55 protein-coding genes (2 of these 55 cut by a window edge) are annotated in these 57,671 nt (G+C 37.4%); 26 read left to right on the forward strand and 29 right to left on the reverse strand.

All coding sequences use genetic code 11. From position 1 onward, the window contains the following. A protein-coding gene (locus tag ACXACQ_RS20135) for an OmpA family protein (RefSeq protein WP_474977790.1) crosses the window boundary here: on the forward strand, positions 1-2,224 show its 3' portion. The gene continues 68 nt to the left of window position 1, outside the view; the window shows 2,224 of its 2,292 coding nt (coding positions 69-2,292); the start codon falls outside the window, past its left edge; the stop codon is at positions 2,222-2,224. 76 nt (positions 2,225-2,300) lie between these two features. Here ACXACQ_RS20135 and ACXACQ_RS20140 read toward each other — a convergent pair whose 3' ends face one another. Continuing rightward, complete coding sequence (locus ACXACQ_RS20140) at positions 2,301-3,818, reverse strand: DUF4301 family protein (RefSeq protein ID WP_474977791.1); 1,518 nt, start codon at positions 3,816-3,818, stop codon at positions 2,301-2,303. 41 nt (positions 3,819-3,859) lie between these two features. After that, positions 3,860-5,689, reverse strand: a complete 1,830-nt coding sequence (locus ACXACQ_RS20145; protein WP_474977792.1) for a glycosyltransferase — start codon at positions 5,687-5,689, stop codon at positions 3,860-3,862. A gap of 311 nt (positions 5,690-6,000) precedes the next feature. Between ACXACQ_RS20145 and ACXACQ_RS20150 the strand changes: the two genes are divergently transcribed. The 6 genes from ACXACQ_RS20150 to ACXACQ_RS20175 all read left to right on the forward strand — a co-directional run bounded on the left by ACXACQ_RS20150 (position 6,001) and on the right by ACXACQ_RS20175 (position 13,125). After that, on the forward strand, positions 6,001-8,451 hold the full coding sequence (locus ACXACQ_RS20150; RefSeq protein WP_474977793.1) for a glycoside hydrolase family 31 protein: 2,451 nt from the start codon (positions 6,001-6,003) through the stop codon (positions 8,449-8,451). Positions 8,452-8,462: 11 nt separating this feature from the next. Beyond that, positions 8,463-8,771 (forward strand): isoamylase early set domain-containing protein, encoded by a 309-nt coding sequence (locus ACXACQ_RS20155; protein WP_474977794.1) that lies wholly within the window; start codon positions 8,463-8,465, stop codon positions 8,769-8,771. Between the two features lie 81 nt (positions 8,772-8,852). Beyond that, positions 8,853-10,076, forward strand: coding sequence for a glycosyltransferase family 4 protein (locus ACXACQ_RS20160; protein WP_474977795.1), 1,224 nt, complete (start codon positions 8,853-8,855; stop codon positions 10,074-10,076). Continuing rightward, a complete protein-coding gene (locus ACXACQ_RS20165) occupies positions 10,073-11,113 on the forward strand; it encodes a hypothetical protein (RefSeq protein WP_474977796.1) in 1,041 nt (346 codons plus the stop codon). The genes ACXACQ_RS20160 and ACXACQ_RS20165 overlap by 4 nt, the downstream gene beginning before the upstream one ends. A gap of 27 nt (positions 11,114-11,140) precedes the next feature. After that, the gene (locus ACXACQ_RS20170; RefSeq protein WP_474977797.1) at positions 11,141-12,451 is read left to right on the forward strand and encodes a M20/M25/M40 family metallo-hydrolase; all 1,311 of its coding nucleotides are present in this window, start codon (positions 11,141-11,143) and stop codon (positions 12,449-12,451) included. Positions 12,452-12,594: 143 nt separating this feature from the next. Then, a complete protein-coding gene (locus ACXACQ_RS20175; RefSeq protein ID WP_474977798.1) occupies positions 12,595-13,125 on the forward strand; it encodes a hypothetical protein in 531 nt (176 codons plus the stop codon). A 47-nt stretch (positions 13,126-13,172) separates the two neighbouring features. Here ACXACQ_RS20175 and ACXACQ_RS20180 read toward each other — a convergent pair whose 3' ends face one another. The 4 genes from ACXACQ_RS20180 to ACXACQ_RS20195 form a co-directional block, all read right to left on the reverse strand. Next, positions 13,173-15,179, reverse strand: a complete 2,007-nt coding sequence (locus ACXACQ_RS20180; RefSeq protein WP_474977799.1) for an alpha amylase C-terminal domain-containing protein — start codon at positions 15,177-15,179, stop codon at positions 13,173-13,175. Positions 15,180-15,501: 322 nt separating this feature from the next. Beyond that, on the reverse strand, positions 15,502-16,761 hold the full coding sequence (locus tag ACXACQ_RS20185; protein ID WP_474977800.1) for a DUF819 family protein: 1,260 nt from the start codon (positions 16,759-16,761) through the stop codon (positions 15,502-15,504). An 80-nt stretch (positions 16,762-16,841) separates the two neighbouring features. Next, positions 16,842-17,471 carry an NUDIX hydrolase gene (locus ACXACQ_RS20190; protein ID WP_474977801.1) on the reverse strand — a complete coding sequence of 210 codons (630 nt, stop codon included), beginning with the start codon at positions 17,469-17,471 and terminating at the stop codon, positions 16,842-16,844. Positions 17,472-17,473: 2 nt separating this feature from the next. Beyond that, positions 17,474-18,538: a lipocalin-like domain-containing protein gene (locus ACXACQ_RS20195; RefSeq protein ID WP_474977802.1), complete on the reverse strand. Its 1,065-nt coding sequence runs from the start codon at positions 18,536-18,538 to the stop codon at positions 17,474-17,476. A 72-nt stretch (positions 18,539-18,610) separates the two neighbouring features. Between ACXACQ_RS20195 and ACXACQ_RS20200 the strand changes: the two genes are divergently transcribed. After that, positions 18,611-19,612, forward strand: coding sequence for a hypothetical protein (locus ACXACQ_RS20200; protein ID WP_474977803.1), 1,002 nt, complete (start codon positions 18,611-18,613; stop codon positions 19,610-19,612). On the opposite strand, the gene ACXACQ_RS20205 is transcribed toward ACXACQ_RS20200, so the two are convergent. The 7 genes from ACXACQ_RS20205 to ACXACQ_RS20235 form a co-directional block, all read right to left on the reverse strand. After that, positions 19,613-20,650, reverse strand: coding sequence for a tetratricopeptide repeat protein (locus tag ACXACQ_RS20205; RefSeq protein WP_474977804.1), 1,038 nt, complete (start codon positions 20,648-20,650; stop codon positions 19,613-19,615). A 112-nt stretch (positions 20,651-20,762) separates the two neighbouring features. Further along, positions 20,763-22,010, reverse strand: a complete 1,248-nt coding sequence (gene bamG, locus ACXACQ_RS20210) for a BamG family beta-barrel-assembly machinery protein (RefSeq protein WP_474977805.1) — start codon at positions 22,008-22,010, stop codon at positions 20,763-20,765. Further along, positions 21,994-22,983 (reverse strand): Kelch repeat-containing protein, encoded by a 990-nt coding sequence (locus ACXACQ_RS20215; protein WP_474977806.1) that lies wholly within the window; start codon positions 22,981-22,983, stop codon positions 21,994-21,996. Before ACXACQ_RS20215 ends, bamG begins: the two co-directional genes overlap by 17 nt. Next, complete coding sequence (locus tag ACXACQ_RS20220) at positions 22,976-24,289, reverse strand: DUF4270 family protein (protein WP_474977807.1); 1,314 nt, start codon at positions 24,287-24,289, stop codon at positions 22,976-22,978. Before ACXACQ_RS20220 ends, ACXACQ_RS20215 begins: the two co-directional genes overlap by 8 nt. A gap of 72 nt (positions 24,290-24,361) precedes the next feature. Continuing rightward, positions 24,362-24,535, reverse strand: a complete 174-nt coding sequence (locus ACXACQ_RS20225) for a hypothetical protein (protein WP_474977808.1) — start codon at positions 24,533-24,535, stop codon at positions 24,362-24,364. 84 nt (positions 24,536-24,619) lie between these two features. Continuing rightward, positions 24,620-27,460: an outer membrane beta-barrel protein gene (locus ACXACQ_RS20230; protein WP_474977809.1), complete on the reverse strand. Its 2,841-nt coding sequence runs from the start codon at positions 27,458-27,460 to the stop codon at positions 24,620-24,622. Positions 27,461-27,465: 5 nt separating this feature from the next. Then, positions 27,466-27,843 carry a hypothetical protein gene (locus ACXACQ_RS20235; RefSeq protein WP_474977810.1) on the reverse strand — a complete coding sequence of 126 codons (378 nt, stop codon included), beginning with the start codon at positions 27,841-27,843 and terminating at the stop codon, positions 27,466-27,468. 225 nt (positions 27,844-28,068) lie between these two features. On the opposite strand from ACXACQ_RS20235, the gene ACXACQ_RS20240 reads away from it, so the two are divergent. The 3 genes from ACXACQ_RS20240 to ACXACQ_RS20250 are packed head-to-tail and all read left to right on the forward strand — an operon-like array spanning position 28,069 to position 31,004. Next, entirely contained in the window at positions 28,069-29,136 is a 1,068-nt protein-coding gene (locus ACXACQ_RS20240) for a sensor histidine kinase (protein ID WP_474977811.1), read from the forward strand. After that, positions 29,133-29,834 (forward strand): LytR/AlgR family response regulator transcription factor, encoded by a 702-nt coding sequence (locus ACXACQ_RS20245; RefSeq protein ID WP_474977812.1) that lies wholly within the window; start codon positions 29,133-29,135, stop codon positions 29,832-29,834. The genes ACXACQ_RS20240 and ACXACQ_RS20245 overlap by 4 nt, the downstream gene beginning before the upstream one ends. A gap of 54 nt (positions 29,835-29,888) precedes the next feature. Next, a complete protein-coding gene (locus ACXACQ_RS20250; RefSeq protein WP_474977813.1) occupies positions 29,889-31,004 on the forward strand; it encodes a DEAD/DEAH box helicase in 1,116 nt (371 codons plus the stop codon). A gap of 39 nt (positions 31,005-31,043) precedes the next feature. Here ACXACQ_RS20250 and ACXACQ_RS20255 read toward each other — a convergent pair whose 3' ends face one another. Both ACXACQ_RS20255 and ACXACQ_RS20260 read right to left on the reverse strand, forming a co-directional pair. After that, the gene (locus ACXACQ_RS20255; RefSeq protein WP_474977814.1) at positions 31,044-32,354 is read right to left on the reverse strand and encodes an ABC1 kinase family protein; all 1,311 of its coding nucleotides are present in this window, start codon (positions 32,352-32,354) and stop codon (positions 31,044-31,046) included. A 3-nt stretch (positions 32,355-32,357) separates the two neighbouring features. Then, the gene (locus ACXACQ_RS20260; RefSeq protein WP_474977815.1) at positions 32,358-33,035 is read right to left on the reverse strand and encodes a TetR/AcrR family transcriptional regulator; all 678 of its coding nucleotides are present in this window, start codon (positions 33,033-33,035) and stop codon (positions 32,358-32,360) included. Positions 33,036-33,191: 156 nt separating this feature from the next. Between ACXACQ_RS20260 and ACXACQ_RS20265 the strand changes: the two genes are divergently transcribed. The 6 genes from ACXACQ_RS20265 (at position 33,192) to ACXACQ_RS20290 (ending at position 38,160) form a co-directional block, all read left to right on the forward strand. Beyond that, the gene (locus ACXACQ_RS20265; protein ID WP_474977816.1) at positions 33,192-33,896 is read left to right on the forward strand and encodes an SIMPL domain-containing protein; all 705 of its coding nucleotides are present in this window, start codon (positions 33,192-33,194) and stop codon (positions 33,894-33,896) included. A 76-nt stretch (positions 33,897-33,972) separates the two neighbouring features. Beyond that, positions 33,973-34,353, forward strand: coding sequence for a hypothetical protein (locus tag ACXACQ_RS20270; protein ID WP_474977817.1), 381 nt, complete (start codon positions 33,973-33,975; stop codon positions 34,351-34,353). A gap of 208 nt (positions 34,354-34,561) precedes the next feature. Further along, positions 34,562-34,888: a four-helix bundle copper-binding protein gene (locus tag ACXACQ_RS20275; protein ID WP_474977818.1), complete on the forward strand. Its 327-nt coding sequence runs from the start codon at positions 34,562-34,564 to the stop codon at positions 34,886-34,888. Positions 34,889-34,900: 12 nt separating this feature from the next. Continuing rightward, positions 34,901-36,187, forward strand: coding sequence for an APC family permease (locus ACXACQ_RS20280; RefSeq protein WP_474977819.1), 1,287 nt, complete (start codon positions 34,901-34,903; stop codon positions 36,185-36,187). Beyond that, positions 36,184-36,930, forward strand: coding sequence for a DUF4397 domain-containing protein (locus ACXACQ_RS20285; protein WP_474977820.1), 747 nt, complete (start codon positions 36,184-36,186; stop codon positions 36,928-36,930). The genes ACXACQ_RS20280 and ACXACQ_RS20285 overlap by 4 nt, the downstream gene beginning before the upstream one ends. A 3-nt stretch (positions 36,931-36,933) precedes the next feature. After that, positions 36,934-38,160, forward strand: coding sequence for a permease (locus tag ACXACQ_RS20290; RefSeq protein ID WP_474977821.1), 1,227 nt, complete (start codon positions 36,934-36,936; stop codon positions 38,158-38,160). On the opposite strand, the gene ACXACQ_RS20295 is transcribed toward ACXACQ_RS20290, so the two are convergent. Then, positions 38,157-38,411 (reverse strand): hypothetical protein, encoded by a 255-nt coding sequence (locus tag ACXACQ_RS20295; protein ID WP_474977822.1) that lies wholly within the window; start codon positions 38,409-38,411, stop codon positions 38,157-38,159. The genes ACXACQ_RS20290 and ACXACQ_RS20295 overlap by 4 nt on opposite strands. A 113-nt stretch (positions 38,412-38,524) precedes the next feature. On the opposite strand from ACXACQ_RS20295, the gene ACXACQ_RS20300 reads away from it, so the two are divergent. The 4 genes from ACXACQ_RS20300 to ACXACQ_RS20315 all read left to right on the forward strand — a co-directional run bounded on the left by ACXACQ_RS20300 (position 38,525) and on the right by ACXACQ_RS20315 (position 42,104). Then, complete coding sequence (locus ACXACQ_RS20300; RefSeq protein ID WP_474977823.1) at positions 38,525-39,178, forward strand: hypothetical protein; 654 nt, start codon at positions 38,525-38,527, stop codon at positions 39,176-39,178. Next, entirely contained in the window at positions 39,175-40,359 is a 1,185-nt protein-coding gene (locus tag ACXACQ_RS20305; RefSeq protein ID WP_474977824.1) for a DUF3570 domain-containing protein, read from the forward strand. Before ACXACQ_RS20300 ends, ACXACQ_RS20305 begins: the two co-directional genes overlap by 4 nt. Before the next feature lie 75 nt (positions 40,360-40,434). Beyond that, entirely contained in the window at positions 40,435-41,016 is a 582-nt protein-coding gene (locus tag ACXACQ_RS20310) for a DUF4136 domain-containing protein (RefSeq protein WP_474977825.1), read from the forward strand. An 11-nt stretch (positions 41,017-41,027) separates the two neighbouring features. Continuing rightward, on the forward strand, positions 41,028-42,104 hold the full coding sequence (locus ACXACQ_RS20315; protein ID WP_474977826.1) for a class I fructose-bisphosphate aldolase: 1,077 nt from the start codon (positions 41,028-41,030) through the stop codon (positions 42,102-42,104). 55 nt (positions 42,105-42,159) lie between these two features. On the opposite strand, the gene ACXACQ_RS20320 is transcribed toward ACXACQ_RS20315, so the two are convergent. Beyond that, entirely contained in the window at positions 42,160-42,660 is a 501-nt protein-coding gene (locus tag ACXACQ_RS20320; RefSeq protein ID WP_474977827.1) for a hypothetical protein, read from the reverse strand. 145 nt (positions 42,661-42,805) lie between these two features. Between ACXACQ_RS20320 and ACXACQ_RS20325 the strand changes: the two genes are divergently transcribed. Then, the gene (locus ACXACQ_RS20325; protein WP_474977828.1) at positions 42,806-43,312 is read left to right on the forward strand and encodes a TlpA family protein disulfide reductase; all 507 of its coding nucleotides are present in this window, start codon (positions 42,806-42,808) and stop codon (positions 43,310-43,312) included. Here the strand turns inward: ACXACQ_RS20325 and ACXACQ_RS20330 are convergent. The 4 genes from ACXACQ_RS20330 to ACXACQ_RS20345 form a co-directional block, all read right to left on the reverse strand. After that, positions 43,309-44,379 carry a Gmad2 immunoglobulin-like domain-containing protein gene (locus ACXACQ_RS20330; protein ID WP_474977829.1) on the reverse strand — a complete coding sequence of 357 codons (1,071 nt, stop codon included), beginning with the start codon at positions 44,377-44,379 and terminating at the stop codon, positions 43,309-43,311. The genes ACXACQ_RS20325 and ACXACQ_RS20330 overlap by 4 nt on opposite strands. A gap of 71 nt (positions 44,380-44,450) precedes the next feature. Continuing rightward, complete coding sequence (locus tag ACXACQ_RS20335; protein ID WP_474977830.1) at positions 44,451-44,666, reverse strand: hypothetical protein; 216 nt, start codon at positions 44,664-44,666, stop codon at positions 44,451-44,453. A 69-nt stretch (positions 44,667-44,735) separates the two neighbouring features. After that, on the reverse strand, positions 44,736-45,869 hold the full coding sequence (locus ACXACQ_RS20340; protein WP_474977831.1) for an MFS transporter: 1,134 nt from the start codon (positions 45,867-45,869) through the stop codon (positions 44,736-44,738). A 4-nt stretch (positions 45,870-45,873) separates the two neighbouring features. Beyond that, on the reverse strand, positions 45,874-46,398 hold the full coding sequence (locus ACXACQ_RS20345; protein ID WP_474977832.1) for a 5' nucleotidase, NT5C type: 525 nt from the start codon (positions 46,396-46,398) through the stop codon (positions 45,874-45,876). 77 nt (positions 46,399-46,475) lie between these two features. On the opposite strand from ACXACQ_RS20345, the gene ACXACQ_RS20350 reads away from it, so the two are divergent. After that, positions 46,476-47,222: a DeoR/GlpR family DNA-binding transcription regulator gene (locus tag ACXACQ_RS20350; RefSeq protein ID WP_474977833.1), complete on the forward strand. Its 747-nt coding sequence runs from the start codon at positions 46,476-46,478 to the stop codon at positions 47,220-47,222. Here the strand turns inward: ACXACQ_RS20350 and ACXACQ_RS20355 are convergent. Then, positions 47,215-48,204 carry a DUF1028 domain-containing protein gene (locus tag ACXACQ_RS20355; protein ID WP_474977834.1) on the reverse strand — a complete coding sequence of 330 codons (990 nt, stop codon included), beginning with the start codon at positions 48,202-48,204 and terminating at the stop codon, positions 47,215-47,217. The two genes, ACXACQ_RS20350 and ACXACQ_RS20355, sit on opposite strands and share 8 nt — an antisense overlap. A 63-nt stretch (positions 48,205-48,267) precedes the next feature. Here ACXACQ_RS20355 and murB point away from each other — a divergent pair, with 63 nt between their 5' ends. Then, on the forward strand, positions 48,268-49,287 hold the full coding sequence (gene murB, locus ACXACQ_RS20360; RefSeq protein WP_474977835.1) for a UDP-N-acetylmuramate dehydrogenase: 1,020 nt from the start codon (positions 48,268-48,270) through the stop codon (positions 49,285-49,287). A gap of 22 nt (positions 49,288-49,309) precedes the next feature. On the opposite strand, the gene ACXACQ_RS20365 is transcribed toward murB, so the two are convergent. Further along, entirely contained in the window at positions 49,310-49,792 is a 483-nt protein-coding gene (locus ACXACQ_RS20365) for a deoxycytidylate deaminase (RefSeq protein WP_474977836.1), read from the reverse strand. Positions 49,793-49,841: 49 nt separating this feature from the next. Between ACXACQ_RS20365 and ACXACQ_RS20370 the strand changes: the two genes are divergently transcribed. Next, the gene (locus tag ACXACQ_RS20370) at positions 49,842-50,393 is read left to right on the forward strand and encodes a DUF2911 domain-containing protein (RefSeq protein ID WP_474977837.1); all 552 of its coding nucleotides are present in this window, start codon (positions 49,842-49,844) and stop codon (positions 50,391-50,393) included. 51 nt (positions 50,394-50,444) lie between these two features. Here the strand turns inward: ACXACQ_RS20370 and ACXACQ_RS20375 are convergent, their stop codons facing one another. Continuing rightward, positions 50,445-51,074 carry an HD domain-containing protein gene (locus tag ACXACQ_RS20375; RefSeq protein WP_474977838.1) on the reverse strand — a complete coding sequence of 210 codons (630 nt, stop codon included), beginning with the start codon at positions 51,072-51,074 and terminating at the stop codon, positions 50,445-50,447. A gap of 195 nt (positions 51,075-51,269) precedes the next feature. Here ACXACQ_RS20375 and ACXACQ_RS20380 point away from each other — a divergent pair, with 195 nt between their 5' ends. Further along, positions 51,270-51,473, forward strand: a complete 204-nt coding sequence (locus tag ACXACQ_RS20380) for a hypothetical protein (RefSeq protein WP_474977839.1) — start codon at positions 51,270-51,272, stop codon at positions 51,471-51,473. Here ACXACQ_RS20380 and ACXACQ_RS20385 read toward each other — a convergent pair. The 5 genes in view from ACXACQ_RS20385 to cheB are tightly spaced (at most 3 nt apart) and all read right to left on the reverse strand, a layout consistent with a single transcriptional unit that may run on beyond the window. Next, a complete protein-coding gene (locus tag ACXACQ_RS20385; protein ID WP_474977840.1) occupies positions 51,470-52,300 on the reverse strand; it encodes a CheR family methyltransferase in 831 nt (276 codons plus the stop codon). The two genes, ACXACQ_RS20380 and ACXACQ_RS20385, sit on opposite strands and share 4 nt — an antisense overlap. A 3-nt stretch (positions 52,301-52,303) precedes the next feature. Then, a complete protein-coding gene (locus ACXACQ_RS20390; protein ID WP_474977841.1) occupies positions 52,304-55,135 on the reverse strand; it encodes a PAS domain S-box protein in 2,832 nt (943 codons plus the stop codon). Between the two features lie 2 nt (positions 55,136-55,137). Then, the gene (locus ACXACQ_RS20395; RefSeq protein ID WP_474977842.1) at positions 55,138-55,764 is read right to left on the reverse strand and encodes a hypothetical protein; all 627 of its coding nucleotides are present in this window, start codon (positions 55,762-55,764) and stop codon (positions 55,138-55,140) included. Between the two features lie 2 nt (positions 55,765-55,766). After that, entirely contained in the window at positions 55,767-57,566 is a 1,800-nt protein-coding gene (locus ACXACQ_RS20400; protein WP_474977843.1) for a chemotaxis protein CheA, read from the reverse strand. After that, positions 57,566-57,671: the end of a chemotaxis-specific protein-glutamate methyltransferase CheB gene (gene cheB, locus ACXACQ_RS20405; RefSeq protein WP_474977844.1), read on the reverse strand. The gene runs 941 nt beyond the window's last position; the window shows 106 of its 1,047 coding nt (coding positions 942-1,047); the start codon falls outside the window, past its right edge; the stop codon is at positions 57,566-57,568. The genes ACXACQ_RS20400 and cheB overlap by 1 nt, the downstream gene beginning before the upstream one ends.

Raw genomic sequence — 57,671 nt, forward strand, 5'->3', positions numbered from 1 at the left:
TCAAGGAAATTATAAATATAACCTAAAAAGAGGTAACAAGTATTTTAAATTAGGTTTGTACAATAAAGCCATTGGCGAATATAAAAGAGCGATCAGAAAGCGAAAAGGTAATGCTAAAATTACCTATAAACTAGGGCTTGCTTACTTAGCCAGTACTCAAAAAAAAGCTGCATTACAGCAACTAAAACTAGTTTATGACCTCAACCCGAAGGTTGACAAAGAAATTGCCTACCAACTAGGATTAGCCTATCAATACAATAACAAATTTAAAGAGGCGAAAGAAATCTTTAAGAAATATGGCGAAGACCACAAAAAAGAGAAAGCCAAGGCAGACAGAAAAATTTTAGAATGTGACATGGCTCAACAGCTGATAGATCATCCTAGAAAAGTAAAAATTGCCAACATGGGGCCAGTGATTAACTCCAGAGCTAATGACTACACTCCCATTATAGCCAGAAATGGCAAAGCGCTTATCTTAACCTCTAATAGACCTGGGTCTACAGGGGGCATAAGATTAAGCGATGGTTCTTATTATGAAGATATATATATCACCTATAAAGAAAATGGAGAATGGGGCAAACCTCAGAAAATAAGCCCAAAAATAAACCTTAAGTATCATGATGCAGCAGCATCACTTTCACCAGATGGCAAAATGCTTTTCTTATACTACGAACGTGGTAATGGCAGTATTTTCACTTCTGATCTGGTAAATAATACATGGACTACTCCTAATAGACTGAATGAAAACATTAATACCGTATTCTGGGAGACTTCAGCATCTATAACTGCCGATGGCAATACTTTATACTTTGCCAGTAACCGCCCCAACGGGTTTGGAGACCTTGATATTTATAGATCGGAGAAAAATGAAAATGGCGAATGGGGAGATGCTATCAACTTAGGCAAGGAAATCAATACCGCTGGAGCTGAAGATTGTCCGTATATATCTCCTGATGGCAAAACTTTATTTTTCGGTTCTAGTGGCCATGTAGGCATGGGAGCCAGTGATATTTACTACAGCAAATTGGTTAATGGTCATTTCACCAAACCAGTAAATATGGGCTCGCCAATTAATACGGTTTATAATGACAACTATTTTGTAATGTCTCCTGACCAGAGGCATGGGGTTTTCGCTTCGTTAAGAGAAGAGGGCGAAGGAGATGTTGACATATATGAGGTAGAGCTCTTAGAGCCCATTTCTACCCCCACTACACCAATTACTCCTGTAGATGAAGAGCCGGTAATTGCTAAAAACGATGAAAAAGAAACTCCAGAAATACAGGAAGAAAAAGAAGAAGAGGTAGTAATTGCTAAGCATACTCCTGAGCCTGAAAAAACAGAAAAAAGGCCTGAAGTAAAACCTACACCTGAAACCACCACTGCTGTAGCTAAAAACGAGCCTAAGAAAGAAACTCCGAAGGTAGAGCAAACTCCTGTAAAAGAAGAAGAGCCTATAAAAGAAGAAGAAAAAGTAGCAGCTGTAGAGACGCCTCCTGCCAAGGAAGAGCCTGAAGAAGAAAAAGCTTCTACCACATATTTTGATGAAGATTTCGTTAACCTTCAGAAAGAACTTGGGGTAGTAACTATACTAAAAGGTAAGGTTATAGATGCTACAGATGCTAAGCCACTATATGCTAGATTAAAACTAATCAACAACGAAACCAACGTAGCTATAGCAGAAATAACATCTGACCCTGAAACGGGTGAATTTGAGTTGATTATTCCGCATGGTGGTAACTACGGTGTATCTACCAGTAAATTTGGTTACTTATTCAACTCTATCAACTTTAACTTACCTGCCTTCTCAGAAATGCAGGAGCTAGACACGCACATCTTGCTACAAAGAGCTGAAATTGGTTCGAAAGTAATTCTGAAAAACATCTTTTTCGATATTGGTAAATCTGAATTAAGAACAGAATCCATTGCCGAGCTAGACCAAATCAGAGCCTTATTATCTGAAAACAAAACACTTTCTGTGCAGATAAACGGTCATACTGATAACGTAGGAAACTCTGTTTACAATAAAGTATTATCTAAAAAACGAGCCCAGTCGGTAGTTGATTACCTTACTGCGCATGGTATTAAAACCGAACGTGTAAGTGCGAAAGGTTATGGAGAGGAAAGGCCTTTAGTATCAAATGATGATGAGCTAGAAGGCCGTGAGATAAACAGAAGAACTGAGATAGAAATTACAGGTGTAGGTGATGAAGTTGCTAGCAACTAACATACACTCAACCGACCACAAAAAAGGCTTATTGAAATTCAATAAGCCTTTTTTGTTGGTATTTACGCAGTAATTATTACTGGTGCTGCTCTCTTAATAAATCGTTAATAGTTTTCACGGGATTAAAAGTAATCAAAGGCACTTCTACAAAAATGGTATTCCACTCGGCCATAGAACCATTCCATAAACCAGGTAGTTCTTGAGCTTTTAATTCTTGGCCATTCTTTGACTTCTTGGTAATGAACCCAGTTTTGGGATCTCTGTATTTCAACAAATCAAATTTCTTGCCTTTGTAATTCTTTACTCCACAAACCAAATCAGTAGGATTAAAGTGAGTAGAACCCTTCAATATTTCTTTATGCTTAGGGTCATCGAGGTTAAGCTGAGCAGTCTCCCCTATTTGCAAGGTTAGTGACCCATCATTTTCCTTAACCCAGAATGGTCCTCCTCCCGGCTCTCCGGTATTTTCAACCATACCGCAAGCTCTTATAGGCCTATTGAGTTTTTCTTTATAATAAGCCACCTTATCGTTTAAGGTATAAGTATCAAAATCAGCAGGTACTTTAATATTCAATTGACCATCAAAAAGCTGCCTCAACGATTCTAATAATGCTTCATCTACATCACCATTCAACTTCTCCAAAGCTTCAAAAACCTTCTCTTGAACATCCAAAAGAATACCCCCAATAGCTTTTTTATAAGTGATTGTTTCTTCTTTCAACCTATCGGGCACTACATTGTCTATATTTTTGATAAAGATCAAATCCGCATCAATATCATTGAGGTTTTCTAGTAATGCTCCGTGCCCTGCAGGTCTAAATAATACACTTCCATCTTCATCAATGAAAGGCGTATTATCTAAGTTTACTGCAATAGTATCTGTTGACTTTTTTTGTTGACTAAAACTTATATCAAAATTAGCCCCATACTGTTTTTCAAAAGCCTCTTTTATTTCGGCAATGTGCTCTTTAAACCGTTCTTGATGCTCTGGGCTAACTGTAAAATGTAGGCTTACTGTATTATTTTCACCTTTTGCGTACTGTGCACCTTCCACAAAATGCTCTTGAACAGGCGTTCTTACTTCATTTTCATAAGAATGAAAACGAAGAAGCCCCTTAGGCAACTCACCATACCCCAGACCATCATTGTCCAATAAGGCACTGATTACTTTTTTATATTCTTTACGCTCAATGGCCTTTTCAATAGAACTCCCCTCCTTTTTTAGCACTTCGTTCAACTCACCATAGAAGGCAAAAGATTTAATATTTTCAATAAACGTTTTAGCGAATTCACTACTATTAATATCCTCATCATCCCCATCAACAAAAGCGAATAAATCTTTAAACATTCTACTTGCAGCCCCACTAGCCGGCACAAATTTTACTATTTTTTTACTGGCAGCTTGCTCTTCATAAATATGGATATAGTGTTTCAATTTAGCATCAGTAAGTTTTACTATGCCATCTTCGATAGATGCCGAAGACTGAATATCCAAGTAAGGAAATCCGTTTTTAAAATTATTTATTTGTTCTTCAACCTTATCAGAACTTATTCCTTGCTTTTCTATTTGTGAGTTAAGTTGTTCTACTACCATATTAAGAGTAAATAATTCGCTTATTGTTCTAGTTAAATTCTTTATACACTGACCATGTAATTCTGATCAGCCATCTCGTAAGCCTTGCGATATTCTGAATATAAATTTTTCCAGTCAAAATATTCAGACAAGTCTTCAGATTTATTTCTCATGTTGACTCTCATTCTACTTGTTTTAGTAACAAAGTCAAACATAATATTGGCTAAATTTTCTGCTGCTTCATCAAAACTTTTGTTAGCCCTCTCCACCACAAACACGCCATGATCTTCATCTCCAAGAGGCACATTCTTCATGTAATCTCCAAATCCGCTAAGGTCAGAAGTAACAGCAGCTACACCTCTGGCCAAGCATTCAATAGGTGTATAACCCCATGGTTCATAGTAACTAGGAAAAACACCCAAATGACATGCCCTTACAAACTCACCATATTCCATTCCGAAAAGTGGGTTAGTAGAAGACACAAAATCAGGATGGTAAACCACCTTTACTTTATCATCTCTATGATTTAACAAATTAGCACTTCTGAGATAATTTAAAATAGGATCGCTTCCATCATTGACCAAATTATGTGTAACAATACTTGGCAATTTTCCCGATTTCCAAGATTGAATTGTTCTCCTGTAGCGCAATTTCCAGTAGTCATCTACCAAATCATTTAAATCAGGCAGCTTATGGTCTTTCATTCCACTGGCCGCGCACACAAACAACCTCCTTTTTATCTGCTCCACTATTTCATCGCAGTTTTGAGATATTTTATCCAAAACGGCTCTTGAATTAAGCACCTCCGGATTAATGGAGTAAGCAGGCTGCTTGGTTATGAAAAACATAACAACAGTTATAGGCACATGGTTTTCTTTCATTTTCCAATTCAGCCTAGCAAGCGCCTCTAAAGTGACGTCATATCCTTTATTCAAATACTCGAAACGTCCTGATGTAAAGAAATATAGCGTTTTACTGAGGTCAAAAGAATAACTTTGAAAAAAGTGACTCATAATAAACTCTTCAAGCACTTTTTTATATTCATGGTGCAGATTTTGAACCTGGTGCACCACTGCAAAGCGTTCTATATTTAGGCCGTTGGGTAAAATATGATCTGGAGTTCTACCCAGTAAATGCGTACACTCACGCCCCGTAACTTCACTTACTGTAGTAAAAATATGTGAGCCGTGCACACATGCCCTTTCTAGCTGCACCAAACTTTCAATATTAAAATGCTTAGCCTCCTCTTCCCAATTCAAAAAAGGCAAATGGTTATAAAAGTCAGGATCATTCATAGCCAAATACCTACCCAAAAGCGTAGCGTGTGTAGTAAATATTGTCTTTATGGGCAGTTGTTCTTTTCGAATATCAGGAATAGCTGTACCTGCCATCCATTCATGAAAATGAGCCAATAAATCAATATCATCATCCATACAGTTTCTGGCCAGCTCAGCCAAAAAGTGATAAACCATATAACCAAAGGCCATTACCTCATCAAGCAAAGGATCATTATTATTGAAAGAAATATGGTGGTTTTGCCAATAGTAGTATTTTATATCGCCCAAACGATGCATTACACTATGAGGGTTAAATAAAACCGTTTGTGGCCTGCCAGACACCAACCAATGGCCATGATAGACCTCAAAACCTTTGGCTCTACATGCCTGTACGGCCCTGCCTATGGTAGACTCCGTATCTTCAAAAGGCTCAAAGTCTGTGGACGCATTCTCTGCCTTATAAGGCCCTAACAGACAGTAATTATCTTTCCAGGCTTCAACCATTACCGGAGCTTTTGACCTTATAACGGTATAAATTCCGCCTACCTGATTACATACCTCCCAGGCTATTTCTGTCAATAATTTTTGGGACGGAGCCTCTGCTGAATGATCCATAATTTATCTGCTTTTATTAATTCAGAGAATTCGATTCGATACTCATTAAAATTAAAAAATATTCTCAATATGCCTTAATATGACAATATTATATCACTTAATATTTTTAATGACAACATATATAACTTATAACCATACTAATAAAAAAAAGTTAATACCTTCTTATTTTAATTTTTACGCCACTTCAAACGATTGCATCAAATAATGAAATTAATCTGCTAACTCTATTGTTGGTTCAGTGTTTATGATTTGTGGTATATCTTATTATATTTACTAAAGAGCACCACACTCTACAACATTACAAGTGAAGCATGGAAAATTTTAATGAAACTGAAAATACCTTAGAGCAATCCAATGATTTCCAAGGTAATTATATAGAGAACTTCCAAGGAAAAGTAAAAGAAGAAGAATTCTTCCCCGGGCACATTGTGGGCTGGGAAAAAGTCGATGAAAGTCGCATACTTTTTCATGGCAGTCAGTCATCCTTAGAGCTTACGGTAGTAACTGAAAATATTCTTAAATTTCGATTTGCACATGATGGTTATTTTGAACACGACTTTTCATATGCTATTGATCCTAATTTTAAGATCTTGCCCGTTGCCTATGTTATTACAGAAGAAGAGGATGAGTTTGTCATATCTACTCAAACTATAATTTGCCATTTACGCAAAGACTCTTTTAGAAGCAAAATTACTGACCTTAAAGGCCGGGTAATAGTAGAAGACGAAAAAGGCTACCACTGGAAAGAAGAAAAAAAGTTTGGTGGCAACGTGGTGATCACAACAAAAAAATCATTTGAAAACGAGCATTACTTTGGCTTAGGCGATAAATCTACACGGCTCAACCTAAAAGAAGGGCGTTTTGAGTTATGGGGAACAGACTGCTACGGCTATACGGAAGAAACAGACCCAGTTTATAAAAACATTCCGTTCTACATGGGTCTGCACCAAGATATTGGGTATGGCATTTTCATGGATAATACTTTTCGTAATTTCTTCGACTTTGGTTGGGAAAGAAAAAACGTTACCAGCTTCTGGGCACAAGGGGGTGAAATGCGCTACTACTTCATTTATGGACCTGATCTTTTAACAGTATCTGAACGATATTCAGACCTTACGGGTAAGCCTGAGCTTCCTCCTAAATGGTCTTTGGGCTATCACCAAAGTAAATGGAGCTACTACCCAGAGTCCACCGTACGCGAACTGGCTCATAAATTCAGAGAATTGGCCATTCCTTGTGATGTTATCCACTTGGATATTGATTATATGGATGGCTACAGGTGTTTCACTTGGGATAAAAGTCGCTTTCCTGATCCTGCAAAAATGATAGCAGACCTTAAAGAACAAGGCTTTAAGATCGTAGTGATTATAGACCCTGGCATTAAAGTAGACAAAAACTATTTTGTATATCAAGAGGGTATGGATAATAACTATTTCTGTACGCGTGCAGATGGAGCTAAAATGAAAGGTAGTGTATGGCCTGGCCCATGCTATTTCCCAGATTTCACTAACCCTATAGTAAGAGATTGGTGGGCAGGATTATACAAAGGCCTAGTAGACGATGGTGTGGCGGGCGTATGGAACGATATGAACGAACCTGCAGTATTTGAAGAAGGTACTTTCCCTAGGGATGTACGCCATAACTATGACGGACACCCTTGCAGCCACAGAAAAGCGCACAATGTGTATGGCATGCAAATGGCGCGCTCCACATATGACGGACAAAAGAGGTTCTTAGATAATGCAAGAGCATTTACCATTACCCGTTCTGCATATGCAGGAGTACAAAGATATGCCTCTGTTTGGACTGGTGATAATATGGCTACATGGCCTCACCTTAGAATTGCTAACACGCAGTGCCAAAGGTTAAGTGCCTCAGGCATTTCTTTTGCGGGCTCTGATGTAGGCGGATTCATAGGTACACCTAGTGGCGAATTATATGTGAGATGGATTCAAATGGCGGTTTTTCATCCTTTCTTCCGCACGCACTCCTCTGGTGACCATGGAGACAAAGAACCTTGGGTTTTCGATAAACAGTTTACCGATATTGTAAGGCAATATGTAGAGTTTAGATACCAGCTACAAGTATATATTTATTCTTCTTTCTGGAAAAACTCAATGAAAGGAACGCCAATACTAAAATCTCTACACTTAGTAGATCAGACTGACCCTGAAACCTACTACCGTGAAGAAGAATTTATAGTAGGCGATCACATTTTGGTTTGCCCTATGAGCAAAGAAGGTGAAGTAAGAAGAGGTGTTTACTTACCCAAAGGAAAATGGTATAACTACTGGACCAATGAATTATTAGAGGGAAGACAAGAGCATATCATAAAAGCATCGCTTCACGAAATACCTTTAATGATACAAGCCGGAGCCGTATTACCGCTTCAGCCTAAGATGCAATATACTGACCAAATCACTTATGATCAGTTAGATTTACGCATATACTTCACCAATGAGCAGTGTGTGTCTGAATTATACGAAGACGCAGGAGAAGGATATGAATACCAAAAAGGTGAATTTTCTATCAAAAATTTTGTAACTTCTTATATCCAAAGTGACTTTGAAATTGTTCAAGAGATAAAAGGAACTTATACAACTTGTTATCAGTCATATAAGATATCTTTAATAGGATACACAAAAAAGCCAACAAAAGTTACGGTAGATGGAGAACTGGTGAAATGTGAACTTGATGAGAACGATGCGTTGGTTTATACTTTTAGTGTTCCTAAGAATTTTAAAAAAATTGTAGTTCAATAAATTTTCACACTATGAGTATTAAAAAACAGTATTTAAAATCTAAGCCGATCTGCAAAGTAACCTTCACTATTGACAAAAAAGAAGCCAATGGAGCTTCTAAAGCTTATTTAAGTGGTGACTTCAATGCGTGGTCTGAAAATGATGATGAGTTTACTCCATTAAAAAACGGCAGCTTTAAATTAACTAAAGAATTATCATCCGATAGCGAATACCAATTCAGGTATCTATTAGATGGCCAACATTGGTCAAATGAAAATGCTGCAGATAAATTTGTGGATAATGGTGTATCTAACGAACCCAATTCGGTTATAATAATCTAACATACTATAGCACACTCAACACATTAATTGATTTTGGTCCTCTGGCCTGAGGACAGTTAGATTTTTATACTTAAACGAAATATGGGTAAATTAAAAGTCCTAATGCTAGGTCCTGGAGAGCCCACTGAAGCCAACAGTGGGCTAGGTATAGCAGCAAGCCAAATAGCCAAACACCTACAATCACATGTAAACTTAACTATCATTCAACCAGGCAATAGCCAACAAACTGCCTTAAAAGAAACCTATATCAGCGATATTGATACTCATCAGTTCGCAGATGAACATATTACTAAAGATGTTATTAAAATAAACATTAAAGGCAACCTACAGCCTTACAATTATTTTAGTACCTCTACTAACACCACTGACCAAGAAGAAACTTTGCTTTACAAAAGCACGGTTATTAAAGAGCTCGATAAATATACTGATGCTGTATTAGAAACAACCAAAGACATAGAGTTTGACCTTATTTATGCTCATGACTGGGTCACCCTTAAGGCAGCACGCATAATTAAGGAAAAATCTAAAAAGCCCTTAGTAGTACATATTCATTCTCTAGATTATGACCGCAGTAGCGGCTCTGCAAAATCATGGGTATATCAGTTAGAAAAAGAAGTACTCCTAGAAGCTGATGCCATAATATCGGTAAGTGATTATACCCACAAAGTACTTACAGACCACTACGAAATTAGCCGTGAGAAAATTTTCTTGGCTCACAATGCCGTAGAAAACGATTATAATAACGAAAGAACTCATAAGGTTTTTCCTGAGTCCTTGATACTCTTTGTAGGCCGGTTAACTGGGCAAAAAGGGCCCGGGCTATTTATGCAAATAGCTGCTAAAGTAAATTCGGTAATGCCAAATACACGGTTTGTTATGGCTGGTACCGGTCACATGTTAAAAGAACTAATAGAGTCTGGTGCATATAGAAGTGTAAGTGGTAAGTTTCACTTTACTGGCTATGTGAAACATGAAGACATGGCTAAGTTATATCAAATGTCGGATATCTATTGTATGCCTTCAGTATCTGAACCTTTTGGCTTAAGCGCATTAGAAGCGGCCAGGTATAATCTTCCCGTGGTACTTTCCAAGCAATCGGGAGCAGCAGAAGTATTACCACAGGCGCTTACTGCAGATTATTGGGACATTGATGCCTTTGCAGAACATATCATTAACCTGCTAAGGCACCCAGAAGCGGCTTCTAAAATTGTAAAATTAAACCAAAAGGCATTAGGACAACTGACCTGGAATCAAACGGCCGACAAAGTCTTTGAAGTACTTAATAAAGCATTCAGCAAAATATGAACACTTGCCTTATATTTTCATTTCATTCTCCTCTGCAATTGACAGAATACTCATTCTTTGAAATTGGCAAAAACCAGCCCTACTTTGATAGCAAGCTAACCCTTCAGAGATTTAAAAGCAACTATAAGAGTATCTTTAAGCCGGCTTTAGAAGGGATTTTCACGCTTCTTGAAAGAAAAGACTTTAGGTGTTCTTTACAATTTTCAGGTACTTTTATAGAAGCATTACAGCAAACAGACAGCTCTTTAATTGGTGCAATAAAGCATTGGTTACAAAGTGGCAAAATTACGCTCATTGGTAGCACCTATCATGAATCTATAGCTGCATTAATTTCACCATCATTATTTCATGAGCAAGTAGCTGCTCATAAGCTTCTATTGAAAAAGGTGTTCAACACTGATCCCTTGGTTTTCATTAACACTGAAAATATTCATTTTAACAGTTTACTGAGCACCATAGAAGATAATAATTATCAAGGCCTAATTACTGAACCATTGACTTGGTATTTGCAAGGTCAATCTCCATCGAACTTATTTTCGGCCCCAAAAAGTAAATTAAGCATTATGCTCAACCAAACTGGGCATCTCACAACTGATGGCGCTGCTGATAAAGGTATTGTTGTAAAGCAAATTAACCCTATGATAGCTACTTATGACAATTGGAAACAGTACATTATGGCTATTTTAGAAACATACTCTGACTATGCTACTGCTGACCAACTTTTAAATATCACCAAGGCACCAAATCCATACTCCATACCCATGCCCATAGGTACAAAAAGAGACCATAGGAGTATTTCCACTTTTACTGCCAATGGTATGCAAAAAGAAGTGGTGACTAAAATTAAAGATTTGGAAGAAAAGGCGGTGAGTAAAAATGATACGAACTTACTTTATCAATTATCGATGTTTACTGCCGGAGATTATTTTCTAGACCTCAACCACTCTACCATTACCTCTCCTGAAAAGCAACCGTATGATTATTACATTTCATTAATGAATATGCTCTCTGATTTTGAAATCAATAAGCTAACCTAATTCATTAATTCACATAATTATTCCTTCATGAAATTCTTAACCTTAATTATCGCATTAGCTATAGTAGCAGCACTATCTACTGTAAACACAACATATGCACAAATCGATAAAAATGAGAGAAAAATAGCAAAAGCCATAGATGCACATGTAAACGAGGCTTATGAATTGCTTAATGAGTCTGTAAATATTAATAGTGGAACCATGAATTTTGAGGGAGTAATTGAAGTTGCTAAACTCTACCAAACACGCTTAAATGTCCTAGGTTTCGAAACAGAAATTACCTCTGGCGAGGCTTTTAATAGAGCAGGGCATCTAATTGCCAAGCATAAAGGCAAAAAAGGACCTACATTTTTACTCATCGGGCATTTGGATACCGTTTTTGAACCGGATAGCCCATTTCAAAAATATACCATGCTGAACGATTCTATAATGAATGGACCTGGTGTAGCAGATATGAAAGGTGGAGATGTTATTATCATACTGGCGATGCAAGCTTTAAAAGAAGCAGGAGTATTGGACCAAATGAACATAGAAATAGTCATGACTGGTGATGAAGAGAAAAGCGGCTCTCCCCTAACTGCCTCTAAAAAAGCCTTGAAAGAAGCGGCTGACAGAGCTGATATAGCACTTGGTTTTGAAAATGCAGATGGCAACCCGAAAACAATAGTAATATCACGCAGGGGATCTATATCATGGCAATTAGAAGTGCAAGGACAGGCGGCACACTCTTCTCAAATTTTTACTGATAAAGTAGGCACAGGTGCTATTTATGAGGCCTCCAGAATACTTAACAGCTTTTACAACACCCTATCAAATGAAGAAAACCTAACATTTAACCCAGGTTTTATAATTGGCGGTACTTCTGTAGATATGCAAACCGATAAGACCGGTGGTGAAGCCCATGGAAAAACGAATGTTGTAGCTCAAAAGGTTATTGTTAGAGGTGATTTAAGGGCCGTTTCTCCTACGCAAGAAGAGAAAGCGAAAACTATAATGCAAAAAATACTAACAGAGCACTACCCTAAAACAAATGCGCTACTCACTTTTGATGAGGGTTACCCACCTCTAGCCGAAACCAACGGAAATAAAGAAGTGCTTACTACCTATAATCAGATCAGTCAGGATCTTGGGTTTGGCGAAGTTACTGCTGTAAACCCAAGAAATGCCGGAGCAGCAGACATCTCTTTTACAGCAGGTTATGTAGATATGGCCGCAGATGGCCTTGGCTTGAGTGGAGCGGATGACCATACTATTAACGAAACCGGTAATTTAAAAATGCTTCCCATACAAGCCAAAAGAGCCGCATTGCTTCTTTACAGACTCTCAAAAAATAATTAAATCATATCCCCCTCAAAATCAAACAGTTGCACTTATATCATATTTTTCATTAAAAAGTTAAAATTGATTTAACATTAATTGTGTTTAATAAAGAATTTACTCCCGTAAATTCGCAACTAAGTAAACAACTAAATCGACCAACAATGAAAAAAATTGCAACTTTAATTCTATGTGCAGGAGCTCTTTACCTATCTTCTTGTGAAAGCAACGAAACAGCCTTAACTCCTGAAAACAATCAGCTTGCTACAGCTGAAGCTCAAAGAGAAGTAACTTATGATGTCACTGCTTATGACTTCCCTAATGTACCTGCTGAAGTAGTAGCTGCTGCTCAGGAAGCTTATGGAAGTGATTCTTTACCTGCAATGACTATTGCTTTTACCTACACCAGAGGCAACTCAAACATTAGCTTAGAACAAAATTGGACATTCCAAAGCTATACTACGCCTACTGAAGATTGTTTCTTAGGAGAGATAGGTGGACGTGATATGGTAGGTCAAATCACAACAGAAGATGGGTTTGCTTTTATTGAAGCTGATGACTTATGTGGACTAGGGCAATACTCTTTTGACAACAGACAAGGTGGATGGTTTGACTACGTATGTGGTCCTGGAAACTTTAACATCAATTATGATGGCAGTCAAGTATTTATTCTCATCAGACTGTGGTGCGAATAGTAATTACATACCCCATTTAAAAAAGCCCCTCAAATGAGGGGCTTTTTTTATGCTTCTTTTTTAAACACCAATACCGTTCTGCTTGGCATATAAATACTCAATTTCTGGTCCTCGTCCGTAAAATATTCGACATCACTATCCACTCTTCCATGACCTCCTAAATTGAAGTTATCAGAGTTGAGTATCACCTTATACTTACCTTCTTGGTTAGAACTAAATTTATAATCAGGGATAGAGTTATGAGGATGAAAGTTACAGGCAAAAATGAGGTTATTCCGCTCATAAACAATGGTTTTATTTTCCATATCCATATTGAGCTGCTGAGCAGGCATGGCAGAAAGTACATGATACTCTTGTAGTAAGTGTACCATCTCCTTATCAAACTCGTTCAAAAATTTATATTTTAAATTTTCATCATCTACTAAATGCCACTGCCTTCTGGCGTATTTGTAACTCCAGCCATTATCTTGCCTAGGAAAATCTATCCACTCCGGATGCCCAAATTCATTACCTATAAAGTTAAGATACCCTTCTCCCCCTACAGTAGCTGTAAGCAACCTCAGCAGCTTATGCAGCGCAACCCCGCGATCAATAACAATATGGTCATCATCCTTTGACATATGCCAGTACATCTCCTTATCCATTAACCAAAATGCCAAAGTTTTATCTCCTACCAAGGCCTGATCGTGTGATTCAGCATATGCTATAGTCTTTTCTTTGTACCTCCTGTTAGACAATACATCCCATATCTGATGTATATCCCAATCTTCGTCTTGAGAGTGCTTCAGTAGCTTTATCCAATAATCAGGAATACCCATACCTAACCTATAATCGAAGCCTATACCTCCCTCCCACACTGTGCGGCTAATGCCAGGCATACCACTCATGTCTTCTGCTATGGAAATAGCCCCTGCCTTCACCTCATGGATTAAAACATTAGCCAGCTGAAGGTATCTGATCGCATCCCAATCAACCTTATCTTTAAAATATTTATCGTAATGATCAAATGATACATGATTACCATGGTGGTGGTACATCATAGAGGTGACCCCATCAAACCTATATCCATCAAAATGAAACTCTTCTATCCAGTAACGTACGTTTGTCAACAAAAAGCGTAAAACCTCATCTTTGCTGTAATCAAATAATTTACTGTCCCAACCGGTATGATAACCACGTCCTCCTTCATGAAAATATTGATGCCCCGAACCATCGAAGTCATTTAAACCTTCAGATATGTTTTTAACAGCATGAGAGTGAACCATATCCATAATTACTCCAACTCCCATTTCGTGCGCCTTATTGATAAGGTATTTTAATTCTTCAGGGGTACCAAATCGTGAACTGGGCGCAAAAAAATTAGATACATGGTATCCAAATGATCCATAATAAGGATGCTCTTTAATAGCCATAAGCTGAATGCAGTTATACCCCAACTTGGCTATGCGAGGCAAAACATTATCAGCAAACTCCATATAAGTGCCCACTCCCTCTTTCTCTTGAGCCATGCCTATATGGCACTCATATATAATTGGCTCCTTTATATTCTGAACATCAAACTTCTCATCAGTCCATTTAAAGGGTGTTTCGGGAGCCCAAATTTGTCCTGCAAAATCATGTGTGTCAGTATCCTGAACTGCCCTTTTGATATAGGCAGGAATTCGGTCTTTTGTCTGATCCCTAGCTAGTATTTTTACCTTAACCTTAGACTCATGGTATAATGGAAACTCACTATCATCAGCCACAAAAACCTCCCAAATATCTTCATCATTTTTTGTAAGCGGATGGCGTTCAGCATTCCATTGATTGAAGTCTCCTATAAGCCAGAGTTGCTGCGCTGCTGGCGCCCATTCTCTATACCACCACCCCTTTTTGGCTACATCATAATTAAAGCCCAAATCATGGTCTCTGTAAGCATATTCTGTGAGGCTTTCGAATGCTTTATTTATCGATTCATATTTCTGCTGAAAGAAATCAAATCGCTGGTTAATATCAGATTCATATGGTTTTAACCAAGGGTCATCTTCTACTAAAGAGAGGCTTTTCGTTATCATATTAGTGGTTTGCATTGTTCTAATTAAATACACCGTATAAGGGCATTTTGTTATGCATAAACCTCCCTCATCATCAACTTTTTTTAATATGAAAAACGCTGTGCCCTATCATTAAACTTCTACATAATTTAACATTTTGAGTTCAGAAATTTAAATATTAGGACAAGAATAATCGTTAAAATTTGCTACGGGAAGAGCCATCTTAGCTATGACTAGATACAACTATGACTCCTGAGTCATTTCAAAAAACATAGATAGCGGCATGGTAAATCTCCGTGGTGGGTTTTCTTACCGCATTTATTTTAAGTAAAATATAGGAAACTTAGCCTTCTGCTACAAACTGCATAATTATTCCACACAGCCAAGCTCCATAAGTACCCAAAGCATAGCCTAAAACAGCCAACAAAACCCCAACAGGAGCTAATGATGGATGAAATGCTGCTGCCACTACTGGCGCAGAAGCTGCTCCTCCAACATTGGCAGTGCTTCCTACTGCCAAGAAAAAGTAAGGAGCCTTTATCAGCTTAGCTACTATAACCAAAACCACTAAATGGAATATTATCCAGATTAAGCCTACTAGAAAAAAACCAGGGTTATCAAATATGGCAAGTACATTCATTTTCATACCTATGGTGGCTATAAGCACATACATAAATACAGAACCTATCTTAGAAGCTCCGGCTCCCTCTAATTTTCTCAACTTGGTAAAGGAAAGACAAATACCAATGGTAGTAGCAATAACTATAATCCAGAAAAACTGACTATCTAAACTAAATTTCTTAAGCTCAGGAGCATGTAAAGCAACATAAGGAGCTATAACATCGGCCAAGAAATGGCTAAAGCCAGTAATTCCGAAGCCTACTCCTAAAATAAGGATGAAATCACTTATAGTAGGAATTTTAGTAATGCTCAAACTGTACTCTTCCATTTTGTTTTTAAGCTGATCTATAGGCGAACTATCAGCCTTAAAAAAGGCATCTATTTTTTCATTCTTTCCTATGCCCATTAGCAACGCAGCCAGCGCTAATTCGGCCACGATTACATCTACAGTTATGCTTATTGAGAATAAATGATCTGAGGGCTCAAAGAGCTCATACATAGCGGTTTGGTTAGCTCCTCCTCCTATCCAGCTGCCTGCTATGGTAGTCATACCTCTCCAAACTGCATCTGCACCTACCCCACCTACAGCACTTGGCCATATGGCCGAAACTATCAATAATGACAATGGTCCTCCTACAATTACACCAAACGTAGCAGCAAAAAACATGATGAGTGACTTTGGCCCCAACTTCATTATCTCTTTCAGGTCAATACTCAAAGTCAGAAGTGCTAAGCAAGCAGGTAAAAGATACCGCGAGGCTACAAAATATAATTTGCTCTCCTCAGCATTTACCAGCCCAAAAGTATTTAGTAAAGAAGGTAGAAAATAACACAGGAGTAATGCAGGTACTACGCCATAAAACTTTTTGAATATAGGTTTGGTACTGCTAGACGTTTTAAAAATCACCGCTAACATCACCATTAAAATACCTAAAATCACAGCATCGTTGGTAAAAAAAGGCTCTACTTGCTTCACTTCCATAAGTTTAGAATTTCTATATCCTTCAAACATAAGGAATATCAAACAGGTAAAAAACTAATTAAATGCTTAGCTCTTAGTTATTACTTCAATTCATTCATTAAGTATGATAGCTCTGATAAGATCATAGCCGTGGCTCCCCAAACTACCTTGCCATGGATGTCAAAGTAAGGAGCATTAATGCGCATTGAAGACCTCACGGTAATATTTGTTCTCTTCCGATAATTTTCATCTAGCAAATGGTCAAGCGGAGCTTCTATAAGCTCTTTCACCTCATAAGAGTCTATTTTAAAATCTGGTTTGTGATTAACAAACCCAACAAAAGGACTCACCCTAAAATTACTAGGTGGAATATACAAATCACTTAACTTGCCTATTACTTTCACCTGTTCAGGCCTAACTCCAATTTCTTCATAGGTTTCTCGTAGTGCTGTGGCCTCAAGTGTTTTGTCGGTCTCCTCCCACTTTCCTCCTGGCAAACTCACTTGCCCTCCGTGCGTGCCTTTATAATCATGCCGCTGTGTTAAGGGCATGTATATTTCCGATGCATGAGGATAAAATAGAAGCATTACCCCTCCTAGCCGTACATCTTTTTTAGATAAATTAAACCTATCATTGGTACTTTCAACAGGCATCATCAGCCTTTGAGCATCAGCTCCTGGCAAGGGCTTTTGCAGCCTCTCACCTAATCTATTTACAAATTCTTCAAACACTACTATTTGTTATAAGCGTTTCGGTTAGTCATTTCTATATATGAATTTCCTGATACCGGCACCTCATCTATAGTACCAGTAGCCTTGCACATCCCCTCCCAGTAATACATTTTATGCAAAGGAGAAAAAGATAAACCTAACTCTTGATCCTTAACTGTTGCTTCCACATCTACTGATATATCCAATGATTTAACCTCCAAATGCCACTTTACAGGATATGTAGTTTTGGACTTAGCACTAGTCCAATATTCAAGCTCTTCTAACTCAATATCTCCTTCCTTTATGCTAGCTTGCAAACTATCATTTTCGAAATAGGTGCCACCATATACTATTTTATCATCTCCGAAATGATGGAGTCTATATATCATCAACTCACTTTTAGTTTCTTGAAACTGAATAGAAATCCAGTCCCAAGCCACCTCCTTTTGCCATACTCCAAGGCAATTCCACTGCCTATCATACCAAAGTTCTCCTTCTACTTTTTCAGGTCTGCCGTTAAAATAAAATGTACCTTCGGTTGTAAGCCTTGGGTAAGAGTAATACCCTGCTTTAGCATAATCGCCATAGTTTTCGTAACCAGAGCTATTGTGCATGAGTACCGGCTTTGCTGGCTCAGTGCTCAATTTTACAACTATATCATCAGCAGGTATATTAGCATCAATAGCATATTTACCTAATTGCCCTACTAATTCATGATGCAGCTGTTTGTTATCTACAGCTATGCCCAATGGTAGCTTAGACTGAAGAAAGTCATCCTGCTTTTCGATTTGATAACTGTAATGAAACTCCCCTGCTTCCGGATCGGTAATAGCAAAGTTAGTCATTAAATAATCTCTTTTATTAAACGGGTTAAAGTGAAATAAAACGTACTCCACGCCATATTCTTTGCCACTTTCTTTACTACGCAGGTGCCCGGTAAAGTACCACCACTCCAATGAGTTTTTAAAATGAGGAGCTTCTTCTTCAGGAAGCTTAGCAAACTCTCCATATAAATCATTACCTTGATATGGCTGAAGTTTACATCCAAAAATTAACGATGAAATAAGTATAATGACTATCTTTTGCATGAACTTTTAAACATCAGCTATAATAAGATGTTTGTATTTTAGTTAATTAAGTTAGTTGATATAATATACCACATGTATAAAGGGTTCTGCTATTTTTTTGTTTTTCAGTTAATTAGCTTCTGCGCATTGGGGCAGGAAACCATTATTAACTGCACAGACTCTACATTTTGTGTCCCTGGGGTAATAGGCTTACCTAGGTCTAAAGGTATAGTTATAAAAAGAGAAATAGTAAGAGATTATTCCATTTCTTCTAAAAGTGATGAATTTGGCAATGCCCAAGGAGAGCTACAAAGAAATAGAAGGTGGGAGTTTAAATTAAGAGCTCCAATTATTATGAAAGATGGCTTTAAAATGGCCGCTGGCATTAAATACTTTGTTGAAGAACATAACTTTGAAAACAGCGAACCTTCCTACCCATTTTACCAAAACCTTGAAGACAGGTCTTTAAAAAGTATACGAGGTGAAATTTTTATGGTAAAGCCTACCAAAACCAATAAATTTTACCTTTTACGTGTTAGTGGAGGCCTTAACGGAGACTACAAATACGAATCATTTGCCAAACATGAATTTTTTAAATTTTCGGTATCCCCATTAATAGGCTGGAAAAAGAACGATTATGTTTCATATGCTTTTGGAGTGGCCTTCAGTTATGGTTTTGGGCAAAAATCTATCTACCCTATTTTGGTATATAATAAAACCATTAATAACCAGTGGGGAGTTGAAACCGTACTACCTGCAGAAGCTAAGCTAAGGTACAGCACATTGAACGAAAAGAATTTCTTTTATGCTAAGGCCGAGTTGAACGGGTCCAATTATAGTATCCGCCTGCAAGAAGCCAAAGAACAACTGGTTTACCTCAACAAATCAGAAGTAAGATTTCTACTATCTTGGGAAAGGGAAATCCATGACTGGCTATGGTTTGGAATTGAGGGAGGTATTAGAGAAAACATCAATTTTGACCTTACAAGTGATAATTCGCTCAACTCTCAAACAATAGTAGAGAACAAGCTCAATGCTGCTATGGTCTATAATTTCAGTATTTTCATAGTACCTCCACGAAAGCTTCTTAAATAATTAATTACAATACGCTGCTAAGTCCTGCGGAACTTCTTGATTTTGGCTTTCGGCTTTTTTTAGCGCTTCACATGCTTCTGCATGTTTTTCTTGAGCCTTCAATATCTGAGCTAAGTAAACATACGACTGGTCTACATACTGATCCAATTTAATGGTTCTTTTTAGCATTCGCTCTGCATCATTGAGTTTACCACTATTAAGATAATACAACCCTTTATTTCTATACGCCCAAGCATTATTAGGGTCATAGGTAATGCTTAAATCAATATCAGCCTTGGCTTTATCCATATCTCCAAGCTGCAGATAGATATAACCTCTATTATTCAAGAAATAGGGCTGCGACAATTCATACTGAAGCGCCTCATTCACTAAAGTTAAGGCTTTATTAAAATTCCCTCTTTCAATTTCAATAAGCGCCATAGCATTATAAGCATTGGCCTCTTTTGGTGCTATAGCTATTGCCTTGGTAAGATCGGCCTCCGCAGCAGCAAGATCGTGCAGATAATACTTCACTGAACCTCTGTTAATGAGCGTTTCTACATTGGATGAGTCCAAGGTATAAGCCTTATTAAACACCTCTAATGCTTCATTAAACTTCCGCATTTTTGCCAATATCAGGCCTTTACTAAAATATACTGAACTAGAATCAGGAATTTGTTTTTGCACATAGTTAATATCCTCCAAGGCTCCATAAAGCTCATTGAGCTCGTATAATGCATTGGATCGGTTTACATATGCGTCTAAAAATTGAGGATCGCAATTGATGGCTTGCTGGTATTGAAAAACAGCTTTGCTATAAAGCTTTTGCTCATAGTAAGTAATGCCCAAATTATTGATAGCGGGCGTATAACATGAGTCTATTTGTATGGCTTCGTTGTAAAAACGAATGGCCTCTCGGTAATCGCTCTGCTTTAAGGCATCATTGCCTCTGATTAAAAAACGTTCTTTCTGGGTATCCGATTTAGACCCGCAGGCTGCGATCATCAAAGATGCAGCTAAAGTAATGGAGCAGGTATAGAGTTTTCTGGTAACTGTCATTTGAGATAAAAAAAGGCTTGGTCTGCAATTTTAATATATACAACTCAAACGAACACGATAAATATCATTCAATTACCAGTACTCTACGGCCTGCTCCTTCTTACCAATCTACCTAGTCATATTTACGTTTATTGAACCACATACTTCTAAATGAAAGCGCCACGCTAATTTCATTAGTGGTTTCTTTTATAAGATTGTTTTGAGTGGTACCATTTACCTTGCGGTTATAGGCTAGGTTTATAGCCCCACTTGTGCCTAATGGTAAACCTAGGCCTGCGGTAATTCCCCATTTATCAAAAGAGGTTTCATCAATATCCATATAAGAATTTTCATAGTAGCCACCTAATCGATAACTTACATTGGCCAGATATTCAATTGCCCCTCTTTTAGGAGTATAATCAAACCCTACCGCATAGCGCCAGGTATCATTTAAATCATCTACATTATCAAGCTGAAGCCCACTCCACTGGTTAAACTCCACATCGGCAGCCACCATAAACTTGGAGTTAACGAAAGAAGTACCAAACCCTATTTTTTGAGGCAAGGCATATTCCCTATCATCTTCTGCTTGCTCGTACACTAAATCTTGCTCTGTATTGGTCAGGCTTTTGCTACTGTGCCCAGTAAGGTTGGTTTTATCATCATAAATCAACCCAAAGTTTAAATCAAACTTCTTTCTGCGTAGCTTATAATTGGCACTAAAATCAAAGTTAGCTTTGGTAATATGCACCTTATCATTCACCGTAAAAGTTTCCAGGGTATTGATATTAGTTGCATTCTCTTCGTAATTAAGGTTACCCAGAATAAGAGAAAACCGTGCTGCCAAAGTCAACCCTTTGATCAGTTCATAACTATTAGCAAAGTAAAAGGAGTTTAAGCCTCCTGAGCCTTTATAGTTAACATCGTAAAGTGTCCCCCTATCTGCCGACACATCATTGACAGTAATATCATAGCCCACTTTACTAAATGGAGCAATGCCTAATAGCCCCGTCCATTTATTATTGAACCTAAACCAATAACTAAGATGAGATAGCCCTCCATCAGCAAGGGACTGGCTATCATCATCAGTTGTATATGTGGTATTATTATAATAGAAACCAAAATCAAAAATATGGGTGTAATAGCCTCCTACCTCTGTATTGGCTGCTGGGTTATAAGTATTTGCCCAGTACGGACTACTTAAACCTATGGAGGTAAATCCCATAGCACTACTTTGTACCGTAGCCTGAGACTGGATTTCTCCTATGCCAAACATGGAATAAGCAGAGCCCACCGAGTTTTGAGCATGAGCGGCAAAAGATGCCACTGAAAGAAAGCTTGTCAGCAATAATAACCTAAACTGATTAGTCTTCGTCATCATACTCTTCCAGTGGCCTAAACTCCCATACATCATCAAAACGGGAACTACTATTTTGCCCTAATGCTACATAAGCTCTGCCATTTACCGTAAACCCAACGGCATACTGCCTTGATGAACCTTCAAAGGCTGTTTTCTCTTCCCATTCGTCCACTATAGGGTCGTACTGCCAAGTACTGTTTAAGTTAGAGCCGGACACTCCCGTAGTGATATAGCCGAATTCACCAACAGAAAATGCCACGGCTCCCTCTCTAACGATAAAGTAGTCGTCATCAACGTCAAGATCTTCTTGCTCTAACCAATCTTGATTAACAGCATCAAAATGCCAAAAATCAGTTTGGTAAATACCATTATTAGAGCCTGTACCTAAATACACTTCGTCATCAATATTGAATACAGTAGCATTGGCTCTTTTCTCTCCTTTAACACTTACCACCTGCACCCAGCTGCTGTCTGTAGGGTTATAACTCCAAACATCTTTGAGATAATTACCATCAAAACCCGTGGCTACATACCCCAATCCTCCTACTGAGTAAGCTACAGCGTGAACACGAGCACTACCACCAAACTCAGGGATTTGCTTCCAAGTATTTGACTCTACATCATAAGACCAAAAGTCTTTTACTTCATCATCTCCATCATAACCGGTACCTACGTAGCCTTTTCCGTCTACAGAGAAAGCCACAGCTCCCGAACGGCCAGCACCAGGAAAATCTGCCACTTGCTGCCAAAAATTCAACTCAGGATCGTATGACCAAAAATCTGTTAAATAATCATCTCCATCATAGCCTAAGCCTACATACGCCTTATCTCCTACTACAAAAGCAACCGCGCCTGATCTTGCCACTCCTTCAAAAGAACTTCTCTTAATCCAGTTCCCATCTTCCGCAGTAGAATCATCATCATCATCAGTGCAACTACTCATAAAGGCAAGTGCTGCTATAAAAAACAGCCACAGTCTAGTGTATTTAATCATTTTTAAGCTGAATTAAGTTAAATTGTATTTGTGCTTTGTAATCTTTATTATGCTGATCGCCCACCGACAGATAGCCGATGGTTGATTGAAAATCTTCAGTAGGTAAAGAAATGAAAAGTGCATTTTCATTATTTTCAGAAAGGCTCAATTGTAAGTCTACAAACTCCTTTACATTAACGGTATAGTAGGTATTCTCATCAAACTCATCATCTAGGCTGAGGGTCATGGTTGTAGAAAGTGAGCCTATAGCTGTATTGTGTTTATCTACCATATACACCTGCAATTCTTTGGGTAATTCATCATCATCTTGGTATTGATGCTTGATTGGAACCAGTTTTAGTATGGCTTCATTTAACAGCAACTCAGGATTATCCTCTATCACCTTCTTCACATAAGGCATCTCTATGCGCATTCCTAACCCTAAACCACCTTGTAGGTAAATTTTATTATCGGTATTCTCTGAGGCCACACTAGTGGTATCATCATTAAATACGTTTTCGAATATGGTCCCGGTATAATCCGTATCATAATGATTAAACCAAAGCTCTTGCGACTGTTGGTTAGCAAAACTCAAATACTCTTGCTCACTTGGTATTACCGATTTATCGGTATAATATAATTTCACTTTAATATCAGGCGAAAAACCAATAACTACATCAGCCCCTGATTGTGCCCATATTTTAAATCCCGCAAAGAAATCAAGAAAGGTAGCGGTACTAGTAAAGTCATTATCGGAAAGAAAGGCCTCTTCAAAGAATTTCATCCCCATCTCATCACTCAATGTAATTTCTATAGGATCTCCTGAAAAAGGTCGTGGCTTAATTGTCTTTTTAACGATTCTGCTTGAATCTCCTTTGCTAGACTTAGTAGCAAAATCGGTGTGATTGTAGATATAACCAGTGTCATCATCCACATCCAAATCTTCAGCCAATTCATCAACAACCAATGTCAAATTTTGAGTGGTATCGTTATAATAGTAGTTGCTATAATCAATAATCAGCGTGATGGAATCATAAGTAGCGTCACCTTTTTCTAATTTATAACCCGAAGAGTCTGGCGTAATTTGGAAGTAGGCAGAGGCATGAATCTTACCATAATCTGGATGTACAGTGTTACCTATCAAAAATTCGGATGATGATGAAGTAACCATACTGTCTAAGCGCACCGTACTCATTTTTAGCGTAAGGGTATCCCAGCTATTATATTCAAATGAAATACCATTAAAAAATTGAGAACCAGTACTAAACTCCTCATCGTTACAGCTCAGAAGTAGAATGGTAAATGTTAAAAAAAAGAAATGCCTCATCTGTTTTATTTTCTTCTACAAAGATGGAGATAAGGCCCATGGCTGCTTTTAAGTTTTCAACGTACGCGCTGTTTATTTCAACGAACGAACAGTCTGCATATTAGTAGTTATCTTTAACAATATCAGCCCCGTAGAAATACCATATGTAGTAGTGCTTGCTTTGCTATCAACCTTTACTATTAGCATTAAAAACAAGGCTAGCAATACCCCAATCATCAATAAAAAAGTGTGTTTCTTATTCTTCATTTCTTATATCATTATTGCGATATTTTGAAATTGCGAAGAATAAAAAACACACTCAAGTATTTTCAATCAACGTTAGTTTTTACACTACCAACGCGGGCCTCTGCCTCCTGCACCAGGCGGTGGACCTGGAGGTCTATCTCCACGATCGTTACTGCTGCTTCCATTGTTTCCAAAACTTCTTATGTTGTAAATAAAGGTTAACATAAAATATCGCTGCAGTGCATTGGTGCGCACCTCCTCAAAATAAGTTTCTGTATTATTTCTACTGATGTTAGTATTTTGCTTTAACAAATCATAAACGGAAAGTGCCAATTCAGCCCTGTCACTTTTCATAAACTTTTTACCTACAGAAGCATTCCAAAGTACATAACTTGTGTTGAGTGCATCGTCTGTGTATCCGCTGTATTTTAGATAATTGAAATTATTCCTCCATACAAATCCATTCAAAAAGATATAACTGGTACTTAACCCTACTGTATGCGATATATAGTCATCTTCATTAGAGGTTTGTAAGCTATTGTTTACCAAAGTGTAATCAGCCCTGTAAGACAATGTAAAGTCTACATTTTCACTAATATTGCTGGCCAGTGTAACACCCGCATTTACATTGTATGAGTTGGAAATATTCTCGTTATTATTAGTATAACCAGGCTTTCTATTATAGGTAATACCAAAGAATGAATTAAGGTTAGATTTTAATGCCTCTACAGGAAAACCATAATTAGAAAACGCCCTCACATTCCAATATCCGTCTACGTTAGTTGGGGTGGTTAACTGAGCTCCTTCATTTAGCACTACGCCACCTGTTAACACAGAGTCTGCATCAGCAACAAAGGTTCTACTGGCTACATAATTAGAAGTTCTATCAGCCATAGCCATTACAAAAAAGCTTGACGATTTCTCTGAATTATGATTGCTATAATGCATACGAATACTATTGGTAGTAGCCTGTTTCAAATCTGGGTTACCCGCTGATAGAAACAAAGGATCTGAATTGTCCACCACATTCTGCAATTGAGAAATAGACGGAGCATTAGTATTAGTTCTTAAAAACAACATAAATCTTTTGCTTCTACTCATTTTATACCTCAACATAAACCCTGGCAAAATAGACTCGAAGGACTTCTCAAAGGCATTCTGCAAAGGAAAATCCTGATCGTTAGATAAAGACGCATGCTGATAGGCTACATCACCACGAAGCATGAGTTTATCTTTTCTGTAACTATAGCCTACGCTGGGGCTATTAGTGGTATATGTACTCTCAAATTTATTAGACAAAGAAGGGTTTAATATTAACTCTTCTTCGGCACTGCTTGACGAAAATGTTTCTTTATCTGCATCATTAAATGATTTTGACCATCCGTAGTTCAGCTCTAACTGACTGTTTTCGCCAATAGGCTCTGTATAAACAGCATTTGCTCCAATACTTTTTCCTTTGGTATCGCTATCACTATATTGATTAATACTGTCTAACTGGTCTTTTAAATAGTAATTATTAACAGAAACCTGAGTTGCGTCACCTTCATTATCACTCATTGAGCTATTAATATCTAATGAGAACGTGCGTCCCTTTTTATTAAACTTATGCTTATACAATAAACTACCACTGAAATTATACCCATTTCTATCACTATTGTACATAGAATTGGTTTCTGTGATAGCATTACCTGCTTCTGTTTTGGTAATACCTGCCTGATTAGTGGTAGCATCATTATTCTGGAAACTCAAATTTGGCCTGAATAATAAAGAGTTGTTATCATCTATTTCATATTCCAACCTCATTGATAACCTGTGATTATTATTAATACTACCAGAAATAGAATTTTCATTATAAAACTGACTCGAATCGCTAGTTAAAAATGTTTCTCTAGATGTATATTGTGTAGCAGAGTTATCACTTCTATTAAAGAAATAACTACCATTGATTTTCAGCTTCTTAGATACTTGCTCATCATAGTTGATACCAAACGACTGTGTCTGTGAAATGCCCGACTGCTGACCAGAAAAGAAGCTATTGCCTCCCCCGCCACCTCTTGGACCTCTTCTGCTACCACCAGAGCTCATTACGCCTAATAAATCTTCATTAGAAAAGTTCTGCTGGTTAACGTTATTTGCCAAGCCAAGTATGGAAATTCTTCTTGTGCTATCAAATTTATTAATATTGCCACCTACACCGTAGTAGCCATTATCACCTGCTCCGGCATACACTCTTCCAAACATACCATTTCTCATGTTTGGCTTGGTTACAATATTAATGGTCTTGGTGGTATTGCCATCATCGAAGCCAGAAAACTGAGCTTGTTCACTCTTTTGATCAAACACTTCAATTTTATCAATAATCTCTGCCGGCAGGTTTTTTAATGCTACCGAAGGGTCATTACTAAAAAACTCACGTCCATCTACCAGCACTTTTTTCACGTCTTCGCCTTGTGCCTGCACGGTGCCATCGGTTTTCACCAAAATACCAGGCATCTTTTTTATAAGATCCTCAGCACTGGCATCAGGGTTAGTCTTATAGGCCTGCGCACTCATTTGTGTGGTATCACCCTTTTGCTGCACCGGCACCACTTCTCCTTTTATCTCTACTTCACTCAATAACTTGGTATCGGTAGTTAAGGTCAGTGCCCCTAGCTTCACATCTTGTTCGCTCACTCGCAAAAACTGTTCATAAGGCTGAAAACCAACGCTAGTGATTCTCATTTTATAAAAAGCGGATGCAAGCTTCTTAATAGTAAATGTACCATCTACACCGGACGCGGTATAATGTTGATCCGTACTATCCTTAACATTGGTAAGCAATATGGTAGCTCCCACCACTTCTTGCTTATCTTCATCTCCTATAACATTACCACTAACAGAAAATCCCTGAGCCAATGCAAAAACCGGACTCAGGGTAAGTAGAAATGCAAAAATTTTGTATGCCATAAGTTCTAATTAGGTCGTCTTCTTAGAGGCCTATTTTCTTCTATTGCCTCTTTATATTTTTCTAACTGTGCTTCACTCAATAACTCTGCCACAGCCTTCTCTTTCTCATCTTTTATTTCTATCAAGCCAGTTCTCATTGCCTCACGGTCACCCTTGTGCTCACTAATTAAATCTTTAATAGCGGTTTCATATTCGGTGTATATCTCATCCAATATAGCCTTCTGATCCTCGTTCAAATCCGTGACCTTGGCTAGCACTGCTTCTTTCTCTTTCGCTATTCTAACGGAAGGATCAAAGCCTCTGTTGCCTCGCTGCTGAGCCATTACCTGTAAACTAAGTACGGTAATCATTAGGGTAAACATTACATATTTTAATTGCTTCATGGTCTTATTTATTTTAAACTAAATCTAAGTTATGAACAAAGCAGCCAGACTGAAAGATAATTCAATCAACCGGCAGTTTTCTTCAACTAATGACCACAAATTGAGCAACAGACGGTAACATTTCACCAAACATTAACAGCAAATCATTCATTGAAATAACCCTAATGTTGGTTGAATATATTAACAGAATAGCAGTGAGTTGATTACCTTTATTCTGTGAAAAATGTGAAACAATTTAAAACACCAGCAATCCATATATTTTTATGGCTCACTTATGCCTTGCTCACTTTCAACTGGGCGGTGTCAGTATTTCCTACGTATCTCGATAGTTTTATCATTACCATGAGGGTAATTGTACTACATGCTTTTGTATTTTACATTAATGTGTTTGTGCTACTGCCAAAATTAATGGATAGAAACAAACATTTACTATACTTACTATCAATCGTTGGCTTATTGGTATCCATTCTTATTTTAAGAAAAGTACTCAATGAAGTAATACATGTAGACCGTGCTTTTGAGTTTCGACCACCTAAGCCACCATTTAGCGAAGGTAGAATTCCGTTTCATGATCAAAACAGACCTTTTAGATTATTCAATCCAAGAACCGTAATGGACTTCATTACCTCGGTAGGAATCTTATTTTTAAGTACAACCTATTGGCTTACCAGACAATCGCAAAAGAGGCATGAAGAAGAATCTAACCTAAAAAACGAGCATTTAAACAATGAACTCAAGCTATTAAAATCTCAAATAAACCCTCATTTTTTATTCAACGCGCTTAATAATATTTATTCACTTTCATTCACCAGCCAGGAAAAGGCTCCAGATATGATCATGAAACTATCTGATATGCTAAGGTATGTGCTATATGAAAGCAACGAAACAAAGGTTACATTGGATAAGGAAATCGACTACATTAAGAATTTCATCGACTTTCAGCAGCTAAAATTAGAAGAAGATGCGAATATTAGCATTGACTTAAAGGTTGAGAACTATTCTCTAACCGTAGAACCTATGCTTTTTATCCCTTTTATAGAAAATAGTTTTAAGCACAGCCATATAGAAAGTGACCAAGGATGGATAAAAATAGAATTAAAAACGGAAGACCATCAAATTACCTTTTTAATATCTAATAGCGTACCCGACCGAGAATACTCGAAAGATACAACATCAGGCATAGGGCTGGAAAATGTTAAAAAAAGACTTCAGTTACTATATCCCGACCAACATAAGCTTACGATTAACAAATTGAATTCATCTTTTAGCGTAAAATTAATTATCACAGTATGAAAAGCAGCTGTATTATAGTAGATGACGAACATCCGGCTCGTTTATTATTAAACGAGTATTGTAATAAACTACCTCAAATTGAAGTAAAAGGCACATTTAAAAACCCAGTAGAAGCCCTTAATTTCCTTAGAGACAATGAGGTTGACATCATGCTTTTAGATATCCAAATGCCTGAGCTTACAGGTATAGAATTTCTTAAATCACTAACCAAAAAGCCTAAAGTTATTTTTACTACAGCTTACCCTAACTATGCACTTGATGGGTATGCACTTGATGTAATTGACTACTTGCTAAAACCCATCCGGTTGGAGCGTTTTCTACAGGCCATAAATAAAGCGTTAGACATTATAGCGCTAGAAAAGTTGAAGAAAAGTGACCCTGTGACTACGGATAAAAAAATTATGACCGTAAAGGCTGATCATAAAATACACAGGATCAATATTGATGAAATTAAATATATAGAAGGTCTAAGAGAATATGTTAAATTTCATTTGAAAGACGAAGTTTTAATAGTTTTAGAATCTTTAAAAAAACTAGAAGAAAACCTGCCTGCTTCTCAGTTTATTAGAATTCACAAATCGTATATTGTAAACAAAGACAAGGTAAAAGCCCTTTATGGCAACCAAGTGCAGATAGAAGAAAAGTATATACCTATTGGTAAATCTTACCGTGAAATAGTATCGCAGCAGTTATTATAAAGAAAAACCAGTAATATGTCTACCTTTGCAATTCAATAAATAGGTTATAACACATTGAGCACATTCGAAGCATTAGGCATTAATAAAGATCTTACCAAAGGCCTTAAAGAACTAAACATTATCACTCCTACCCCTATTCAGGAGCAGGCTATTCCTCTATTATTAAATGGCAACACAGATCTTGTAGGTCAGGCACAGACGGGAACAGGAAAAACAGCAGCTTACGGATTACCCATTTTACAAAATATAAACCCTGATAAAAAAGTAATACAGGCTTTAATATTATGCCCTACACGCGAACTTGGACAGCAAGTAGCCAAGCAGCTATTTAAATTCACCAAGTATACTGAAAAGATTTTTACTGAGGCTATTTATGGCGGAGGCAAGTTAGACCAGCAAATAGCCAAGCTAAAGCGCCCCACACATATTGTGGTGGCTACACCGGGCAGGCTTTTAGATTTGGTGAAAAAGAAAGCTATTGACCTTAGCCATGTGAACACGGTAGTGCTAGATGAAGCCGATGAAATGCTAACACTAGGGTTTAAACATGATCTAGACAAGATACTAAGTCTTTTATCTCAAATTAGGAACAAGTGGCTCTTCTCTGCCACTATGCCTCATGGGATTAGACAAATAGTAAATCAGCACATGTCACCCAATGCTTATAGAATTGAGCTAAACAAGAGAAATCAGGTCAATAAAAACATTGACCACCAATATATGATCTGCGAGGAAGCCGATAAGCTTAACTTATTGGTGCAGACGATAAAAGCGCAAGGTAAAGACCGCGGTATTGTTTTCTGCAAAACCAAAGTGGCTACAAAAACCCTTATCAAACAACTGATTGCTAAAAACATCTCTGCTGATGGCATTCATGGTGATTTACTCCAAAAAGAGCGTGATAAGGTAATGAGGAATTACAAAAAAGGTAATTTAAAAATATTGGTAGCTACTGACTTAGCAGCACGCGGAATAGATGTTGAAGATGTAAATTATGTTCTGCACTACCAATTACCTGATAAAGAAGAATTCTACACCCATAGAAGTGGCCGAACGGCCAGAGCAGGTAGGTATGGCGCTTCTGTTTGTTTAGTTACTACGGCAGAAGTTAAACAATTGAGATACTTCGAAAAGGCTTTAAATATAAGCTTTAAGCAAATAAGATTTTAACATAAAAAAGGATTGGGTAAAAACCCAATCCTTTTTTGCTTATGCTGCCTTGTGAATATCGTTACTAATATTGACTTGTGCCTTAAGCATGTTTAACAAATTATATAGACCAAAATAGGTTCGGTTTACATATAATCCATGTTTATTGCCCCGGGCGGTTTTAGAATTTCTCAACTCCTTCATTTTTGACAGCCTATCACCTACTTCAAAGATTTGCTTAAAATAAGCATCTTCGCCAAAATCAAAATAATCGGTGCGAAATGGCCTGCCAAGAAGCTCAATCACCTCTTTAAATATGCCCATAAAGAAAGTCTTTTCTTTATCCGTATCACTAGGAGATAAAAAGCCCAGCTCCATAAACAAAGGCTCTAGGTTAAATTGATGATCTAAAATATCTTTTCTCATCAATTGAAAATACTGATGATAGAAATCTTCAGGTATTACTTTAACGCAGCCAAAATCGATTACTCCGACCGTATTATCAGGCTTAATAATAAAGTTACCAGGGTGCGGGTCTGCGTGTACTTGTTTTAATTCGTGAATTTGATAATTATAAAAATCCCACAAAGCTTGCCCTACTTTGTTCCGCTCTTCCTGAGTAGGATTTTTTGCAATCCAATCTTTAAGGTGACTTCCCTCTATCCAATCCATCACTAACACCCTCGAACTACTGTACTCTGAATAATACTGCGGAAAAGTAACTCCATTGACCACCTCACACTGCTTAGTTATCTCCTGCGAGCGCTTTAACTCCAACTCATAATCAGTTTCTTCTAAAAGTTTAGATTCCACCTCTTCCATGTACTGGTCTAGCTCCACATTACTGATATTAAACATGCGCGCAGCTATTGGCTTTACCATTTTCAGGTCAGAGCTGATACTTTCTGCCACTCCGGGATACTGCACCTTTACGGCAAGCTTTTTATCTCCCAAAGTAGCCTGATGTACTTGCCCTATGGAAGCTGCATTGATAGCTGATTTGGAAAATGAATCGAAAATATCAGTTGGAGCTTTTTCAAAAAACTGCTTAAAGGTTTTTACCACTAACGGGTATGACAATGGAGGCGCACTATACTGAGACATAGAAAACTTATCTTGATAAGCCGTAGGTAGCATATTTTTATCCATGCTTAGCATCTGAGCTACCTTTAATGCACTTCCTTTTAACTCACTAAGTGAATCATAAATATCAGAAGCATTTTCAGAGTCAAGTTCATCTCTACTCAAATCCTTATCAAAAAGCTTCTTACTATAATGTTTTATATAATTACCTCCTACTTTCGCTCCCGTTTTTATGAATTTTGAAGCCCTCTGCACTTTCGAAGTAGGAATATTAATCTGTTCTTTCATCCACTACTTGTTATGATATAGAAACTTAGCAAAGTCCACCATCATATCTAAAGCTCCTTTGCTCATTAATTCAAAAGATAAATTCACCGACTTCTCTATAGCAGCATCAGTCTGCGTGAAGTTGGCACTTTCATCTTTCCTCCAAAAATTAAGTACAAATACCAATTGTAGCCATAATGCATCTTTGTACCTTTCGGTTAGCAATGGCCTTTTCTGTACCTCTCCACTATCAACACCTTCATCTACCAACTTTTGGGAGAAAGCCAAATAATCAGACTTAAATGACTTGATAAACTCCGGCACCAAATCAGGAAATCTTCTTTCTCTATTCATACAGAACACTACAAAACTCCTATCTTGCTTTAGCACCTCCACTAAAGTATAATAAAAAGCCAGCAGCTTCTCTCTTACTGTATACTCTTCATACACCTTATCTTTAGCTAGTGCAGCAAGCGTATTTTCCATATACCCTCTCCAAATGCCTTGTTCTATTCCATCAAATGAACCGTAGTGAGCATAAAACTCCGCCTCTTTAAGGCCCAAATCTTTCATAAAGCTAAACACCGAAGCAGGTGATGTACCATGCATCAAAACGTACTCCTTATAAGAAGTCTCTATTTGCTCTGCTACATTTTTCTTCGCAGAACTGGTTTTCTTCGTCTTCTTTGTTGTAGTTTCCATGCCTCTATAAACGCTAATTGGGGCTTATAAGTTTAGTTATTACAGCATGTTTTAACACTGCTTTAACTGATAATTAAGAAAAATGTAAAAAAATATTAATCAGGTTTATGGAATAGTCTACATTGGTGCATCCTTATACTAAACAATAAAACAACTATGAAAAAACTAACATTATTAATAGCACTCGCAGTTACCAGTATAATAGCTAATGCTCAGCAAATACCAGCTACATACGCACCTTTGGTAAAGAAAATCGAAGTTAATGGCACTGCCGAAAAAGAAGTAACACCCGACCGCATATTTATAACTCTTGCACTTAAGGAGTATAAGAACGGAAATAAAAAAGTAGAAATGGATAAACTAGAAGAGCAACTAGTAAAGGCCATTAAGCAAGTTGGCATCTCAGAAGACAAACTTCAGGTAGACAATATCTATGGCTACAACTGGGATTACAGAAAGAAGAAAAGTGATGACTTTTTAGAAACCAAAAGCTTTAAGCTAGAAGTTAAGGACGTAAAAATGATCAATAACCTGATAGAAAAGCTAGATCCTGAAGGGGTTAACAGTGTTAATATATCTGAAGTAACACATTCAAAAATAGAAGAGTTTCAACAAGAATTGAGATTGCAAGCGCTAAAAAATGCAAAAGCAAAAGCAAAATACTTAGCTGAAGGAATTGATGAAAAATTAGGTGGTGCTTTAGAAATTCAAGATATGACCTACAGCAACAATGTACCTCAGCCTATGCTTAGAACTAACTTTGCCATGAAGATGGAGGCTGCTGATAGCTATCAGTCTAATGTAGAGTTTAAGACTATAAAAATTAAAGCAGAAGTAAGAGCTGTTTTCGAAATAGAATAATTAATCAGTCATAAACTTGATTTTGTCCTATTTTTTTCTTACTATATTACCTTAGTACGAAATAAAAACAGAACATATGCTCAAGGAAAATAGAAACAAAACCCTATATCAGGAAAGACTTACTTTACTAATTGAAACTATTGAAAATTTAGGTTTTGAAAATATCAAAGCCGATTTGCCAGAGTATGAAAAACCAGGTAAACTCATTAATCAAAAAAGTGAAGATGTTTTCGTTCCTGATGTAACGGCTAGCAGCCGATCGGGTAAAAAGGCCTATTTTGAGCTTTCTAACAAAATAAAGGACAACGATAAATTAATCAATAAATGGAAATTACTGGCTACGATGGCTGCTATTAAAGATGGCATATTTCAAATTTTTGTGCCACATGGTGCTATGAAATTCACTCAGGAATTAGTCAGAAAGCATCAAATCAATGTCGAATTAGTTAAAATATAACTGACCATCAAAGTCGCAGAAAAAGGGCTATCATAAGATAGTCCTTTTTTTATGACCAAAATTCCTCAATTACCCAGTAGTGTAGAAAAATATCCCACCTCAAAACAGCCTAGTATCTCATTTTAGGCTATTTTCTGCATAGGCACAACACTTGCAAATGTGATCGTAACCAGAAAATTAAATAAAACTTAATAGAAAATATACTACTATGGATACTGCATTATTGAACCTACTTAATGAATGTGCTATTGCTTGTGATAACTGTGCTGATGCTTGTCTTAATGAAGACAATGTAAAAATGATGGCAAAGTGTATTCGCACAGACCGTGACTGCGCAGCCATTTGCTCTTTGGTCTCTGCCTTTGTAGCCCGCGATTCAGAATTTGCAATACCAGCAGTAAAATTGTGCAAACAAGTATGTAAAGATTGTGAGGCAGAATGCAGAAAACACGACCATGACCACTGTCAGGAATGTGCCGATGCATGTAAAGCATGTTACGAAGCTTGTGAAGAATTTTTAGCTGTAGCAGCATAAAAAACATCCGTCATGAGCCGTCAGCAATCTAGCGGAAAGCTCGGTTTTGCGTCAGTATGGTCACTAACTGCCGGAGGCATGGTAGGTGGAGGCATATATACAGCGCTGGGCGTAGTAGTAGCAGTAGCCATGCAATGGTCATGGCTAAGTTTTACTATTGCAGGAATAATTGCCATTTGTTCGGCTTATAGCTACGTACAGCTGGCCAACAAATTTGAAGAGAGCGGGGGTGCTTTTGAATACCTCCGAGACATTAACTTAAAAGGTGTAGCAGGTAGCCTTTCTTGGCTATTAATTATAGGTTATATACTTACTATAGCCCTATATGCTTTTGCATTCGGACACTACATATCTTTTGCCTTCGACAGTGGCCCTTGGTTAACCAGAGTACTGGCCATAGCCATTGTAGCCATCATGGTGCTGCTCAATCTTATGGGAGCTGGTAAGCTAGCCAAAGTTGAAATCATTATTGTATGGGCTAATCTTATTGCATTATTGATCTTAGCAATTTATGGATTAACACAATGGGATTCTTTACAACTAATGGCCGGAGCAGAACCAAAACCTATCTGGAGTGCGCCAATTGGTGCAGCGGCAATTTTCGTATCATATGAAGGTTTTCAGCTCCTCACCTATGAGTATGAAGAAATCAATAAACCTAAAAAGAAATTATTTCCCGCTGTAATGTCAGGGGTTGTTTTTGTGGTACTGGTCTATATTGTGGTAGCCTTAGGAGCTGTAGTGCTTGCTGGGGCTTTAACCACCATAGATGAAAAACAAGTAGCCTTGGCAGTAGCCGCCAAAGAAGGCCTTGGTATACCTGGTTTTATTATGATTACAATAGCAGCTGGCTTTGCTACAGCTGCAGCCATCAACTCCACACTGTTTAGTACCGCTAAGCTTACTGCCAGAGTAGCCAAAGATGGTGAAATGCCTAAGTTTTTTGAACATACAAACAGTAACGATGTACCCGATAGATCGGTCATTACCATTGGAGTGTTTGCTGCATTACTGGCTGTAATAGGTAGCCTGTCTACTTTGGTAGAAGCAGCGTCTTTGGTTTTCCTATTCACCTTTTTATCTGTAAACTATATAGCTATAAAAAAATTACAAGATAAAAAGTGGATACCCATTACAGGTCTCATAGTTGGCGGCATCACGCTTATCATTTTGGTTACTCGCTTGGCTATTATTAACCCTATATCACTTATTATCTTATTAGCGCTTGGGGCTGTAGTAATTTTTGGAAGACCTGCCATATTGAAAAAGGTTAAAACAGAACATAATAAAGATCAATGAAAAGGGCTATTCTCACATTACTACTGATCTCTAGCTTAGGGTTTTATAAAGCAAGTGCAAAAGAAAGTGTAGCACATATCAGAATAATTAATACCCTCAACAAACAAGATATCCATTTAGAGGTCTTCTCTAAAAAAGGCGGTAATTTCCATAAGGAAATATCATTGGGCTATGCCCAACCTATGAAATACATGACCTTAAAACCTGATCATTATATTTTTAAAGCATACCAGCAGCAGCATGAGTTGCTACAAAGTGAGTTTGTTTTAGGCAAAAATGGGTACTATACACTATGCATCACAGGCATTATTCCCGAACACCCCATTTTAAACGAGCAGACTACCGATTATACCCTCAAGAAAATATTGGGCGGTGAAACAAAAGATGACAATGGCAACTTACCTCAGTGGCTAATGCTAAGAGACAACTACGATGGAAGTGCCGGTGCCGGATATATTAGAATGATACATCTGGCACCTACAGCTAAGAAGGGATTATTATCAGAAAACAACACAACAGTTGTACCTGATATAGCTTATGCTCATATCAGTGATATGAAAAAATTAAGTATAGGTGAGCATCCTTTAGAACTTAAAATTGGAGAAAGTAAAGTTAGTGAGACATTGCTAAGGGTGAAGCCGGGCATGATATACACTTTAATAATAGCAGATACTCCTAAAGAAGTCAGTAAGTATCAGCTTACAATAATGGAAAACCCATCTAAAACTAAGCTTAACCAATAAAACATGTCAGAATTTTTAACCAATTGGGGTGATGCCGCAAATACTACTTTAGGTTTTTTCTGGTCAGCGTTGTGGGCTTTTGCTCTAGGCTATATTGTAAGCAGCTTAATACAAGTATTTGTAACACAAGATAGAATGCGCAAAAGCATGGGCAGCGCAGGAGCTAAAGAGGTTGGCCTTGCTACTTTTTTTGGCTTCATATCCAGTTCGTGCAGCTTTGCAGCCTTAGCCACAACCAAATCACTATTCAAAAAAGGCGCAGGTTTTATCCCTTCCATTGCTTTCCTCTTGGCTTCTACCAATTTAGTAATTGAACTAGGTATTGTTATTTCCATATTTCTAGCTTGGCAGTTTGTAGTGGGTGAATATATTGGAGGCTTACTGTTAATTGGTATTTCTTGGGCGTTTATAAAACTAACTAAGCCCGGCAAATTGATTAAGCAAGTAAGAGATAGGTTTAAAGAAGATCAAGATAATCACGAGCATTCATCTACAGACTGGAGAAAAGAAATAAAAACAAAAGCGGGTTGGCAAAAAGTAGGAATGCAATATGTGATGGAGTGGCAAATGGTATGGAAGGACGTTACCATTGGTTTTACCATAGCTGGTATCATAGCCGCCTTTGTACCCAAAGAGTTTTTCCAAACATTATTCATTGGCACCGGAAGCAATGCAGACCTGAGCTTCCTTGAAATTTTAGAACATGTATTAGTAGGTCCATTAGCAGCATTTATGACCTTTATCGGTTCCATGGGCAATATACCCCTAGCCTCTTTGCTATATACCAATGGTGTATCATTTGCTGGAGTAATGGCTTTCATTTTTAGTGATTTGGTAGTATTTCCAGTATTAAGAATTAATGCCAAATACTACGGATGGAAAATGGCCCTGTATATTTTGGTAATGCTTTTTATTGCTTTAGTAGCTACATCCCTCCTGCTACATTATGGTTTAGCTACTTTTGATATGCTACCTCAAGGTGGTACGAAAGGTCAAGCCATGCAAGACCAGGATCAATTTAAGATCAATTACACCTTTTATTTAAACGTGGTATTCATAGCTATTTCAGGAATATTGGTATGGTTAAAATCTAAAATGAAAATGAAAGATATGCACGGTGGACATGAAATGGCAAACAAGGGTAAGCTAGAACCAGTATTAAAAGTTTTATCTTATATAGCTTTTGTATGGCTACTGGGTGGAATAGTGATAAAATACTTCTTTATCTAAATTTTTGACACGAAGGCATCTTTAATTTTTACTTGATAAAAAGCCAAGGCGACTTTTTTATTAATAGGTTCTATGGCCAAGATTTTTTTTGATGCCATAAGCATGCATAACTCATAATAAGAGTCATCTACCTCATACAACCTCAGCATCTTTTCATATTTCTCACACGAATGAATAAGATTTCCATTCTTTATAAGATACATTAACCGCTCTGGTAAAGATGCCTGTAAAAATTCATCTACTACTATCATATTAGAATTTAATGAATTTATATCAACCGGACAACCTTAAACATAAGGCAGAAGTAAAAATTATACTTCATATTTGTAATCCTCAGGTATAATATAAATCTAACCTAATTCAGGTGAAAATTAACTATTCGTTTTTTACCATATCACTAATCATTTTATTTGGTTCTGGCTTTAATGCTGTTAGTCAAAGTACAGACTCTAATAAAAAAACTAAAGTACTCTCCATAGAGCCCTTTATTTCAGGAGGCGCAGGCTGGTGGATTTTCGACAAAGCAATCACTCAGCAATGGGACCGCTCTCATTATATAGCTCAATTTGAAACCGGTGTTTCTGCTCGGTATCATCTTAAATACATTAATTTTGGAATTACCCTATCTCACTTAATATTAGACGAAAACGAACTGATAGCGTTTGATGATGATGCTGTAAGAGAAAAGTATAGCATAGCTGATGGAGTAACCACTTTTACATCTTGGTACGCCACGGCAGAATGGCTACCAGTGCAGATAGGACGCTATAAAGGTGGGCCCACGGTTAGCTTTGGTTCTTTCAGCACTTCTGCCAGATACAAAAATCACAACGCTGATGACGAGAAATTCATGTGGAAAGCAGGCCTCAGCAATGAAATAAGTTTAAATTCAACATGGTATGTAAATGTTCAACTGCTTTTCAACAATAGAAGCATAAAATTAAAGTATACTCCCGAAGAGAAACATCATATTTACAGTTTATCCGCACAATTAGGTATCCGCGCTTATATATTATGAAATATTTCTTAGGTATAGTAATTATTGGCTTATGTTCATTAGCGTCATTACGCACAGTTGCCCAGTCTTCACAAGATATTGACGTCAACTTTCTATTTAACTATTACGACCAAGATGGAGATCATGCTGCAGTAACAGGTGGCATTGGCACTCAAGAATTAACCGACCGCGCCTTAGAACTAAGCGTAAATATTCCACTAGACTCCACCAGTGCTTTGTTTTTCTATGCGCACAGTAATGTTTATACCTCCGCCTCTACTGACAACATAGATAACCGCGTTTCATCAGCCTCTAAAGAAGATATGCGAAGTTCTTTTGAAATAGGATACAGTAAATCGCCCAACAACACCCAGCAAACCTATTCGGTATCTGCCGGTGGCTCCACGGAGTCGGACTATCTCTCTGCATTTATAAAAGGAAGCTGGTCTATAGCCGCCATAAATGGCAACCAAGAACTAAACTTAGCTACTAGTCTGTACTTCGATACTTGGCTCCCCATATTTCCCTACGAAATTAGAGGTACGGAAAGAGCCGTGATCACTACCAACAAAAGAAATTCTTATGCCTTAAATGCCGCCTTTTCTCAGGTAATAAACAAAAGACTACAGGCAACATTTTTAGCCGATGTAGTCTACCAAAAAGGTTTGCTTTCTACTCCTTTTCACAGGGTTTATTTCTTAGATGATGATGTGCCATTTATTGAAAAACTACCTGACAATAGATTAAAATTCCCTTTTGGCGCTAGACTCAACTACTTCATTAATGATTTTTTAATCAACAGATACTATTACAGATTTTATGTAGATAATTTTGGTATGACAGCCCATACTTTTGAAATAGAAGCCCCATTTAAAGTAGGTCAATTCTTTTCTATCGCTCCATTTTACAGGTGGCATACACAAACTAAGGCCGATTACTTTTTAACTTATCAGCAGGTAGGAGAAGGTGCTACATATTACACCTCTGATTACGATCTGGCATCTCTCAACAGCCATAAATTTGGACTCGCCTTGTATTATTCTCCACTGTATGGGTTAGCAAGGTTCAAGGTTTCGAAAAACAGATTATCGCGCCTCAGCAATGTAGCCATTAGAGTAGCGAAATATGATAGAAGTGACGGTTTTGAAGCATTTCTAATTAGTTTAAACTGTGGCTTTAGGCTAGAAGCTCATCACCACTAATTAGCCAAAATCCCAATAACAATACCCTCTTTTGACTTGTTTAATAATTAATTAAACACACTAAACAGAGGAAATATGAAACTGATAAAAGTAGCGTGTTTATGTGCTATTAGCATGTGGATGGTGTCATGTACAGCATCTACAGTAGCTGTAAACACGGATTATGATCGTGATGCAGACTTCACTCAATACCGCACCTTCTATTGGTCCGATAATTTTCAGTCTGAAAATGGCAAAAAAAACACTGAGCCATTATTCTATAATACATTAATCAAGAAAAGATTAAAGGCCTCCATAGAGCAAGAAATGACCGGAAGAGGTTATAAGCTTGACAACTCTAACCCCGATTTACTGATTAATCCGCAGGTTATTGTAGAAGAAAAAACTACGAACAAGCAGTATAACCCCAGCCCTTACTATGGTTATTATTGGGGAGCATCTTCTAATACCGAAACATACAATACCAAACAAGGAAGCATAGTCATTGACATTATAGACCAAAACAAACGCCAACTTATATGGCAAGGCTATGCAGCTGGTGTTATAGATACGCAAACTGAGGACAAACAGAAAGAAATAAGAGAGGGTGTTGCTATGATTTTTGCAAAGTACCCATATCGTGCTGATGAAAACGGCCAACTTTCCATGAACCACTAAACCATTCTGAAATGATACAAGAACAAGCAATAGATTACTATGGCATAGAACAATTTTTAGGCGATGATGCTGAAATGTTGTTAGAGCACAGCTGCGCCACTATCCCTAAAGAGCATTTATTCCTGCCTGGAAAAGACCATATTGATGAGGTATTTGGAAGTAGCAACCGAAGCCCACAGGTACTTAAAAGCCTAGGCGCTTTATATAACCATGGCAGATTAAAAGGTAGCGGTTACATCTCCATTTTACCGGTAGACCAAGGCATAGAGCATACTGCAGGAAGCTCATTTGCTCCTAACCCCATGTATTTCGACCCTGAAAACATTCTAAAATTAGCACTTGAGGCCGACTGCAATGCGGTAGCTACCACATTTGGTGGTTTAGCATTATTGAGCAGAAAATACGCACACAAAATTCCATTCATTGTGAAAATAAACCATAATGAGCTACTTACCTACCCCAATAAATACGACCAGATTATGTATGGATCGGTAAGAGAAGCATGGGATCTTGGCGCTACTGCGGTGGGTGCTACGGTTTATTTTGGATCTGAAGAATCGAACCGACAGCTCCAAGAAGTAGCAGAAGCATTTGAAGAGGCTCACACTTTAGGCATGGCTACCATATTATGGTGCTATACCAGAAATGAAAGCTTTGTAAAGGACGGCATAGATTATCATACTTCGGCAGACCTAACAGGTCAAGCAAATCATTTGGGGGTAACCATACAAGCTGATATAATAAAGCAAAAACTGCCTACAAATAATGGTGGCTTCACGGCTATTAACTTTGCTAAATCATCTCCTGCCATGTACGATAAGCTTGCGAGTGACAATCCGATAGACTTATGTAGATATCAGGTGGCCAATTGCTATATGGGTAGAATCGGTTTAATTAATTCTGGCGGTGCATCCCAAGGAGAAAATGATAAAAAAGAAGCGGTAAGGACAGCAGTAATAAATAAAAGAGCTGGAGGCTCAGGCCTAATACTTGGAAGAAAAGCTTTCCAAAGGCCGTTTAAAGATGGAGTGGAATTACTAAGTAACATTCAGGACGTTTACCTCAATGATAAAATCACCATCGCTTAAAACAAAAAAAGCAGGAGTGTAACACTCCTGCTTTTTTATTATGATTTGAAATATATCATTCACTCTGACAAACTGCAATTTTCTGATTGGGCAATGATTCATTTAAGCCCACATTACCTCCTGCTAAGACCACATCTCTACCTTCTCCCGAAGCTGCCAAATGTACTCTTATACTACCATTAAATTCTTTTAGCTTATCAAAATTAATAGTGCTTTCGTCAGATAACCTTCTTAATACTGTAGTACTTTCTCCTGTTTCTGAAGACAAATCATTTAACAGGGCGGCTATCTCTGCATCTTTAGTGCTAATATCACCATAGTGGAAGTGCACAGGATGATAAGCGTCACCATCAGTTCCTGTCAGTTTCACCATTGCCTCTACCCCACCATCTGTAAGTTCTTTAAAGGTAACTTTTCCTTCTATAGGATACTCCGAACCTTTAATTAAATGATACTCCAACTCTCTTCCGGTGTATCTATCTTGTTCTTCGCTTTCTTCGTCTTTACAGCTATATGCCGTAGTTACTACTAAAAATAATAATAAAAGCTTTTTCATATTAAAATGCATTACAGCAATAAAGGTAAAAAATTCATCTCTTAAATAATATCACACTGCTGATTATTAATAAGATTTGCAACTGATCTATCAAACAGAATAATTAGTTAAACGTTCATAATAGGTAAGAAATTATTCAGTGTCTATGAAATTAAATTTTTATTTGCCCCTTCTGGGCTGTGCTTGTTTATTAATGCTAAGCAGCTGCACAGGCAATACTTCCAGTGAAGCCTCTAATTCAGAACCAAATGACCTATTAAGTGGCATTAAGGTAAAGGATTTAGATAACAATAAAATAGATTTAACAGAATATAAGGGGAAAACCCTTGTAATTAATTTCTGGGCTACATGGTGTGCCCCTTGCATTAAAGAAATGCCCTCGTTAGAAGCAGCCAAACAACTGCTTAAAGATGAAGATATTCAGTTTCTTCTAATTTCAAATGAGCCTCAAAATCAGATTAAGAAGTTTGTCAAAAAACATGACTACACATTAAAATTTGCTCGCTTAGATATGCCCATAGAGCAACTTAATATAGCCGGCTTACCTACCACCTTTATCATTACACCTGAAGGCGAACTGGCGCACTCAGAAGCTGGCATAAAAGATTGGGCATCTGCAGAAAGCATAAAATTGATTAAATCGCACAATTAAAGCTCTAGGTCTGATACCCTTTCATCAGAAAAGTGGATGGGTATACGTAAATTTCTATCATTGTTAGGGCTACCCGTAGGATTAGATCTTTTAAACACCAGCGCCCCTTCATTAAAATTATAAATACCATAATCAACGGTAACCTGAAAAGGTACCCAACCGTTGGTTTTCCATCGTTTATTTGAGTTAACAGGCCATGCTTCTATGGCTTTATGTTTACTATTTTGCAGCTCTACCATAAAACTTCCATCATTGAACCAATAACCTCTGGCCTTACCCTTTATCGTTAAAGGAAATTTAACTTCATCAGAAGGTTGAGGATAATCCACTGTAATTAAATTACTGATATCCATTCTTTTCCCACGTTGGCCTTCAAAGAAATATATACTTTCTAATATTTCATCAATAGCCTTTTTATCGTTCTCATTAACATTACCATACCGTGCTAGCTTATCTCCTTTCACAATATTGCACTCATCTACAATCTTTTCTTTTCCCTTTTTATTAAAACATTTGCAATAATGACCTTCTATGGCCATTTGAATATAAATTACACCTTCATCATTCCAATTTTTAGGAGGATATAAAGGTTTTAATAGGTAAGCCCATGGTGTGCCATCATTAAGCATATACACCTTAGATTTTTCGTTATCGATACTAAAACCAGCAACTAAGCTAGCATTCCAATCGGTTAAGTCTATATAACTACCATTCGGCACCTCTCCCATTAACCCTTTAGGAAGGAAGGCAACGTAAGTAGTTTTAAAATCTTTCTTCACCATTAAGGGCAAAGACACCTGCTCTCCGTATGATGCCTTATATATATTTAATACACTATCTCCTCTGCTGGCCACCTTCCATAAAGTAGGGTAATGAAAAGCTGAATGAAATTTCACATCTTTAAACTCATTGAGCTTCACCTCCTCTGCCACCAGACTGGATTCTTCTATGCTATCTCGTTTATTATGCAAGGCTAAATCGCTATTTCTATCCTCTTTTTCACTTATTGGAGAACATTCAAAAAATAGTAATGGTACGAAAATGATTAATTTTATATATGGCTTCATTGATTGGGCTTATTCAAAATGTGCTATTGTAGAGTATTTTTCACCCCGTTGTGGCATAATAAAGAACTATACTATTTATGTTGTACAATGTGGTCGCTATATCTTCTTGCCCTCCTACTTGCAAGCGTTAAAGCCACTCCGACTCCCACGCCAAACGAAAGCACAATATATAGACAAGTGTAGGTAAAATAAAAGCTACTGCCCACATGCGGAGCTAGTGAGAATATTAAGAATAACACACATGTAAATAATGCTAATCCCATAAACATCAAACCGAGCTTTTTCATAATATCGTAATTTAAATACGATAAAGTAACTGCATATTCCATACCACTAAAGCCAGTCAGCTATTGGGTTTAAACCCGCCTCGACAAAAACGTGACTACCAAAGCCATTAAAATAAGTACCACAAAAGAAGCTCTAAGATCAAACAGGCCTGCCACAAAACCGATCATAGGCGGCCCCACCAGAAAACCTAAAAAGCCTAATGTAGACACCGCTGCTAGGGCTATACCTGGAGACAATTGACTGGTTTTACCCGCTACACTGTACACCAAAGGAACTACAGAAGATACTCCCACACCTACCAGCAAGAAACCGATAACAGACATCATAAGGCTAGGAAATAAAATAGCAATTAAAAGGCCACACGCAGTAAACAGTCCACTGGTACGTAGCACCACCTTAAGTCCGAAATAATGAGTTAATCTATCTGCCATAAATCTGGTAGAAGCCATGGATATCATAAAAAAGGTATAGCCTATACCAACCTGTTCTTCCTTCACTTTCACAACTTTGTCTAGATAAATGCCACTCCAGTCAAACATGGCTCCTTCACAAATCATAGAACAGAATACTATTATGCCCAATACCCATAGCGCCTTATCAGGCCACGCAAATGTTGGTTTATCCTTTTCTTTTTGTGTATCACTTGCCGTTTCATTCAGCAAAAGCTTAGAGCTGACATAAAAACTAACCAATGCAAATAGCCATATATAAAGGTAGTGGATAGATGGAGTTACATCTAAAGCAATCATTAAAGCACCTATCCCGGCCCCTGCAAACCCCGCAAGACTCCACATACCATGAAAAGATGCCATAATATTTTTCTCATAGCGTTTTTCCAAAGCTACGGCCTGCGTATTTATAGCAATATTTAGCATGTTGCCTAATAAAGAAAATGTAAAGAGTGAAACAGGTAAAAGGTATAAATTTGGTGCAAAACCAATACCAACAAGTGCACATGCGTACAGCAAGCTCGAAATCTGAGCCACCCTTTTGCTTCCATACTTCGCTACAAGAAAACCACTGATAGGCAAGGAAACCATAGAGCCTACAGGGAGCGCCAACAACAAAGATCCAAGCGCCACATCAGAAAGTTGCAGTGCTTGTTGTATACTCGGTATTCTGGCTGCCCAACTGGAAAAGCAAAGACCATATCCAAAGAAAACCATAGATATAGCCCAGCGAATTTTAGTTAATTCTTTCACAATATTAATTGTACAGATAAGATTTTGCCTCTTGCCAATTATTCACCCTAACATCATAATTCAAATGGGAATTATGTCCTGCAGTGAAAAGAATACCTCTCCCCTTACAGTAGTTTAAGTTTTTCAAATGATCATCAATCATATAATCAGTATCAATGATACTTTTATCTCCACAGAACACAATCTGCTTCCAGTGAATAAACGGAAAATGCTCTGTTAGCCAAGCCTTCTTCTCTGACAATGACTGCGGAAATTCCATTGCTGCAGACACTATATAAACATCAAAATCATCATTCAACTGTTTTAATGCCTCTTTAGCTCCAGAAATAACTGGTGCACTTCTAAAAAAACCTTCTTTATAAAGCAATGCCCTCACTTTATCAAAATCAGGAAATGCTCTGCCCTCTTCCACGCCCTGCAATGCCTCATAAGGCACCCTAACTCCATACTCTTGTTCGTACCACGCTATCATATGACTTTCTATTCCCGCCAAAACATCATCCATATCCACTGCTATTGACTTCTTCATAAGATTAAATTTGTTTAAATCGTAATATTTCATAAAATTGCATAAAAAAGCAAATATTTGCAATAAAAAGCAAAATCATGTTAAAAGAAGAAAGGTTTGAGTTTATACTTAATAGACTTGCAGAGGAAAAGAAAGTGTTACTACCACAAATCAGTGAGGCTTTAAATGTTTCTATAGACACTATAAGAAGAGATATTAAGGAGCTAGATCTTAATGGAAAACTAAAAGCAGTGAGAGGAGGTGCCGTGCTTTATAGCCCTACTCCCATCGACTTTAAAGAGAGATTAGACCTTCAATTAAAAGAAAAACAAACCATTGCCAATAAAGCGCTTACACTAATTGAGCCTGGTCAGGTCGTTATTTTTGATGGGGGAACCACCACGTTAGCACTAGCAAAAGCACTACCTATTAACATCAATTTAACAGTAGTGACCAATAGTTTTCCCGTGGCTATTGCACTAACAAATCATACTAATATTGAAATTCTTTTTGCTGGCGGAAGGTTATTTAAGCACGCCCAAGTAACCACCGGGCACGATAGTATAGAATTTTTCAACAATATAAAGGCCAATGTTTGTGTTCTTGGCATATGCAGTATTCACTCTAAAGAAGGGATTACCGCCCCTAACTACGATGAAAGTCAGGTTAAAAAAGCGATGATAGCTTCTTCTCAATCCATCATCGCCTTATCGTCAATAGAAAAACTACAGACCATTGAACCTTACCATATCGCCTCTTGTGATCAACTAGATTATATCATTACTGACAAAATGGAAGAAAAGAAAACACAACCGTTTAAGTCCAAAGGAATTGAAATTATTTAAGCTTAAGTATTTTCTTTAGATCCTTTTTATCAATCTTCAATACTCCTGAAGCAGGCAAACGCTCGGTTAACACCCTCCAGTTATTATCAGCTTCAAAAATCTTCTTAAAAATGGGCAGTGCATCGTCCAATTTCCCATTATTAGCCAATGTAACAGCAGTCCAGTATTGCATTTCTAAATTATCAGGAAAAATAGACTGCGCCATACCATACTCCTGAAGAGCCAAAGTCATATCATTTACTTCTACAGCCAAATCACCATTATTCATATGCTCATAAGCTCTATGTACCTGCAGCAACCTTTTCAACTCTTTAATAGGCTCTTCATTATCATCTACTCGCAAATCAATCATTGTATCATTCCATTTCTCTTCTGTAGGCTTACCTTTAACCACTAGCAAGGCCGCAGATTGCTTGCCTCGAATATCTCCGCCAGCATTTTGGCCTGCTTCTAATGCTATCACTACCCTTTCTGCAAGCGGCAGCCCTTTACTTTTTTCAAAGGCCTCAGCCATTGCAGGCCACACCTCTTTATTCAGCATCATATTAGCCTGCACACTGTAGTTCTCCCCCTGGTAGTCTCCCGCGTATTTAATGCATTTTTTACCGGTATATGCTGCTATATTACCCTCGGCATCCAATATCGCCACCTGCCTCACATCCTTACCATCATCAGAGTTAATGAGCTTTTTAAGCGTCTTCTCAGCACTTTTCCCATCCTTCATCATCTCTAGTCCTCTAATTCCAAAACTCTTATTCGTAAATGATTGCGTAGCCACCACACCTACACCTGCCTCTGCCCAGCAAACACTTGTACCCACAGAAAACCAATGACTTTGAACACCCACAGCCATCTCTCCGGTATCCGGATCTCTAGCTATTATAGAAAATGTATGAGCTAACGGCTCCGACTGCTTAAACGCCTGAGAATAACAGGTAAAAGCAAAAAATATCAATAAACTAACGGTATAAAGTTTCTTCATTCTGAAAATGTTTTAAAATTGTAATATAGAAATTTGAGCAGAACTATTATCCACAAAGCATATATGCATATTAAAAAAAATATCTCCCTTAAGAAACTAAATACTTTCGGATTAGAGGCCACGGCCAGCACATTTATTGAGATAAACAGTATTGAAGACTTTAAGGAAGCATTACAAAATCATGAGGTTAAAAACTCCAAGTTATTGATCTTAGGTGGTGGCAGTAATATTTTACTCACGAAAGACTTTGATGGAGTAGTACTCAAAAATAATATTAAGGGCATAGAGGTTATCGATGAAACTGACGATGATGTGCTGGTAAAAGCCGGAGGTGGCGAAAATTGGCATAATTTCGTTGTACACTGCATCAGCCAAGGTTGGGCAGGCATTGAAAACCTATCGCTGATACCCGGCACTGTGGGCGCTGCTCCCATGCAAAACATAGGAGCATATGGAAGAGAAATCAAAGATGTTTTTGAATCTTTGAACGCCATTAACATCCAAACAGGTGAAATAAAAACATTCAACAATAAAGATTGTCATTTTGGCTACAGAGAAAGTGTGTTTAAAAATGTTCATAAAGATGAGTTTTTTATAGCCGAAGTAGTTTTTAAATTATCTAAAAGAAACCACAAACTATACCTTGAATATGGGGCTATTCAAAACACTTTAGAAGAACTAAAAATTAAAGACCCCAGCATAAAAGATGTTAGTGATGCCGTAATCGCTATCAGGCAAAGTAAGCTCCCCGACCCAAAAGAAATAGGAAACTCAGGAAGTTTCTTTAAAAACCCATCTATCAACAAGGTGGCATTTGAGTCATTAAAAGTAGATTACCCCAACATTCCCGGCTATGAGTTGCCCGAAAATCTGGTAAAAGTACCTGCCGGATGGTTGATAGAACAAGCCGGCTGGAAAGGCTATTCTAAAAACAACATTGGGGTACACGACAAGCAGGCCTTAGTACTCGTTAACCGTGGAGGTGGCAATGGAAAGGAAATTGCAGCACTCGCAGAAGAAATCAAACAATCTGTTATTAAAAAATTTGGCATTGAACTAAGCGCTGAGGTAAATTTCATATAAAAAAAGGGCTGAAATATCAGCCCTATATCATTTCTGTAGCGTGAGAAATACTCCCTTGATAACGCTCCACCAGTACTCCAAATTTTAACAAGAAGTCTACTCCTTCATCACTCTTTATGCCCTTGTACTCTGCGTAAGAATTTAAGTATATCACTTTATTTACACCCATGGTATAAATAATACGCGCACAAGCCAGACATGGCGCCAAGGTTACATATAATGTGGCTCCTTTTACCTCTGTTTTATTTTTCACCGCATAGAGCAAAGCATTTTGTTCAGCATGAATAGCCAAAGAACATCCTCCTTTAGAATCTCTAGGACACCCCTCTTCCGGCCATTCCAAATCACAGTTATGTGTGCCAGAAGGAGGCCCATTATAACCTATTGATATAATTCGCGTATCCTTAGTAAGCACAGCTCCAACATGGCGCTTGATACAATGCGATCTTTTGGCCAAATTCACCGCCAATTCCATGAATATATCGTCAAATTCTGGCTTTTTCATTATTTTGACTCACTATATAATTTAAGTAATTACTATTAGCTAATTAACTATGAAGACAAAACTAACTATCATATCACTTCTTTTAGTGTTTTTAAGTCTTTCTTTTTCTAGTAACGCCCAAGAAGCAATAATTCCCCGCCCAAGCCCATTGGCTGTTATTTCTATGAAATATAAAGACGCATATGTTAAAATAACTTACAGCCAGCCTCACAAAAAAGAAAGAAAAATATTTGGAGGCATTGTTCCTTTTGGTCAAATATGGAGAACAGGAGCAAATGAAGCCACTGAAATTACCACTACTAAGGACATAATAATACAAGATAGCATTTTACATGCTGGCACCTATAGCATTTTCACTATTCCTACACTCAACTCATGGACTATTATTTTCAATAAAGAGCTAGGCCAATGGGGGGCTTATAACTACAACCCTAATGCTGATGTGTTTAGAATAGATGTTCCTGTGAAACCCGTAAAGAAAGGAGTTATATGGGAGCCATTTACTATGGAGTTTAAGCAAAACAACGAAGCTGCAGAACTAACAATGATGTGGGATAAAACAAAAGTTAGTATACCCATAAAATTTGAAGAAAGCCACTAAAAAATAAAACCAAGCGAAATATTCGCTTGGTTTTATTTTTCGAAAACGATTTCATAAATCAGTCCAAAAACGAAGCTCTTTTTCTATATTAACCCTCGCCTGATTATCGTACCTTTTTTGAAACTCTGAAGTGCAATAAATTTTATCTCTCTCTAAAAAATGCTGTAACACTCGCCTCCTTCCATTTTTATATTCTCTGTCTGGGTATATAGAAAATTCCTTTCTTACAGCCTCTGCATATTCTTCATATACATTAGACTCTTGACCCAAGATGGCTAGATCAATATCATTAAACAGCATAATATCCTTATCACTGTCATCGTCATGCCCTTTTGTAGCTAATATAAAGCCCTCGCACGCATCAATAACCTTACTATCAATACCTAATGCCGTTAACCTTTCAATAGCCAGAAGAGCACTTTGAGCCTCATTATCACTACGACCAACGTCATATATAAAATCATGGTAAAATATGGCAAATCCAAAAGCTTCCCATTTACATATGTCCGCTTTAAATTCTAATGCCATCTCCTCCATAAAACGCAGATGGTCCAATGTGTGGTAAAATCTATTGCCAGAAGTATAATGCACTTCTATCTCATTCCAATACCTGTATGCTAAATCATAATCAGCAGCAGTATGTACGGCCAAATCATTCCATAAAGCCATTAATTTTTTCATAGCTATAAAAATATCAAATACAATATAGACTAGCTAGTACACTGATATTAAAATGATGAGCAAAGAGTAAAAGAGTAAATAATGTGAAATATAATCAGTTTTATTACATGATTTTTAAAAATTAAAAACACTCATTTAAGCATTTAAATCGATTTACTTAATTTTTTTATTATTTTTTTTAATAAAAAAGGTCACATGTACTATACATTCCGTATATATACAAAAGAAACAATAAAAGCTATGAAAGTTCAGTACATCAAAAGCATCATGACAATATTAGTAGAAGCAGGTATCATCGAAAATGATAGTACAATTTTCGATACTTACTATGAGTTATCATTGAAGGAATTGGCAGTAGCGCACAAAAATGTGTACTCTACATTTATGAGAAAAGCTTAAATGTGCTGAAAAGAGGGAGTCTCCTCTTTTCTGAATATTCTGAAGGTAGAAAGATCGGTGTTAAACTTTGACTTATGCTCTACAGGAAGCATAGAGTCATAATAGCCAAGAATTAAATAGCCTCCAGGTTTGAGGCTATCATAAAACTGAGAAAGTAATCTGTCTTTAGATTTCTGATCGAAATAGATTAGGACATTCCTAATAAATATAAAATCATAAGACCCCAGAAAAGGATCTGTGATAAGGTTGTGATAGTTAAACCTTACATTTTTTAGCAGATCCTTATTCATTACAATATGCTTCTCTTCCGCTGTGTAATATTTAGAGAAGTTGCCAAATAAGCTATACTGCTTGTAATTTTTTTCATATTCAATCATCTTCACCTTATGATACCTCCCAGCCTTTGCTACTTCCATAGCGGTTTGGTTCATATCAGAGGCAAAAACATTGACATTATCTAACAAGCCTAAATCGGTAAGTAATATAGCTAAGGTATACACCTCCTCACCGGTTGAGCAGCCCGCACTCCATATGTCAAATTTCTCTTTAGGAAAGCGAGAAAGTATTTTCTTTAATTCACTCCATACATTAGGGTCTCTAAACATAGAAGTAAGCCCAACGCTTATTTCATCCATGAATTTATAAATTAGCCTCCTATCCCGGAGCATCATTATCCATAACTCATGAATACTACTACATTTAAATACATGCAACACTCTATTGATCCTTCGCTGAAGCGACTGAGGCTCGTAGCAAGTAAAATCGAGTCCGTATTTTTGGAATAGAACTTCAGTAAATGAATCAACTTCTGCTTTGGTAATGTTCATGTATTATACCTTTTCAACCACCACCCTATCAATCATAATCACAACCACCTTATACATCTTTTCTTCCAAGTCAAATATAGTACTAAAGGTAGTTCTATATGGGTGGGTTTTACCGTCAGAATATTCGTAAATGAAATTGCACTCCACAAAGTCTTGAGTTAAAACATTGCTTTTGATTTTCTGAAATTCACTTTTTGATTCATGACTCAAAAACTCTATAAATGGCTTCTTTCTCAGCTCCAGCCTTTTGTATCCAAAGTCGGCAAAAAATAACTGATTGCCTGTCTTGAAAGTAAGGTCTGGATTGAGCTCTAAAATTGGAGTTGTATTTTTTAAGGCATTTACCGTGCCCATTAAATCTTTTTGTTTTTCCTTTTCTTGAGTATTGAACTGCGCATACATCATAATTTTATACGGATGCCCCTCTATATCCTTAATAGGGTTAAACGTTCCTATTAACCACAGTTCTTTCCGCTGGTCATCCATAAACTTAAACTCCCCACTAAAGAATTTGCCATCTCTCAAGTTATTCCACATCAACTCGGTTTGTGGCTTCAATATATCGGTTGGAGGAATGATGTCAGAATAGTGTAGTCTTGGTGTCTTCTCTAAGTCTATTCCTGTTATACTATTGAATATATCATTAGATTTTTTAATATATCCATTTAAATCAAACTCTACGGCCGCAATAGTTTTATTTATAGCTTCCATCTGATATTCCAACTCTATTTCCTGACGCTGCTTTTCAACTTCTAGTAACTTCTGTTGTGTAATGTCAGTTACAAATTTCACTATCTTATACAGCTCACCCTTAATATTATAAATAGGATTATAGATGCCTTTTAGCCATACCACACGGCCATCACGTTTTATTCGTTGAAATTCACCTTCAATAAATTTACCCGTTCTTAATGTCGCCCAAAACTCCTTATATTCTTCAGATTGACGCTCTTCCTTTTTTACCAGCATACGATGATGCTGCCCTATCACATCTTCTTTCTGATATTCAAAAATTTTGAGGAAATTTTCGTTCACATCTAACAGTACACCTTCAGGAGATAGTTCTACAATAGCATTGGACTTACTTATAGCCTGAAGCTTATAACTAAAATCAAGAGATCTTTTCTTAGTCTCGGTAATATCTGCCTGGATGGCTATATAACGTGTAACATTTCCTTCATTATCTAATACCGGATTTATAGCCATAGAAATCCAATAACTATCCCCTTGATGAGTAAAATTCATTATTTCTTCATAAGCTGGCTTTTTCTGCTCTAAATTTTCTCTCAGCCTGATTATAGCCTCCTGATTATTCGCCTCATCATATACAATTTCAGAAGACGTCTTGCCTATTACCTCTTCCATGCTATACCCACTCATATCACAATACCCCCTATTCACATAATCTATAACACCATCTTTATCCATAATAATTACGGCATTGTCAGTATTATCTGCCACCAAAGAGAGCTTTTCAAATTCCATTTCCTGAAGCTTTCTTTTCGTAACATCTCTCACTAAGGCTAGTATTTTATTTGTATTACCATTCTGATCTCTTATCGGGCTAAAGGAGATAGAAAGCCATTTCACGCGCCCCCTTTTTGCGGTTAATTGATAATGGCTAGCCTGAAGGTGGTCTGCCAGTATGCGATTAAGAAAATCTGCATTAGCATCCTCCATGCCAATCAAATTTTTATAATCTTTATTTCGGAGTTCTAAATCCTCTACCCCCATAAAACCTTTAAGCATGTCATTAGCACTAATAAACCGTCCCTGAGTATCTAGTTCGGCTATGCCCATGACATTACTAATGGCGGTAACTACTCCATCGAGCTCACTTTGCTTTCTACTCATCTCCTCTTGGGTAGCAGTCAGCTCTTCCATATTTTGGCGCATCTCCTCTTCTCGTACTTTTAAACTTTGTGCCAGTTGCTGCGACTCATTCAAAAGTTTTTTGGTTCTTTCGTTTGTATCTACCGATGAAAAGACGGAGGCGATGTGCTCTGAGAGAAGCTCTAGAAAGTGAACTTTATATTTTTCCAAGGGCTTAAATGCAGCCAGCTCCAAAACTCCATAAACCCGATCATTAATAATTAGTGGTAGCATTACAAGGTTATTAGCCGTAGCCTCTCCCAAGCCAGAAGTGATATTAACGTACCCTTCGGGCACTTCTGTAAGATAGATAGTCTCTTTTTCTAAAAAGCATTGACCTATCAAACCTTGCCCTATTTCTACTCGTTTTTCCCTAATTCGTTTTTTATTATATGCGTAGCAAGCTGTCATCAATAAGTATTCGTCATTTTCATCAGACTGGTGAATAAAAATGGCTCCTTGATTGGCCTGCACATACCTACATAAATGTTTTATAATATCATCAGAAAGCTGACTGAGATCTTTATCATGAGACCTGAGCAATTCACTAAATTTTGCTAACCCTTCTACTCTCCAATTCCGCTTTTGCTCTTCCTCATTGTATTTTTTAATTTCAAGATCGGCTTTTAACAAAGCTTGAGAAAGCTCATCCTCTTCACTAAGCTGCTTAAACTCCCGCTCTCCTTCCTTTCCTAAATCTGTAATTAAGATAGAAGCTTCGTGCATACCATCTTTCATATGCTTAAATTCATTCAGCATATCATCTAGAGCCATTAAGCCTCTTCCGTGAAATTTGGTTTTCTTTTCTAAATTTTTCTGAAAACTATATTTTTTATAACCGCAAAAGCATCCTGCAGCCAAGATCATCCCTGACGTAATCCAAGGATCATTCACATAAAAAGTTACAATTATAGTTGCGGCTATTGCCAAAAAGCCAAAAATATAGTCAGCAGATACCCTCATATTTATAGGACTTTGTTTTGTTTAGCTACACATTCCTTTATTCTTTCCACAAAACTTTTAGTAAGTTTCCACACAAATTGGGGGCGTAACTTAGAATTGTTTTCGGATATAAATTCAGTGTCAGCTAACATAAAATACTCATTTCCAGACTCCAATCCTTTAAAATCATTAACTATTTTATTCCTAATTTCAAATTGATTGGTATAATATAGAATAGGCACATCGCCATAGATCATAGCATTGGTATAGTTAGAGAATTCTGTAATTACCGCTGCAGACAGAATATTGTCCAACTCTTTTAAAATAGCCTCCGTTTCCTCTTTCTTCTCTTCCTCTGTTTGCTCTTCAGAAACACAAGCATTATAAATAGCCTCTGCCTCCGATCTATTGATTAGTAAATAACTTTTACCCGAAAGCTCTCCCATAATAGAAGTAGTAACAACTACCAGATCATCACTTGACTTTAAATTTTTCAGTATTTTCCAATCATTACTTGATACCTCAATTCTGGTTGGCTTTATAGAAATTTGTTCGTTGGTCATTACAGAAAAAGATGCAGCAGCTTTTCTATAACCTTGATTTAACAACTGAACAGCAATATTCTTCTCATCAGAACTTAAATTTGACATGCTTACAACACTTTATGGTTTTTCAAACTTGCATTAAATATTAAATTGCTAATGGCAGCAATATTAAGTACAGGGCACACATTGCCATTACCTAATATGGTTACTCCACTTATGATTTTCACTCTGTCCAGAGGTTTCATCAGCGGCTTTTCCACAATTTCTTTCTGTTGAAGTAGCTTATCTACCACCAACCCTATAGTTCTTCCATTATAACTCACTATCACTACATCCAACTGGTCTTCTGGATGCAGATCATCAAAACTTAACTGTAAAATTTTATGAGCGTTAATATTATCCTCTGGCTTAAGCGAGAACAAGTCCTTAAGAAAAACTACAGAAATTGTTTTACCCAAGTATGTGCTTACTAACCCATTACTAAGTTTATGAAGATCACTTTTGTAGAGTGAGACCACGGCCTCGGTGTAAGACAATGGAATGGCGTAAGTTTGCTGTTGCAGATTAAACAGAAGTGTGCCTTTTACTGCCATTGAAGAAGGTAATTTTAAGTAAATCACAGAACCTTCATTATCCTCTGTTTCTACCCGTATGGTCCCCCCAATAGAGTCTGTAGCCCTCTTTACCACATCCATCCCCACGCCTCTGCCACTAAGTTCTGTTACCTGCTCTCTGGTAGAGAAACCAGGTTCAAAAATCAGCATCAGCACCTCCTCTTTATTAAGCATGGGTAACATTTCTTTTTGTACCAGCCCACTTTTAAGAGCTTTAGCTTTTACTTGCTCTACATTAATTCCTTTTCCATTGTCTCTAATCTCTATAATAACTCCATCGTTATCATTGCGAGCACTCAGGGTTACCACTCCCTCTTCCTTCTTTCCTAGTTCCTTTCTTTCTTCAGGGCTTTCAATACCATGACTCACGGCATTACGGATCAAGTGTATCAATGAGTCACTGATAATCTGAAGGATATTTCTATCAATTTCAGTATCGACTCCCTTTAACTCTAATCGAGCCTTTTTACCTTCAAGTGCGGCTGCATCTCTTACCACTCGATGAAATTTATTAAAAAGGAAGCCCACCTGCACCAGCCTAACATCCATTACAGAATACTGAAGGTCTGATGAAATTCTGTTTAACCTTGAGTATTCATTTGCTCCTGCTTCATTGCCATTAAGTGCGATTATCCTATCACGCTCAATAATTAACTCGCCTACTAAATTTAGAAGGTTATCTAGTTTTCTTACTGGCACTTGCACCAAATCAGAAATTACAATAGTGGGAACACTTTCCTCTTCTACTTCTTCGTCTTCTGCCGCATCCATGTGCAAATACTCTTCTATCAGAGACTGAGAAGCGACATCGGGAGATTCTACATCAAATGCTTTATCATTACTTTCATCTATAAATATAGTACTCTCAGTTATGGGGTCATCAGTAGGAACACTTTCTTCATTGTCCTTTTTTGACCTTTTTATTAAGACCTCTAATTTGGTCTTAATTCCTTTATACTGAACCTTGTCCCCTGTTTTAATAGAGTTTAATAAAGCACCTAGCACATCCACTGCCTTAAATAAGGCCGTAAAGATTTCGCTATTCAAATCCAGATTGTTATTTCGCACTTCGCCAAATAAATCTTCCATCACATGTGCCAACGAACTAATGCCATCAAACCCCATAGCTGTGGCATTACCTTTCATTGTATGAGTTATCCTAAAAAGAACATTAATCAAACTCTGGTCTTCTGGTTTCTTTTCTAGCTGAGTAAGTACTTTATTAATTTCTTCAAAATTCTCAAGAGCCTCAGCAAAAAAGATTTCTCTATATTCATCTTCTTTTGACTGCATTATATCCGTTGTTTTTCAGTAAAACAATTTGTTACAAATTCAGCAATATCTTCAATGTTTAATGCGAGGTCTACCACACCTGCATCTACTGCTGCCTTGGGCATG

It is taken from the genome of Fulvivirga sp. AWR4_260, assembly GCF_056158185.1.

What these genes read in the sequence shown, in the direction of transcription:
- ACXACQ_RS20140 (WP_474977791.1), bottom strand. Translation starts at nt 3,818, where the DNA reads ATGGTAGTAGAACAACTTAACTCACAAATAGAAAAGCAAGGAATAAGT.
- ACXACQ_RS20145 (WP_474977792.1), bottom strand. Translation starts at nt 5,689, where the DNA reads ATGGATCATTCAGCAGAGGCTCCGTCCCAAAAATTATTGACAGAAATA.
- ACXACQ_RS20150 (WP_474977793.1), top strand. Translation starts at nt 6,001, where the DNA reads ATGGAAAATTTTAATGAAACTGAAAATACCTTAGAGCAATCCAATGAT.
- ACXACQ_RS20155 (WP_474977794.1), top strand. Translation starts at nt 8,463, where the DNA reads ATGAGTATTAAAAAACAGTATTTAAAATCTAAGCCGATCTGCAAAGTA.
- ACXACQ_RS20160 (WP_474977795.1), top strand. Translation starts at nt 8,853, where the DNA reads ATGGGTAAATTAAAAGTCCTAATGCTAGGTCCTGGAGAGCCCACTGAA.
- ACXACQ_RS20165 (WP_474977796.1), top strand. Translation starts at nt 10,073, where the DNA reads ATGAACACTTGCCTTATATTTTCATTTCATTCTCCTCTGCAATTGACA.
- ACXACQ_RS20170 (WP_474977797.1), top strand. Translation starts at nt 11,141, where the DNA reads ATGAAATTCTTAACCTTAATTATCGCATTAGCTATAGTAGCAGCACTA.
- ACXACQ_RS20175 (WP_474977798.1), top strand. Translation starts at nt 12,595, where the DNA reads ATGAAAAAAATTGCAACTTTAATTCTATGTGCAGGAGCTCTTTACCTA.
- ACXACQ_RS20180 (WP_474977799.1), bottom strand. Translation starts at nt 15,179, where the DNA reads ATGATAACGAAAAGCCTCTCTTTAGTAGAAGATGACCCTTGGTTAAAA.
- ACXACQ_RS20185 (WP_474977800.1), bottom strand. Translation starts at nt 16,761, where the DNA reads ATGGAAGTGAAGCAAGTAGAGCCTTTTTTTACCAACGATGCTGTGATT.
- ACXACQ_RS20195 (WP_474977802.1), bottom strand. Translation starts at nt 18,538, where the DNA reads ATGCAAAAGATAGTCATTATACTTATTTCATCGTTAATTTTTGGATGT.
- ACXACQ_RS20200 (WP_474977803.1), top strand. Translation starts at nt 18,611, where the DNA reads ATGTATAAAGGGTTCTGCTATTTTTTTGTTTTTCAGTTAATTAGCTTC.
- ACXACQ_RS20205 (WP_474977804.1), bottom strand. Translation starts at nt 20,650, where the DNA reads ATGACAGTTACCAGAAAACTCTATACCTGCTCCATTACTTTAGCTGCA.
- bamG (WP_474977805.1), bottom strand. Translation starts at nt 22,010, where the DNA reads ATGATGACGAAGACTAATCAGTTTAGGTTATTATTGCTGACAAGCTTT.
- ACXACQ_RS20215 (WP_474977806.1), bottom strand. Translation starts at nt 22,983, where the DNA reads ATGATTAAATACACTAGACTGTGGCTGTTTTTTATAGCAGCACTTGCC.
- ACXACQ_RS20220 (WP_474977807.1), bottom strand. Translation starts at nt 24,289, where the DNA reads ATGAGGCATTTCTTTTTTTTAACATTTACCATTCTACTTCTGAGCTGT.
- ACXACQ_RS20225 (WP_474977808.1), bottom strand. Translation starts at nt 24,535, where the DNA reads ATGAAGAATAAGAAACACACTTTTTTATTGATGATTGGGGTATTGCTA.
- ACXACQ_RS20230 (WP_474977809.1), bottom strand. Translation starts at nt 27,460, where the DNA reads ATGGCATACAAAATTTTTGCATTTCTACTTACCCTGAGTCCGGTTTTT.
- ACXACQ_RS20235 (WP_474977810.1), bottom strand. Translation starts at nt 27,843, where the DNA reads ATGAAGCAATTAAAATATGTAATGTTTACCCTAATGATTACCGTACTT.
- ACXACQ_RS20245 (WP_474977812.1), top strand. Translation starts at nt 29,133, where the DNA reads ATGAAAAGCAGCTGTATTATAGTAGATGACGAACATCCGGCTCGTTTA.
- ACXACQ_RS20255 (WP_474977814.1), bottom strand. Translation starts at nt 32,354, where the DNA reads ATGAAAGAACAGATTAATATTCCTACTTCGAAAGTGCAGAGGGCTTCA.
- ACXACQ_RS20260 (WP_474977815.1), bottom strand. Translation starts at nt 33,035, where the DNA reads ATGGAAACTACAACAAAGAAGACGAAGAAAACCAGTTCTGCGAAGAAA.
- ACXACQ_RS20265 (WP_474977816.1), top strand. Translation starts at nt 33,192, where the DNA reads ATGAAAAAACTAACATTATTAATAGCACTCGCAGTTACCAGTATAATA.
- ACXACQ_RS20270 (WP_474977817.1), top strand. Translation starts at nt 33,973, where the DNA reads ATGCTCAAGGAAAATAGAAACAAAACCCTATATCAGGAAAGACTTACT.
- ACXACQ_RS20275 (WP_474977818.1), top strand. Translation starts at nt 34,562, where the DNA reads ATGGATACTGCATTATTGAACCTACTTAATGAATGTGCTATTGCTTGT.
- ACXACQ_RS20280 (WP_474977819.1), top strand. Translation starts at nt 34,901, where the DNA reads ATGAGCCGTCAGCAATCTAGCGGAAAGCTCGGTTTTGCGTCAGTATGG.
- ACXACQ_RS20285 (WP_474977820.1), top strand. Translation starts at nt 36,184, where the DNA reads ATGAAAAGGGCTATTCTCACATTACTACTGATCTCTAGCTTAGGGTTT.
- ACXACQ_RS20290 (WP_474977821.1), top strand. Translation starts at nt 36,934, where the DNA reads ATGTCAGAATTTTTAACCAATTGGGGTGATGCCGCAAATACTACTTTA.
- ACXACQ_RS20295 (WP_474977822.1), bottom strand. Translation starts at nt 38,411, where the DNA reads ATGATAGTAGTAGATGAATTTTTACAGGCATCTTTACCAGAGCGGTTA.
- ACXACQ_RS20305 (WP_474977824.1), top strand. Translation starts at nt 39,175, where the DNA reads ATGAAATATTTCTTAGGTATAGTAATTATTGGCTTATGTTCATTAGCG.
- ACXACQ_RS20310 (WP_474977825.1), top strand. Translation starts at nt 40,435, where the DNA reads ATGAAACTGATAAAAGTAGCGTGTTTATGTGCTATTAGCATGTGGATG.
- ACXACQ_RS20315 (WP_474977826.1), top strand. Translation starts at nt 41,028, where the DNA reads ATGATACAAGAACAAGCAATAGATTACTATGGCATAGAACAATTTTTA.
- ACXACQ_RS20320 (WP_474977827.1), bottom strand. Translation starts at nt 42,660, where the DNA reads ATGAAAAAGCTTTTATTATTATTTTTAGTAGTAACTACGGCATATAGC.
- ACXACQ_RS20325 (WP_474977828.1), top strand. Translation starts at nt 42,806, where the DNA reads ATGAAATTAAATTTTTATTTGCCCCTTCTGGGCTGTGCTTGTTTATTA.
- ACXACQ_RS20330 (WP_474977829.1), bottom strand. Translation starts at nt 44,379, where the DNA reads ATGAAGCCATATATAAAATTAATCATTTTCGTACCATTACTATTTTTT.
- ACXACQ_RS20335 (WP_474977830.1), bottom strand. Translation starts at nt 44,666, where the DNA reads ATGAAAAAGCTCGGTTTGATGTTTATGGGATTAGCATTATTTACATGT.
- ACXACQ_RS20345 (WP_474977832.1), bottom strand. Translation starts at nt 46,398, where the DNA reads ATGAAGAAGTCAATAGCAGTGGATATGGATGATGTTTTGGCGGGAATA.
- ACXACQ_RS20350 (WP_474977833.1), top strand. Translation starts at nt 46,476, where the DNA reads ATGTTAAAAGAAGAAAGGTTTGAGTTTATACTTAATAGACTTGCAGAG.
- ACXACQ_RS20355 (WP_474977834.1), bottom strand. Translation starts at nt 48,204, where the DNA reads ATGAAGAAACTTTATACCGTTAGTTTATTGATATTTTTTGCTTTTACC.
- murB (WP_474977835.1), top strand. Translation starts at nt 48,268, where the DNA reads ATGCATATTAAAAAAAATATCTCCCTTAAGAAACTAAATACTTTCGGA.
- ACXACQ_RS20365 (WP_474977836.1), bottom strand. Translation starts at nt 49,792, where the DNA reads ATGAAAAAGCCAGAATTTGACGATATATTCATGGAATTGGCGGTGAAT.
- ACXACQ_RS20370 (WP_474977837.1), top strand. Translation starts at nt 49,842, where the DNA reads ATGAAGACAAAACTAACTATCATATCACTTCTTTTAGTGTTTTTAAGT.
- ACXACQ_RS20375 (WP_474977838.1), bottom strand. Translation starts at nt 51,074, where the DNA reads ATGAAAAAATTAATGGCTTTATGGAATGATTTGGCCGTACATACTGCT.
- ACXACQ_RS20380 (WP_474977839.1), top strand. Translation starts at nt 51,270, where the DNA reads ATGTACTATACATTCCGTATATATACAAAAGAAACAATAAAAGCTATG.
- ACXACQ_RS20385 (WP_474977840.1), bottom strand. Translation starts at nt 52,300, where the DNA reads ATGAACATTACCAAAGCAGAAGTTGATTCATTTACTGAAGTTCTATTC.
- ACXACQ_RS20390 (WP_474977841.1), bottom strand. Translation starts at nt 55,135, where the DNA reads ATGAGGGTATCTGCTGACTATATTTTTGGCTTTTTGGCAATAGCCGCA.
- ACXACQ_RS20395 (WP_474977842.1), bottom strand. Translation starts at nt 55,764, where the DNA reads ATGTCAAATTTAAGTTCTGATGAGAAGAATATTGCTGTTCAGTTGTTA.
- ACXACQ_RS20400 (WP_474977843.1), bottom strand. Translation starts at nt 57,566, where the DNA reads ATGCAGTCAAAAGAAGATGAATATAGAGAAATCTTTTTTGCTGAGGCT.